The organism is Halococcus salifodinae DSM 8989 (assembly GCF_000336935.1).
GTDB classification, from domain to species: domain Archaea; phylum Halobacteriota; class Halobacteria; order Halobacteriales; family Halococcaceae; genus Halococcus; species Halococcus salifodinae.
In genome coordinates this window covers 1-56,845 of the sequence record NZ_AOME01000028.1, presented here as the reverse complement: position 1 = coordinate 56,845, position 56,845 = coordinate 1, and the positions used below count along the sequence as shown (strand labels likewise).

The window sequence follows — 56,845 nt, the reverse complement described above, 5'->3', positions numbered from 1 at the left end:
ACGAGCTAAGGCTGTGAGATACCCACCTGCGTCGGTGAGAAACTCGGTATCTGAGACGTTGTGTTTCTCGGTGAGTCGGTGAAGGAACGCCGACGCGGGATCGGTCCCGCGTCGGCTGAACACGTCGACCTCCAAGAGCAACTTCGAATCGGCGTCTATCGCGGCGTAGAGCCACTTCTTCTCGCCGTCAACAATGATCTGCTTCTCATCGACGGCGACCCGCGACGGCTCTGCCGTCGGCGGGTCAGCTTGGGTCTCTGAGAGCGTATGCGTCCAGTTCCAAATCGCTCCATGGGAACGATCGACGTTGAGCCACTCGAACACCGCGACGACCTCTCGCAGCGACAGCCCCATCGAATGGAGCCGCACCCCGAACACCCTGACGGGTGTCGGGGTGCGCTCGTTCTCCCAAACCTCATCACAATCCACGTTCAACGTCTCTCTGAGCAGGTCACCGAGTTTCATAGACAGTGCTCGCTACGACCTGCTCGCTTCTCAAGCTCGCTGAACTAGACACTGCCGACAGAAGAGAAGGACCGAAATCTCCTGTTATTCGTCGACCGCTCATCCCGATACATCGTAACACAGCAGTTTCTCGAACCAGTCGTTTGGTGAGTTGAGTTTCAGTCCGAGGAAGCCGAGGTATTTCTGGAGGTGGTGCTTCGAGACGCCTCTGAACTTCGCCAGCCACTGGCGAANAGGAAGCTGTGGCGGTTCTCACACGTGTTTGTGTGGGCGTCACCGATCACGTAGGTGTCGGAGTGGGTGACGGCCAGATGGCCGTCCACCCCCTCCTTGTCCTCGATGTCGTCGTAGATCGTGTAGCCGTCGGTGCACAGAATGACGCTTCCGTCGCCATACTCGGCGATGTCCTCATCGGCATCTTGCAGGTCCTCGCGGACGAGGAACCGAACTCGTCCGTCATCTCGACGGACGAGTGTCAAGACTGGCGGTTTGTCTGATGCGAAGGTTCCGCGCCCCTTTTTTTGAGTCCGCGCTTGCGTGGATTTCCATCCTCGTCTTCGAGTCCTTTCTCACCAGCCGTGACGTACACCTCGTCAGCTTCGCACACGTCGTAGAGGTCGAACTCGTCGATATCACCGCTGACGTCCTGGATTTTGTGGACGAAGTTGAGGACGGCTTCGTAGTCTCGGTCGAGATCCCGAGCGATCTGAGCGGTCGGCTCAGATCGCATCTCCTTGACGATATAGAACATCTCTTCGAGGCCAAAGCGATGCTGCCAGAAAATCGTCTTCGTGAGGTCGCTGAAGTAGGTTTCACAGTGCTTGCACCGGTACTGTTGGGCGTCCTTGTCGGTCGTTCCGCGTTTGACGACGGCGTCATCTCCGCAATGAACACACGTCACCGTCTCGCCGAAGCGGGCGAGACGGAGACGCTCGAAGCATCGCTCACGCGGTGGAAGGAAGACCTGAGCTGACTCCTCNAGAAACTGCTGTGTTACGATGTATCGGGATGAGCGGTCGACGACCGGATTCGTCAGGGACCCAATTCCTTCTATCTCCGCTGCCGTCGTCTGTCCGGGTTCGAGAACCTCGACCGGGTCACGAAAGATGCCGACACCTCCAGGTGTCCCCGTCGAGATGACGTCACCCGCGCGGAGCGTCATCGACTGGCTGATGTAGGCGACGAGCTCCCCGACGTCGAAGATGAACTGGTCGGTGCTCGAAGCCTGTCTGACCTCTCCATCGACGCGCAGCTCGACGTCGACGCTGTTCGGGTCGAAATCGGCACCGGCAACAAGTGTGGGTCCCATCGGCGCGAACGTGTCGTAGCTCTTCCCGCGGTAGAACTGCCCGTCGGCGTTCTGGGCCGTCCGTCCACTAACGTCGTTGACCACCGTGTAACCCGCAACGTGTTCGTAGGCTTCCGATTCAGTGAGGTCCTTCCCACGTTCACCGATCACGACCCCGAGTTCGACCTCGTAGTCGACCTCCTCCTTGTCGGGGTCAGGGTGGACGATCGGATCGCCGGGGTTCGTGACCGCCGTCGGTGCCTTGCCGAACAACATCGGCTGGTCGGGGATTTCCTCGTCCTGTTCGTCGGCGTGGTCTCTGTAGTTGAGCCCGCAGCAAACGATCTTCCCCGGGCGAGGAACCGGCGCGAGCAGCGACACTTCGTCGGCGCCGACCTGCGTCAGCGTATCGCTCTCGACGAGCGTGGTCACTCTCGAACGGTAGGTCCGATTCGAGATCTCTCCAAGAGTCGGTTCCCCCTCCGGAACACCGGAGAGCGCGTGAATCGTCGAACTGTCCTTCACTCCCCACGTCGGAGCGGTACCATCCGTATAGCGAACGAATTGCATCAGACCCTGCGAGAGCCACTACGGACTTAAGTCTTGATATGGCACGAGCAACGGTGCCAACGCCGAACGGCAACACGCTTATTGCGGAACGCGTGAGTCGCTGTGGTATGAAACGAGAAAACGCTACGGAAGCAGTCGACTACCTCTCAGTACCGGAAGACACCATCGTCGAGGCGTGCGGTGAACCGTCCCTCCCGGAACTCGGGGTCATCGAACAGGTCTGGAACACCGATCCGATCCCCCCGACACGGACCGCTACGGTAACAGCACGGGCCGTCGAGGACCTCTCGTTGACGGATGTTCCCGCCGGAGGTGAGGTCGCACTCGGCGTCGGTAGTCGCGGCATCGCGAATCTCGACGAAATAGTCACAGGCGTCGTGAGCGTGCTCGTCGACACTGGATACCAACCATTCGTCTTCCCGGCGATGGGAAGCCACGGCGGTGCCACGGGAACGGGCCAGCGCGAGATGCTGAACGAACTCGGGATCACGGAGTCAGCAATCAACTGCGAGATACGATCCCGGATGGACGTCGTCGAAGTGGGCCGTACACCCGACCGTGACGTTCCCGTCGTCGCCGACGCCAACGCCGCCGCAGCCGACGCCATCGTACCGATAAATCGTGTCAAGCCACACACGGACTTCGACGGCTCCGTCGAGAGCGGGCTCTCGAAGATGCTCGTCATCGGGATGGGAAAACAGCGCGGGGCGCAGATCGCTCACAAGTGGGCCGTCGACTGGTCGTTTCGACGGATGATACCCGAGATCACCGGTCGATTGCTCGACTCGCTTCCCGTCGTCGGCGGTATCGCTATCGTCGAAGACCAGCGCGACGACACGACGCTCATCGAGGGAGTTCCCCCGAGTGGTTTCCTCGATCGGGAGCAGGAACTGCTGGAGCTGGCGTACGATTCCATGCCCACGCTACCGTTCAGGGATCTCGACGTGGTAGTCTTCGATCGACAGGGCAAGGAGATCAGCGGACAGGGTATGGACACGAATGTTATCGGCCGACGACCGTTCTCGATCAACGAGCCAGCGCCCGACGAGCCGGAGATCAAGCGCATATTCACCCGTGGCTTGACCGAGACGACTCACGGCAACGCGATGGGAGTCGGTTCGGCCGACATGATCCACGAGAACATCGTCGCAGAGATAGACGCACCGACGACACTGATCAACGCACTCACCGCGAGCACGATTCGGGGGGTCAAACTCCCGCCGGTCGTCGAAACGGACCGTGCAGGCCTCGTTGCCTCGCTCTCGACCATCGGTGTCGTCGACCCCGACACCGTTCGCGTTCTCCGAGCGGCCGACACCATGCACCTCCACCGCCTCTACGCGTCGACGGCGCTGGTCGAGGAAGCGCGCGATCGAAACGACCTGCGTGTGGTGGAGGAGCCAGCACCAATCAGGTTCGATGATGGTCAGTTTGCGGCACCATCGTTGCACCAGTGACGAACAACACGATAGCAAATCGACAATGGACAGTGTGACAAGCATCGATAGGGACAGCACCCATTACAAGATTTATTAGGGTGGGGGGTGGTTAGTGATGTATCGAAGTCCGGTAACAGCGTATCCTACCATCGGTGTATCCGGTGCCACACGATACGAGGCTGCCGGGCACCACAAACCAGGTGAATGTACCTATGACATACAAAGCAGGCGTCGTTGGGACAGGCGGTATCGCAGGTATGGGTATTCTCGGTATGCACGACGAGGAAATCATTGGCAAAGAAAAGATCGACGCAAGCCACGCGGGCGGGTACGCTAATACGGACGAGATAGATCTCATTGCTGTGGCCGATATCGATGAACAGAACCTCAAGACGTTCGGTCAGGCATGGAATATCCCGCTGGATCGTCAGTACGTTGGGCACGACGCCATGCTTGCCGCAGAAGACCTCGACGTCATCTCGGTCTGCACACCGTCTTATCTCCATCACGAGCATGTAATCGACGCCGCACAGTCCGCCGCCGACCCTGACGTGATCTGGTGTGAGAAACCGATTGCCTCCCGAGTGAGCGCTGCCGAGAAAATGGTCGAGGTCTGTAACGAGACAGGAACCGAACTAGTCATCAACCATTCATTCAGGTTTACTGATAAGCTTCAGCGTCTCCACGATCTCATTCACAAGCAGGATTTGCTGGGTGAGGTCAAGTCAGTGAGTACTCAGTACCGCATGGAACTGATGCGTAACTCCACACACGTACTGGATACGCTGGTATATCTACTTGATGCTCGTGCAGAACAGGTTAGTGGATATATCAACGGCGAGAACGAGGCCATCGATTCGCTTGACGCGGCAACTGAGGTCACGGATTCGGGTGGTGGTGGACATCTCGTCATGGACGGGGGCGCATTCATTACTGTCGACTGTACGATCCCACGTGACATCTCGTCGATGATGCTGAATTTCATCGGCACCGAAGGGAAACTCTACATGAACAACGACGACGGTGAGTGGCGGTACTGGTCGTTCGAAGATGGAGAACATGTGGAGCGGGCGCTTCCCGGTATCGATGGCGCATGGACTTGGGAGGACGACTACAAACGGTCGTTCGCAAACGCCGCCAATCACGTTCAAGACCTGCTGAACGGAGAAACTGAGAATTACTCTCCAGGCACCGAGGCTACCAGATCGCTCGAGATCATCGTTGCCTTCTATCTGTCAGACTACACTGGATCAACGATCGAAATACCGCTGGAACACCCTCTCTGCGAAATCCCGATCACATCGTGGTAGCACGGCCTTTCAGACTCTCGGATCGGATAAACCGTTCCAATCGGTATCTCTCACTCTCGATCGATTTTGACTGTATCCCCATTCAGTAAGTCTGGAACAGATTTATTATGGTTGCAGGATTGTGTGTGGTATGGCCAAGCAACAGACCCGACCCACGGTGAAAACAGCTCGGACGACTCTCGAAATACTCGAAGCACTCAAGCAACGGAACGGAGCAACAGTGACCGATCTGACCGACGCGTTCGACTTGTCGAACAGCAGCATTCACAACTACCTCACTACGCTCGAACGGGACGGGTACGTCATGAAAAAAGATGATACGTACCACGTTGGGTTGCGCCTTCTCAGTTTGGGTGGGGCCGCACGCCACGGTGAGCAAATATACGATATCGCAAAGGACGAAGTGAGAGCAATCGCAGACGAGACTGGAGAACTAGCAAACCTTCTCGTCGAAGAGCACGGTAAAGGGATATATGTATATCGCGCACAGGGAGAGAACGCGGTCATGACCGACTCGTATATCGGCCAGCGCGTTTACTTACACAATACTGCACTGGGAAACGCGATCCTCGCGCACCTACCGGAAGACCGTGTGAACGAGATACTTGACCAGCACGGGATGCCAGCAGCGACGGAAAATACCATCACGAACAGAGACGACCTCTTTGCCGAACTCGAACGCATCCGCGAAGAGGGTGTTGCGTTCGACGACGAGGCGCGCCTGAAAGGGCTCCGGTGTGTCGCCGTCCCTATCGTAAACAACAACGACACGGTAGAGGGTGCTATCAGCGTCTCAGGCCCTGCAAGTCGGTTCGAAGGAGAATGGTTTCAGGAAGAACTCCCCGAGAAACTCAAACGTATAGCCAACGTTGTCGAGCTAAACACCACCTATACGTAACCATCAGTTCGTACAACTTGGATTTGGTGTAGTAAAACAGATCGAGATCCAGTATTATTGGCTAAGAGAATTAATCGCTGGCTAGTCATCGCTCAGTGCATCAATCATTGTTTTGTTCGAATTAGTTTCAATATTACTACTAAAAGTTTGCTATTGCTACTATACTATCCAGTATTGCTCAGCAGGAGCAAACAATGTGCCACGTGATCTGTAACAGTTGTAGCAGTGTTATTTTGAGAGCCTTGTTGGCTAGGAACACTTTGAAAGATGATCTTACCATCGCCAAATACTACGTGATATTAGCCACATTTAGTTCCCGTCCATTCAAATTTCTGCCAGTCTATGGTGTTGGTTGCCGAGCGCGGCGGCGTACTCGCTGAAATATTCGACGAGCGCCGCGATCCGGTCGGAGTCGAGCGCTTCGAGCGAGTCGATCACGATGAACGGCAGTGACTCGTGGAGGTCGTGGACCAGATAGCCAGCCAGCGCAAAGACGAGGCCGGTGACCTCGCGTTCGCTTTCCGAAAGGTGGCCGATCGAGTCTTCGTAGGTCGTCCCCTCGTCGGTGCTCCGGATCACGTGGAGGTCGAACACGCCGCGCTCGACCTTCCGCCGCCCTTCCCGCACTGTTTGCTCGGTGCGCTCGATCCAGATCCGTTCGATGTTGGCGTAGTCAAGCACACCGAGAATGGTCTCCATGTGGTCGTTGAATTCCTCGACCGCCTCGGATTCGAGCTGTTCGATCCGGGTCCGCAGGTCCGCTAGCTCGGTCTGGAGTTCCTCGCGACGCTCGGTCAGGCGGTCGCGTTCGGCAAGGTCCTCTTCTACGCTCGTGATCTCCTCGCGGACGTCCTCCAGATCGGTTTCGAGCCGGCCGAGTTCGAACTCGAGCTGGTTGGCCTCCTTGTGGCGATCAAGCAGTTCGCTTTGATCTTGCCCCTCCAACGCTTCGACCTCCGCTTCACGCTCGTTGATCTCGTCCTCCAGAGCACTGCGCTCGTCGGTGAGTTCCTCAAGCGTCGCCTCGCGCTGGGTGATCTCGCGGTCGACCTCGTCGAGCTTGTGGTCGACGCGCTCGCGCCGGTCGGTCCGCTCGTCGAGTTCGGCGTCGATCTCGTTACGCTTCGACGATCGGTCGCGGCGGAGTTCCCGGAGGTTGTCGAGGGTGTCGTCGATCGCATCGCGTCGGCGTCTTCGATCTCGGTCTCTTTTTCGTTGAGTTCGGCGCGTTTGTCCTCGAGTTGGTCTTCGAGGCGTGTCTTCTCGGTTTCGAGTTCGGGCAGTCGCGAATCGAGGGAATCCAACCGATCGAGTTCGTCGTCGAGATCGCGTTTCTCGGCTTCGAGTTGTTTGATCTCGGCCTGGATCGCAGCGGTATCGACGGGGCGCATGATGACCTCGCGGAGGTCGTCGTCGCGCGCGACCGCCTGGCGCGCTTCGTTGGATTCGAGCAGGAATCCGAACAACTCGGCGGCTTCAGTGTCCTCAAGGTAGGGGGCCGCCGTCGAAGACCACCGTGCCGTTGCGACGTTCGAGCGTCCGTGTGTAGGTCTCGCCGTCGAGAGTGAGTTCGACCTCACCGCGGTCGGCGTCACCCTTGAGCGAGACGTGCTCGGAGCCGAGCGTGGCCATCAACGCTTGGAGAAGCGACGTCCGGTTAGTGGCGTTTCGACCAGTGAGGGAAGTGACGCCTAGCGAGAGCGCGATCTCGGTGGTGTCGATCCCGCCAACGTTCTCGACACTGAGTTCGGCGTGTTCTTCGGGAGCTTGCGTTTGACTCATTGGCTTATCCCAGTACAACAGCCATTCCTACAAACTCTTTCTTGTTCGACCAGAGTTTTTCGCGAAGGCGTCAGTAACGACAATATGCGTGTTACTTAACGGTGGGTAGCGTAATTCAGTCCACATTCACACGTCGATCAACGACTAGGTGACGGCCCACCAGCACAACGCGATCGACGGGGAGCTCACCAAGCACTCACTCATCAGGCGAATTGAGAGCAAAAGACAATAGAATTAATTAGAATATCTCTCCCATCCACGACTCGACTAATGACCCTCCTGGTTGAGTGGAGTGGAAGACAGCCAGTAAACGAAATACTGAGAATTACGGGGTCAAAGTCGGGTGTGAGGCGGAAAGCACTATAATACGGTGATCGATACTACACCCGGCGATATCGCTTCGGGAAATTTTATTATAAATGTTTGCTGCGGTGATCTCCAATAGAGCAAAGACGATATATCCACATGGAAACAGACTCGTCCCAACAAGACCTCGCACAACGACTCCGTGGATCTGCTGATCAATCGCGTCAGGACTTCGTACCGTCCAACACGGTGTCGAATACGGGCTCAACGCACGAAACTCCGGGACTCCGAACCCTTAGCTTGGAGTTCCTTCTGACGTCCGTGCGCGTTCGAAGTCGACTCTTCAAACCTCCTGTTCGTGGTTACTCGTGCTTAGCTCTCTAAGCACGAGTAAAAATAGTACTCCTCAACCAGATCTATCGTAGGGTGGCAAATATAGGGTTGTGTATAGCGAGAATAGAATTCCGTTATCTATATTGGCTCTCGACGACGTAGTAGATAGCTATGAGGCCAGAAAGTTTTGTTGAGGACTCCCCGGGTGAAGTCGAGACAGTCGATGGCATCTTCGCCTTTAGCCCGGACCCACTCCCACCGGATCTCAACGCGACACACGAACTGGTTGATGAGAATGGAGACGCGATGTATGCTGTGGGGCAGCTCTCTGATCTGGATACGTGGCTGGATTCTCCCGAAGTCATTCTGAGTCCACTTATTCATCGCGAGGCTGTTGACTCCTCGAATATCGAGACGACGACGCGGCTCACGCTTTCGGACATTTATCGACGAGAAGCGGGCGAAGAGCCCGGACGAACCGCAACTGAGCGAGCTGACATCACGGAGGCTCAAAACTACGTTGAAGCGATAACGGTCGGAATTCAGGCCCTTCGTGATGGTGCCGAGTTGGATCGGGACTTGCTATGCCGGCTACACGAAATATTGCTGCGAGGTGCCCGCGGCGAACAAAAAAATCCTGGGGAGTTCCGTGAGGACCTCGTGGGGATTGACGAACGAGGAACTCCACTCAGTGATGCGCGATTCGTGCCGACGCCGCCGGCCAGTATCCCGTACGCACTACGCAGTCTCCTCCAGTATATCCGATCCGGGCCCACATATGCGCCATTGGTTGATCTGGCGCTCATTCACTATCAGTTCGAGACGATCCATCCGTTTCGAGATGGAAACGGACGTCTCGGTCGTCTTCTCGTGATGCTGGCACTCTACAAATGGGAGCTACTTCCCGGCCCCTATCTCTACCCATCATCGTATTTCAACGCGAATCGGGATGCCTACCTCGACAATCTTCTTGCTGTGAGCCGAGACGGTGCCTGGACTGAGTGGGTATCGTTTTTCGTCCAAGCGATCGCCGAACAGGGCCGAGAAGCTTACACAGTTGCCCGGGAACTCCTCGCTCTTCGGGATCGCTATCGAGGACAGTATCGTGGACAGGGTGCGGTGATTCGCGAACTCATTGATTTCATCATCGAACACCCGTACCTCACTGAACCACAGGCCGTTGACGCGCTCGATCGGTCACAACCAGCAGTCAATCAGGCAGTTCGGCGACTATGGAACGACGACACCTTGCGTGAGACGACCGGTCAGCAACGAAACAGGCGGTACGAGGTACCAGCCGTTCTTGAGATTGTCGAGCCACACAATCCTTGATCAACAGTCCTCGTGTTTTAGGATTTCCGCGGGTGGTCGTTCAGTTGCTGTCGAACTGCGTTCGCACCTGTTCGATGAGATCAGCGACTCCCTCACTAAGATAGACACCCCCGTCGACGCTCGGATGACAGTCTTTGCAGGGTACATGCCCCCGTCCTTGTGCCTCTCCCCCTCGTTATTCGTGTGATTCGTTCTATCTGGTTGATACGCAAGCATCCGACATTGTGGTATCGTAAGTCATGACTGGATGAGGCGTTGTTCGCAGACATCACCACGCTATCGCCCGGATCACCGTCGTCCTGTGCGACGAGATCGGGGGCGGTGTCGGTGTCGGTGGCGCTCCCCATACACGGCGACGATACGCGCAGTTACTATTAGTATTGTGCAGCGCTGGCTGTAGCGCCAGCAGACCCTGTTCGATGCAGAATGGTCGTCATAGACTCCTCCGCTGGTCCGGTTGCTGTCAGACCGGTAGACGCATACAACCGAGGCTACTTTGCTTCCTGACCGCCTCAGGCGGCGTATGGCAGTGGCTGGCGAGCTCAGTGATTCGCACGAGCTCTCGGAGCGCGCGCGACAGTACGCAAACGCCGTCATCGACGGAGATGAGTGGCCCTTGACGCCCTCCCTTGTCGACCTCGACTGTGTAACCTTCGAAACCAGCACCCGTATGAAACGACAGCACGGCGTGTGCCCCTCCGACGGAGACGGTCACTGCACGATTCGACTCTCCGAGCAGACCTACGAACGAGCGGGCTTTACGGCGATGCAGCAAACGATCCGACACGAACTCGTCCACTGCTATCAGCACCAGACCGACGGCGTTGATCCAGGACACGGTGGGTCATTCAACCAGTGGGTCGATCCGTTAGCCCTCTCGGGACGGTGTAGTACGCACTACGAGACCCAGCCCGAGGACTACAAGTATCAGTTCTACTGCACGCAGGGCTGCGGTTTCATTGGAGGACGCCATCGCTGGAGTGTGGCCGTCCGCCGCGCTATCCGTGGGACACAGGTCTGCGGGGAGTGCGACGGAGAACTCCGTGTTGAGGGGCCGCGCGGCTCCCTTGACGAGGTACCCGAGTGGCGAACTGATTCGGCCATCGATGAAGACGACCTTCGCTATCGCTTCTATTGCGCCAACTGTGGACTCATCGGGGGGCGCAGGCAAATGTGCAAAACCGTTCGACGGGTGATCCGAGGAGAAACCGTCTGTCGAGACTGTGGCTCGTGGGAGATTGAGACCCGGGATGAGAATGGAGACACCGTTACATCTACTCCCCGACGATAAGAGATATGCAAGAATATACGCACAGTACATCGAAGACCCATGACCAGTGACAAGGAGACGGTCTACACCGACTTGGTGGAGGCAAGCACCTCTGTCATCAACCAACTCTTCGAGGATACCCGCGTCGTGGAGATCGGGCAGGTGAAAGCTGATCAGTCGGTCGTATCGGCCGTCAGCGAGCCCCAGCGACTGAAAAGCAGAGCTCGGACAATGCGGTTCAATATGGAGTCAGAGGCCCGAGAGTACTCGTACTGTCTGATAGAGGACGTGGACGAATCTAGAGATGACGGACTATCATGACGAGCGCATCGGGACGATACATTTCGGTGGCAGGGTGTCGCCAACTCGGTCGAGGTGGTGTCTCCGGTCGCCACCCGGAGTACAGTGCCTGCCAGCACCGCCGACGCGCTCCAAGTGCGAGTTTCAGCGCAAGAGGATATCACTCCTCGGTAGCAGCCCATCCCGTTGCAAGACGACTGAGTAAATCACAATTTGAATACCAGTAGAGTAATACAGGAATCCGAGAGGACGTCAAGGCGAATTTCACGTTCCGGTGACCTCAGCGGAATTTCCCTAATCGCCCTCTCTGTCCGGACTGGAGTACTGCCCCCGGAACTAAGTCACCTCTCAGACAAGGGGAGGTAGAGTGGCCAGAACCCAGACCAGCATCCCTCCATGGAATGTACTGAGAGTCAATCAAAGCAGACAACACTCGAATGAAACGCCACAAATCGATGTGGTCGTTCGATAGACCGATCGCTTCGAGCAATCAACACTGGGATAACTCACCAAAGATGAAACCGCCGAGACGACACCACCGGGCGGCTCTGGGCATCATTTCACCACTCACATGAGGGCCATGGTCGAGATGACGGCTCGGCGTGATTTCGAGTACGACAACACCTACAATCGTTCCCTCCAGGCTCGCATCTACAACAGCCTCGACGGAACCGAGTATGCCGGACTCCATGAGAACGATAACATCAAACTCTTCTCGTATTCGCCGCCGATTCCACCCCGAAATGGTGAGGAGGGCGACACCCGTCGCCTCATTATCGCAGGCGACGATGATACGCTCGTGACCACGATCGCCACCGGTCTGTGTCAAAACCCAGAGCTCAACCTGCACGAAATGCCGTTCCACGTTGAGCGAGCGTTTTCGATCGACGTCACACTTGGTGACCGTGGCGCACTCACGACTGGATCGCCCATCATCACCCGATTCAACAGGGACACAGCAGACGAACACGGTATCGAAACCGAGTATGACAAAACCTACTGGCGACCCGAACACGGCACCGACCTGTTCTTCGAGCAACTGAACCGGAACATCCAGCAGAAGTACCGCATCGCCTACGACGAACAGCCACCAGACCCACCCTACTTCACAGGGTATTCGTTCGATCGTGAGGTCGTGAAGCCACTTAGATTCGACACAGAGCCAGTCACGTTTGTCGGCGGTGAGTGGACCTTCGAGTACGAAATCGAGAGTGGCGATCATCGCAAGGTGCTGAATCTCGCACTCGACGCCGGACTCGGTGAATTAAACGCCCTTGGCTTCGGCTTTATGAACCGGAGCGAGGACGTCAACGACGGAAGTGACGAGATACCATGATGCAGGCCGCACTCCGAACCATCGGCGAAGCCATCATCGACGACGAGTACACCACCGAGTACCAACCATACTACACTGCCAGCCCGATCTCTGGGACCAACAAGGCCATCGAGTCGGTTGTTGTGCTGCGCTTCGAGCGTATCGGCGACCGGATGGAGTACCGCGGGACAGAACTGATCGACCTAGAGAACAACCCGGAAGCAACCGCCACCAGGTTCGGCTACGTCTCCTCGTCGGGGAAGACTGATAACAGTGTCACCAAACGGCTCACCCAGAACAATCCCGTCGACGAGCGCTATTCCGCACTCCTCGAGTGGTTCGATGAGGACGTCCTCGGCGACGAGTTACTCTCCGATCCGGATATCGCCGGCGTGCGGAGTATTCTCTGTGAACCGATCGGGGCCACACACGAGCAAGTCAAGCAAGACATCGACAATATCGCCCAGCGCGTCGAGTATCGCGCGTTACTCACCCTCTCGATCACCGAGAACGGCCAAGAGCGCTACGTCGGCGAACTCACCGCGTACAACGAAGGCATGAAACGCTGGGCGGCCGAGGACGTCCGCACCAAATCCACCGCGAAGGACAGCTATGGGTTCGCACGCTGTAGTATCTGCGATACAGAGACCGAGTGCTTTGGATTGGGAGCCAAGATGGGCGAGCAGTACGCGGTGAAACAGCAGTGGCCCTTCCTTGACGTGAACAGTTCCGAAGCCTGGCGGAATCGCCCGCTCTGCATGGAGTGTATCACCGCTATTGAGGTCGCGTCCGATCGGTTTCTCGAAGCCCAAGACTATGGTGTCCCGGGCATCCGGTGTCGTGTCATTCCATACGCGCTTCCTATGCCGGCTGCGACCGACCAGCTGAAAGCATTGATTCGTGAGGCACGCTTCGAGCTCACTGGTGGCGACACGGACAACGATACCGCACGCCAGCGCCCCCTCTCGACAGCGTGGGAGAACTACCGACACGCGGTCGAAACGACCGACCAGCCCGACGTGCTCCGACTCGCGTTCAGCCATATCATCCGCGAAACCACCAAAACACATGGCGTCGCGTGGATCGACGGCGTGAGTATCGGTCAGGTCGTCGCCCTACGAACGGCTCTCGAAGAACTCTACGAGAACGACCCGGTGTTCGAGCAGGGGCTGCTCCCCAAGCCGGATCCACCGACCGAGCAGCAGTTGTTCTCCGGCAGCTGGGTGTTTCAGCTACTCGCCGGGACACGAGGAAGCGACCACCGTGACCAGTACATCGGCGACGAAACCCCGTGGGTCGAGTACACCGAGCGCTTGCTCACGAACGGACCCGTCAATTACAGTGAGGTGATCGCAGTGCTGATGCGTGAAATCTACGCGCGCTACCGCGACCGCCTCGACGAGGACACTGACTATCCGTATGACGGGTTCCACCTCGCGGCAACGTATGGCTTCTTACGTCTCGCGTCAGAACAGGGAATCCTACGGGACACGCAGACTGGGAACAATGATACTGACGAGGCAGCCATGACCATGACCTCACTCGACAGTTCGTACACTAGCTTCGGCGACGGCATCCGAACGTTTGTCGCCGCCCATCCAAGTATCGAGAACTCACCGGGACGAACTGCCGCGTTCGTCCTCGGCGCAGCAGCCGCTCAACTCTCGAACTGGCAAGCCTACCGCGGTCTCAGCCGGACGTTCGTTCAATCACGCAACGTCGATCAGCTGACCGCTGAAATCCTCACCCGGTGGCAGACCGACATCTGGGAGAAAGCGAAAATCTACAACCAGCAGGCCGGCCGCTACGGCGTCCCATGGGCCGACGCCGAAAGCCTGTTCCACGAAGCCGTCCTCGCCGGGGAGAACGATTCCAACGGCTGGCAAGCCACCGCCGAGGAAATTCGGTATCACTACGTCCTCGGCGTGAACGTCGGCCCGAACATCAGCCAGCGAGCCCAGGAAAATCGCGATGACCAAACCATTCCAGAAACCGAGGACGAGGAACCTGTCTCGGGTCCTGCCATAGAAGACGAGCGGTCTGAAATGAACGAAGATAGTGAACCAGGTCACCCAGCCACCGGAGCAGAACAATGAGCTACCAAGAATCCACTGCTGACGCAGAGAGGACTGACAGCATCGAGAATCGCAGCGAGATCGTGTTTCTCTACGACGCGGTCGATACCAACCCGAACGGGAATCCGTTGACCGAAGAAAACCGCCCGCGAGTCGACGACTTCACCGGTGAAGCACTCGTTACTGATGTCCGGCTCAAGCGCGTTATCCGTGATTATCTCGACCGGCACGGCGAGACGATTCTCATCAAAGCCTCCGGTGACGAAGGCCGCGACGACAAGGACGATCGCTATGCGGTGTTGATGGAGGAGATGGAGCCGCTCATGGCCGAAGACGGCCCGAACATGACCGAGGAAGAAGCGTTCCTCGCGGTCGCCACCGACGTTCGCCTATTCGGCGAGACCATGACGTTTGACTCCCCGATCGACCGCTCGTACACGGGACCCGTCCAGTTCAATTTCGGCCGGTCGATGCACCCAGTCAATGAATCGAGTCATGGCAAGACCTCCGTGGTGGCCGCCAGTAGCGACGAGGGTGATCGCTCCGAAGGGGGGAACATGTTCACCGACTACCGGATCGACTACGCGTTGATGCGATTTCATGGCGTCATCAACGAACACAACGCCGCCGAAACTGGCCTCGACACCCGAGACGTCGCACTCCTCGAAGACGGCCTCTGGCACGGCACCCGCAACGAAACAAACTCTGCGTCGAAACAAGGCCACGAGCCACGTCTCCTCGTTCGCATCGAGTACGATACCGACGACTACCATATCGGCGACCTTCATCGCTCGTTTGCATTCGAACCTGATGGAATGGACGAACGAGCGATGCGCGATATCACCGACGGGCTGGTCGATGCCACCGAGTTCATCAACCTTCTCGAGACCCACGCCGACGATATCGACACCGCACACGTACGCGCGAGCCGCCGGCTCCGCGTGCGCGTCGGCGACATCAAAGATGGTGATGCGTTCGATCTCGAACAAGCGACCCACGACGCGCTCGATACCGAACGTGTCGAGTTCACTGTCGAGTGACGAAACAATGGATCAGATCTTGCCTCCATGACCTCGGTAGTATCTGACGACACAGAGGACGAAATGGAGCAGGTTACTAGCGGTGTGGGCACGGTAGACGCCATCCCCGAAGAGTGTATTGTCCTCGAGATCAGCGGCGAGTTTGCCCATTTCCGCAAACCCTCGACGACCTCACCCGCACAGACGTTCGGGATCCCTCCACGGACGACGGTTGCCGGAATGCTCGCAGGGATGCTCGGGATGGAGCGCGATTCGTACTACGAGCTGTTCAGCCGTGAAACCAGCAGCGTGGCCGTGTCGCTAGAATCCTCACTCCGGCGGCTTTCGGTCGGGATCAATGTACTCACGACTGATGGACCGAACACCTCACCGACGAGCGGCCGACCAGGAAAACACATCACCGGACACCGCCAGCAAACCGTCTTCGAGGTCCTCTGTGATCCCATCTACCGGGTCTACGTCGGGCTCGACGATGAGACAGTGATGGACCGGATGGAGGAGATGTTCGCAGCCGGGAAATCAGTATATACACTGTCACTCGGACTCAGTGAATACCTGGCAACGTTCGAGTTCATTGGCCGGTTCGATGTGAGCACGCATACAGGCCGTGCTACCGTCCGGACAGCAGTCCCCGGAGAGGAGGTGGACTTGATTCCCGCAACGGACGCCAGGTACGTGACCGAACGCTCGCCAGCGTTCATGACCACACACGGTGAGGGTGGACGGAAAGCGGATGGGTCGCAGACGCTCACATACGACAGAAACGGTGGCCCGATCGAGCTCCGAGAGACGCCGTATGCGATCGTCGACGGGGATCCGATCGTGTTCTCGTAGCCCTCTTTCTCGACTCGATGAATTTGCGACGGATTTGGAATGCAGCAGGCACTGGAGGGAACCCCAAGCTATAGGCTGGTGGCAAGAGAACTGACTTCCATTCCAGACGTACTTGAAAGTCTTGAAACAACTCACCGTATGGAATCGGGTTCCACGCTATCCACGTTCCAGACGCACTACGAGGTCTTGAAATAGCACCTCACGACGGCTCTGTCCCGTATCGTCGCATGTTCCAGATGCACCGCGAGGTTTTGCAACGACCCGATCGTTCCGAATGACGTTCCCATCAAATCAGATTCCAGACGTGCTCGAAGGCTTGAAAATCAGATCGCTGGATCCGAGACACCCGCCCGCTTGGTGGTTTCAGACGAAACATCGAGGATTTTGAAATCACTGTTGGTGGAGCGTGTACTGGCCGTGTGGCTGGTTCCAGATGAACCCCTGAGGTCTTGGAATGTCGTACTTGGGACGACAGGGGCCGCACTCGCTAGTTACAGATGCACCACTGGGTCTTGAAACTTCACCGCGACAACTGGGACACTAGAGTTCGACGGTTACAGACGCACCAGTGAGGTTTTGCAATATATTGCTGATCAGCCGTATCGCGTTATGAGGGACTTGTTCAAGACGAACCCATTGTGGTCTTGGAACATGCTCGGGTATGCTCCCACGTATTTCCACTAAGTATTTCAGATGTACTTATGAGGTCTTGCAAGCTGGGTAGCTACGTCGAGAAGCACGGACCACGGAAAGTTTCAGACGGACCCTTGCGGTTTTGCAACGAGATGACGATTTGCGACGGGCTTGTGTGGTCAGCTGATTCAAGATGAACCCTAGAGGTCTTGCACTGATCGTGGGAGTGAATTACCCTTGGTTTGCCGGAGCAGTTACAGATACACCTCTAAGATCTTGCTACGATTACATCATGCTCGCGGCGGCGCAACGACTCGTGTTGCAGACGCATCCATGAGGTAGTGCGACCGCGGTCGCTGGCGACGGCGGGGCGAACGCCGAGTTGCAGACGCACCCATGAGGTAGTGCGATGTCTGAACGACTGTCGGCAAGGATACTGGAGAGCGTGTCATCGAATAGTCCACGCACTCTGCGGAGCGCACTTACTGCCGGTTTGTGATGTTCGTGCTTTCGCACTCCGGACATTGGGTGAGGACGCCAAGCGGAGGCGCTTCCACGGAGTTCCACTCACTGTTATCCGGCATCGCTTCGAAGCCACAACTCAGACACAGTGAGGACTGCGCTGGAGAATCACTCATCGCTGCAACGGGTGCCGGGTTTCGGGAGCGTCCCCAGTGTCATGATCTCCGACTCTGGATCCGAATCGATCTGACAACTGTCTTGCGGCATAGTAGCACCTACCACACCCGAGGAACGTAATTGTTTCTCCATTCAGAGTTCCTCCAACTGCGTGGTCAGAAACCCAGTCAGTGTCTCGATGTCCTCAGTTGGCAATCCTTCCTGCTGGAAGACACCTTTGAACGAGTCCTCGAACCCATCACTGTCGAGTCGGTCCAAGACGTTCTCGATCTGCGTAGCCAATGCGGCTTGATCCCCTCTCTGGAGGTGCGTCGCGATCCGGTCGAAATCTGCAGTCGCCCCGATCACGACAAGATCACGGGCATCTGCCAACCGACCGCTGTGGAGTTTGAGAGCGAAAAGAAGCGCCGGCTCGGGTATTTGTGCCGACAAATCCTCAGCAATGTCGAGTGATTCGACGGTACTGTGTTCTTCGAGGTAGCGGTACGACCACTCAGCATCCGTCTGCCGGCAGCGCAACGCGTCAACGAGTGCATCGAACTCGACAGTGTTCTCGCCGACAGGCTTTTCGTATCGGACGATACGTCCTTCGTATATGTTTGATACGTCTTCATCGAAGGCCTTTGTGTAGCTGCGTTCCGTGAGGAGTGCATCGTAGTTCTCAAGCGACGTTTGGGGAACCACCATGTCGACATCGGTCGTGAACCGTGCTTGGAACGCCGATACCGCCCACCCGCCGACGAGGACGTACGGGAGACCTACATCCTGAATCTCACGATGGGTGGCGACGAGTGCTGATCGGCGCTCACTGAGACCCATTCTCATCCCCGACAGGCCCTCCATCTGCAATCATCTGATCGTGATGGTGTGCATCGATATCCATGTCGTACTCGTCGTCGATGATCGCCAAAGCCGGTTCGTAGGCAGCACGGGTTTCCATCATCTGCTCAACTGCGTCCTCCAACGGGATGACCGGGCTGCCGTCAACCCACTCGCTGTCGATACTGCCCGTGATTGGGTACAAGATATAGTAGACGGTCCCCTCGATATCACTGGCAGCGGGGCGCTCATCAATCGCGGTATCGATACCAAATTGGGCGAAGAATGCCATCCAACGGACGACATCCTGATCATGTACGTTGATAAAGACGGGATAGTCATCGTGGTTACGTGCGACCTGATACCCACCGTGTGTCCAGACGTAGGCGGCGTCGATCTCCGTGTATGCGAACTCCATCCCAGCGAAGTGAGGGATTACGTACGCATCCTCCTGTGAGATACTGTCCCGGCCGTACAAGGCGGCCACCATCTCGGCGTACTGCTGGCGCATCTGGTGGTCAACGATTCGAATACCGTTATCAGTAATAGCGATGATTTTTGCTTCTTGTAATCGCTCGATCCAATCGTATACCCAGGAGTATGAGACGCCGATTTTCTCCGCAACCCGATTGATAGAGTCGCCACGCTTCGCTGCTAAGACGATCTTCGCAGCAGTCGGATCCATCAATTCAGTCATCGACATGATGCAGTCTTGGTTATCTCTAACGCGATAGCAGTACAAATGCTTTCCGCTGCAGTAGATTCATATGGATTGTTGTGAGTCATTTCGGTATGCCACCGATACGGGGTCGGCGGCTACCGGTACACAGTCACAACAATCCCGATCAGGGTGTCGTCAATAGGACACATTGATAGCGCGAAAGCGATTTGAACCAGCCTGCATCAGAGCCCGTACGCATGACTAACATCCGGAAGGCCGACGCTGAACGGGTGTTCGAGTGCCACGCGGAGTTGCTCGCGTACACCAACCAGCGACTCGACGTGGTCGATGGAGTCACCGACGGAGCCGATGTCCGCAACAGTTCCCCCCAACAAGTACTCACTCTTCGTGACGCGCTGTGCGACTCCCCGGAACTCATCCACGGGTTTGTCTGGGAGAACCCAGCCGACCTCAACCGAGCAGACCGGAAGCTGGTTGCGAGTTGGCGCGCGCTTGAACAGGGCCGATTTCTCGTTCGTCGGTTCACGCCCGACTACGCTGAGTTCTTGCAGATGACATCGCCTCATCGGCTCTTTGCTGTTAACGCACTCAACGAGTCGTTCAAGCGAATGGGCGTCGATCCACCACAACTCGTCTCGGGCGTCTTGCTCCCCTATGGCGATCGCATCGTCTCGGACGGCCAGCTCGAAGCTACTCCATCCGGTGGCACCGCGATGAACCGCGAGTTCGACGACGAGATCGAGATGGCATCCGACCGATTCGGCCTCATCGAACGGCTCCCCGCCCCCCGAGAAGCCACACAGCCCGACTTCCGATACGAGAACGGTGACACACCAGTCGAGGCTCGCCAGCAGCTAGATGAACTGTACCGCGAGGCAATGCGCGGCGATCCCGGAGCCGCATACCGGCTGATCGCACGCTACGAGCAGGCCGCCCGGGACGACGACGTCGATCCTGACCCAGCCACCCGCTTCGAAGAGTACTACTACGATCGCGCCGCCACCGGTCTCGATACAGTCGCGCTCACGGAAGGCTGGTCATTCCTTGCCGACCTGATCGACGCGTACGACCCACAAGAAGACGGTGACGTGTCGCTGGCCGCCGCAGCCGTGGGGAATGCTGTCGCCCACTACGTGATTCGAAGCCGACTCACACGCACTGTCGCCGACATCCCGACTCCAGCGATTGAATACCTGCTCGCGTGTGCCGACGCCACGCCAAACACGAAAGCCTGGTACGAATCGACTACCGTCGGCTGGGCGATCGGTCACTCCGACGTATCGGTCGTCGATGCCCTCCACAGCGCCGTCACGGATGATCGCACGGCGTGGGCAAGCGCGATTCTTCGGCAGACGTTCCATGCCGACCAGCACGCGGCAGCGGAAACCGTAGCTGAACTCGCTGCTGACGGACATCTCAGTGAACTTTCGACCGACTTCTTTGACGACCTCTCACGGCCGACCGCGTGGCCAGCGGGACCAACAGGGTCCTGGTGGGAAGAGTTCGCCTATAGCTTCGAATGGGACGAAGCAATCGAGGCCCGTGTCCGGAAAATCGTCTCTGAGTAGCCGACGAAAGCAGCATCGGGACCCACCGACACTTCCGTTAGCACAATCGATTGCCGCGCCCATTCCAGTAGTGCCAGTCTGCGACAGCCTCCTGCGTGTCACTGTCCATATCGGCCAACTCCAACTGTGACAGTGGCACACCAAATTCCCGGTCCATCCACTCGATACGCACGAACATCTCGCTCATGCAATCCCCTTCGTCCGCCATCCCTTCTACGCGTACCTCTTCGCCCACCTCCAGTGGGGAAACTGTTCGCTCCTGGATACATTGTGCTTGGAACGGAAACCCCACCTTGTCTTCGAGGTAGTAGTACCAGCCAAGTGCCTGTTCCTCCGAGGTGTAGGCATCGACGATCACTTCCATCCTGATGCGTTCGTCCCGTTCTTCGTCTCTGTCTACGGTCATACCTGATCACCATCCTTCATCTGGCAGGCCATACTGCTCGACAGGATCGCCGTTCTCGTTCACAACTTCGGGCGCTTTGTCGCTAGATTCGGTCTCATCGATCTCCTTGAGAATGGCGTAAAAGCGCCACTCGTCGCCGTAGTCGAACAGGTAACAGATCCGGTCGCATTCGTCCAGATCCAGTTGTCGAGCCATCTGTCCGATCGTCGTCTCGGAAGCGTTGTACTCCTCACCGCCTCGCATCAGCCCACCGGCTGACTGTTCGATCTCCTCTGGGCCCTTGTACTGAACATCACTATCCCAGTAGTCCTGGTCGGTCCCGAAAAACCAGAGGTGGTCCTGGTTGAGCCCCACCGCGTGGTTCAGCACCGTCTGGAGCTCGTCGAGCGTCCGGTCTCCCCCGACAGCGATGTCACGCCACAGTGAGGTCGGATCGTATTCGGACTTCACGCGGAACCGATAGATGGTCATCTTCCTCCATTTGCTTCGGGACGGACGGTTGTGAGTTCGTCGGTACCGTCTTGTCCATTCATACAAAGTACCGACATGGCAGAGTTCGATCCCGATCACGACGAGTCGGATCTGCCGGACCTCGCCGATCGTGACGCCGTCATCCGGTTCCTCGAACGGAACGATATCGCGCTTCCCGAGAGGTTGACGATCGAGAAGGTCAAGTCCCGGGGTAGTTGGTGGGCCATCGACGACGAGTCGTTCAGCTTCCGTGTCGAGCGCCATCCATCGGGACCGTTCCCTTCGACATCGGCGACCGGCAGGGGGATGCCGACGCCCGCGCGGTGGCATATCCGCAAGCGGTACACCTACGATCTCACCACCGACGAGTGGGACGTTGCCGAACACATGCGAGAGTTCGATTTCGATGCTGGGTTACTCGTCGACGCGGAATTCGAGCAGCTGCCGAACAAAGACATATGGGATCAGGCACTTGGTCGCGCCAGAGACGCCGAAGATCCCGAGGAAGTGCTTGACGACCAACTTTCCCTCACCGAACAGAAGTATCGAGCCACGTTTGATGACGTGCCCGAGGACCATCTGGAGGAAATGCTCGCCGTCCTCGAACAAGCATTCCGGCGGCGAGCAGGCATGGACTGACGCGAGTCAGCCTTGGAAGGAACGCCTACAATCCCAGACGTGGAAGCACGATCCATGACAATCGACACATGCAGGATGTGGCTGCCACTGAACCCGCCACGGGAGGGCGAGTCCGACACCAATGTCTGGCGTGACATCGAAATCGATCGTATACGCTGGCGAACGTTTATCGGACCATCTTCGACGAGGAGATGCTGATCGACAATGCCACGCGACATCGCACCGCTAACAACCGCGCTCGAAGAGACGACGCCCGGCACGCAACACGACGTGTACCCCCTGCTCCCTGCGTGGGATAGGTCAATCGAAGCGACACTCGAACGCAGTGGAGGAAGTCGCTTCCGGGAAATCATGAAGCAGTATCTCCCACAGGTGATCGATCTCGTGGATACTGCTGCAACGAACGAGGAGATCGACTGGGCCTTCCTCAAAGAGTGTATCGACGCGTATCCACCAGGTGTCGGTGATCACCATTGTTCGTCGGTGCTTGCCAACGTCGTCGCCCGGTGTATGATTCGAATCCGGATCAACCAGGGGGTCGAGGAGATTCCGGCGTGGGCACTCGAGTACCTTGCAGCGATCACGATCGACGAGGACGGTGACTGGGCGGTGGGATCAGCTGGTGTTTACGGCTGGGGAGTCGGCCATCCTGACGTTGCTGTTCTCGACCGGACTGTCGAACGCGCCGAAATCGAAGACGACTGGTCCACACTCGATATCCTCGAACACGTGACCTTCGCCGATCCGGACGCTGGAATTACACTCCTCGAACGCCTGCTTCGATCGCCAGACGTCGTCGAGGACATCGAGTACCTGTATATTCTGGAATCACCACTCGAACAGGACTTCCCGGATTTCCCGGAGTACTGGGAGCCATACACTGAACTGAAGTACGGGGTCACCTTCACGGACGACCAGATCGACCGATTGCTGACACTCCTTGGAGATACAATCCCTCCAGACCGTCTTCGGCACTTCGACGACAACTTCGCGTTCGATCTCCAACGAGCGGCCGGCGAATACGGTGCTAACTCCGCCGACTGAGAGACGATCGAACAACCGTGACGTTGATACTTGCTTCCGGCCGATAGTGGGGCAGATGGTCGAGTACAGTCGTCTCGTGGCCGAGGAAATTACGACCACGCTCGATAGAGCCGGTTTCGAGAGTCTGTCTCCCGACTCGTTTCATATCGACGTGACTGACTCGTTCCAGCGCAAACTCGGCGAGTGTCGGCCTGTTCGGCAGCCCGACGGCGAATCCGGAACAGACCAGTACCAGATCCGCATCGCTCGCCGGTTGTTCGACGATACTTGTGACTCCCAGTGGCGAGATACGGTTCGCCACGAAGTTGCACACGCGCACGTCCTCTCGACGCTCGGGCAGGACGTACAACCACACGGTAGTGAGTGGAAGGAAGCAGCTCGACGGGCAGGAGCGAACCCGACCGCACGCTACGAAGCCAGCGACGACCTCCTGGACGCGGACTACGTTCTTGCGTGTCCGGACGGCTGCTTCGAGCGCGGATATCTCCAGCGAACCAAGCGGATCAAGTACCCCTGGAAGTACGCCTGCAACGAGTGTGAAACGCGTCTCGTGAGCTACGACGCTGGTGATTGTCCGTTTGATCTCGAACCTGGTACCTGCTACGTGGCAACCCTCCCGTGGGAAACAAGCGACGACCGAGAGACTCCAGACACGTCACAGACAGCGCCCTATCTATTGGCGTGTCCGAACGGATGCACCGAGTGGCCCTATCAGCGGCGGACAAAACGCATCAAGAACCCCTGGCAGTACACCTGCCCAGAGTGTGACACAACACTCGTCAGTTGCGACGGGAGAGACACACCGACCAGATTCGACCCAGGATCCTGTAACGTCGAAAGTATTCCCTGGTCCGAGCCACGAATCATCCACGCCTGTCCCGACGGGTGTTTCAGCCTCGGTTACGCCCAACACTGCGAAGAGACCCGCCATCCCAACCGGTACAGGTGTGGAGACTGCAATACCCGAACTGTTTCGTATCCTGCCGGCCAGCAACCAAGTGACCTCGCGCCGGGTACCAACTACACCGACTGATCACAGGTGAATTTCATCATTGGCTTGTCTCCGAGAGCATTGGGTTCGTGTCCGAAAGTAGGGTGAGAATGAGTTCAGAGATTCTGTATTCGGTGCCGACACAGCAACTGAGGCCGATCGAATTTGCTGCCATGGAACGACACAGAGTATAATATCGGGCCTGTCGTAGCAGCCCCCCAAGAGCATGAGTAGCGAGCAGTGGCCCACCGTGACAGAAGCGACTGTTCGGGAACTGGCCAGATCCACATCGTACGATCGCGGACAGTCATACTACGAGCGAGGAGCAGTCAGCGACGTGGTTCAGCGCGGTGAGACAGTCCGGGCCGATGTCGAGGGAAGCCAGTACCAGCCCTACACGGTAACCATCGAGTTCGACGATGCTGGCGTCGCGCGGACCGACTGTTCCTGTCCGTACGACCATGGCGGGATCTGCAAGCATCGCGTTGCTGTGTTGTTGACGTACATCCGTGATTCTGAGCGGGTAAGTAACCGACAGCCGATCTCGGAGCTGATTGCCGACGCGAACCGGGAGACACTGCAGAGTCTGCTCGTCGAGCTCGCTGACAATCGTCCAGAGGTGGCTGACTGGGTCGAAACCCGTCTCACCACCGCTGACGACGAGTCAGATACCACCGCATCTGTGTCGGTGAGTCTTGACTCGATTCGTCGCCAAACAAACCACGCGCTACCAAAACCGGGACAGAGAGGCCACAACGATGCCTACGCTGAGGCAGAGCGCATGGCCGAGGAACTCGACGCGTTGATCGAGCAGGCACGGATGGCTCTCGAGGCCGGGGACGGCGAAACCGCGCTCGACGTTCTCGCAGCGATCACCGATGAACTCGCGGACAACAGGTGGGCCGGCCTCCTTCCCCACGATATTCCTCGCGTGTACGAGGTTCTCGGTGATCTCAGTGAGGCCTTCATCGAAGCGATTCTCACGGCCGAGTTGACCGAGCGTGAGCGGGATGATTGGGAGGAGCGCCTCACCGAGTGGGATGGTCAGTTCCAGCACTTCATGGGTGAATCCACGTTTCGGGCTGCGGCAGACGCGGCGGCACAAGGGTGGGACGATGCACGAGTCCAGCAGGCAATGGAGGGTGACCTTGACGGGGGAGAGTTCTGGGAAGATGAGGAATCCAGATATGCTGAAGACATTGTCACGGCCCGCCTCACTATCCTCGAACGAGAGAATCGCATCGGGGAGTATCTCAACCTCGCTGAGGCGGCAGCGCAGTCCCAAGCGTACGCAAAGATGCTGGTACAGGAAGGACGCACCGAAGAGGCCGTCGACTACACCATCGAGCGGTTATCGACACCAGGTGCAGTGCTCGAAGTGGCCACAACGCTTCGTGCGCACGACCAGACACAGGCAGCCTTGCGGGTGGCCCAACACGGCCTGACACTTGAGGGGTTCCGGAAAGACACGCTTGCAGAGTGGCTACGCGATCGAGCAGCCAGTGCTGGCGACTGCGAACTCGCGCTGAAGGCAGCCGTCACTGCGTTCGAGGCGAGTCCGTCGTTGAGCGCCTACCAAGCGGTCGAAGAGATCGCTGCCGACGACTGGGAGGGCATTCAGTCCAACCTTCTCGAATTCCTCCGTACGCAGAACCCACGTGGCAATACTGCTGCCCGGTCTGTGGAGGTGTTCCTTCATGAAGAACAGTACGACGAAGCCATCGAACTCGCGGATAGCACCAGCCAGACCAGCGTGATCGAACCAGTCGTTGAGGCAGTCATAGAGGAACGCCCTCAGTGGGCGATCAGCACCTGCAAGTCTCAGGGTGAACCGATCATCGAAAACGGTCAACACGACAGCTACGCGACGGCTGTTCGCTGGCTCAGACGAGCAGGACAGGCGGCCCAGGCGGCTGACGAACTCGATGAATGGCGTGAGTACGTCGAAACAATGCGGGACGACCACTATCCCAAGTACAAGTTGCGTCCGATGCTGGATGACCTGTTAGAGGAGTTCTGAAGTACGACTCGCTCGGTAGCCATATCAACCCGAACAGGGACAGGTCTGGCGAACGTCTGCCGAAGTTTTTCTGTCCTCGACACATACGAATGAGTATGGAACGGCGTCGTCTCCCCTCCTATGCCGTTGAAGCCTACGATATTCTCCGTGATGCAGCGCCGGAGGCCGATGACGGACGCCGAGAAATCCCGCCTGAAGCCGCTCGCACGGCGCTGGAGGACACCGACGAGGAGTTCACCACTGGCGACATCGACCACGTCCTCGACCTCCTCTACAATCGCGGCGAAATCTACCACGTTAACGATCAGATTCGGTTCACCGATCTCAAAGAGTTCGATAAAAAGTATCACGACAATGAAGAGGAAGACGACGAGTGACTCGCATACAAACAGCGCCGCTCTTCGTTGTACTTCTGCGGTTAAAGATGAATGAGTAGCACGATCGGAGTTGACGACACCGGTGTCTGTCGGTTTTGAGCGTGAGGACGTTCAGACACTTGATCGCTACTGGGACGAAGGCCATCCGAGCGCCGTTGCGCCGAACACGCTGAAACTGTCCATTCTCTACAACCGTGGTGACCTCCGCGGGAGGCGTGAACTGTTGCAAAACAGTACCTCCGCTTAACCGCAGAAGTACAGTTCGGTAGTGTAGTGGAATTGTGAAAAGAGACGTCATTCAGCCTCTGTATAGCCCATTTTCTTGAAGTAGCGACTGTCTCTAATCCCTAGTTGTTAATTGCTTGCACGCTATTGCTCCAGTTTACACAAGAGCAACCAAGAGCGGCGCTTGATGATGCCAAAGTCGTTGTTGAAAACGATCCGACGCCGCTTAAACAGGAGTTACGGACCGTCGACGAACTGTTGATTATTGACCTGGAGCGGGGGCCTATTTCAAGAGAACTCGTCCCGAGTGGTGGTTCCGGCCCAACGTTCAGTCCGAACAGGTTCGGCGGCAACCGACATGACCATCGATAGTGCCATTCAAAAATAATATACTTGTTATACTACTAGAAATCTGAGTCAGTTTCCCGAGAGGGTTCACTAACTACCGATTCGTGTATTAACACCACTATATGTATTATATGTGGAGGGTAGTGTTATGTGATGAAACTAATCTGTGATTGGGTTTGAGAGTATCTTACCCCCACACCCCGTGTGCGAGATGATTTTTGTTCTGGGTACAACCGGCTTTGAGGGTGGTTAGATGCTAAAAGTGGCTAGAGAGGCGTTAAGAGGAACACAACCCCACAAACATGGAACAAGCAGGGAAATAGCAGAGCTACAGTCTACTGTTGATAATTTACCACTACAGTCCATCTCAAGCTCCAGTACGGGTCCGGTTCATAGGACACCTATATAAAACCATCTGATCTAAAGCTAATATCTCAATTCTCTTCTCTGAGCAATCTTCAGTGTACAAGCCGTTGTTTCAAGCTATTTCGTCCCATTCTGTAGGAGATGGTCTTCTACCCTCTCTCACTGATTTCACTTCGCACACGGGGTGTGGGTGTCATACAAATTTGGATTCATTCATGAGGTCTAATTTGGTTCCATCTTGTACACGGTGGGTGTCTGAGTTCGCTACTCCCAATCAAACATCTACATGTCATGTCATGTCATCCAATTCATCTCGCACACGGGGGGTCTGCATTTAGTTTTGATTTCGCCCACGGTTAGCCTAAATCTGTTTTCACCCTCCATACGAGCCTTCTATTTGAGGAATACGGCAAATTTAACCTCGCACGTGGTACCCATATTTATTTATAGAACGCGCTGTACTCGCATGATATGGCTGACGGCAACGAACAACAGTCTCTCTCACAATCGATCAAGGGCCGTCTTCAACAGGGAGTCCAAAATTCTGTTTTTCGGGACAAAGGACTACTTGATCCCGACGCCGTCATTGATGAAGATCGTATCGTCGGCCGCGATAAACAGTTGGATGATATTATCACCTACCTTCGGCCAGCGCTTCAGGGCAATCGCCCCCCTAATATGCTCCTGTATGGACCGTCAGGCACTGGGAAATCACTCATCATCAATGCTGTCTGTCAACAGGTGCTAGAACTTGCGAATTCTCAAGGCGATCGCTTCGGCGTAATAAAAATCAATTGTCAAACTATAAAATCGCACGACCGCGCTGTCTATCGACTCGTTAAAAACGCTGCAATCGAAGCTGGCGTCGATATAGGCGTTCCTCAGAGTGGTATCTCGACTGATCAGAAACTTAACCGATTTTACCAGATTCTAAGCAATAATTTTAATTCTGTTATTATCATTCTTGATGAAGTTGATCTTCTTGTTGGCCGTCAACGTGATCCGAATGATGAACCCGCATACTCGAAACTACTCTATCAGCTTTCGCGTGCTTCTCAGCTGGGACGAATTGAGGGACACGTCTCGGTCGCTGCTCTCACAAATGATCCACGGTTCATGGAAGACCTTGATGGCCGTGCAGAAAGTTCATTCAACCCACAAGATGTAGTCTATTCGGACTATGATGCGACCCAGCTTCAAGCAATCCTAGAGCGTCGTCGCGATGCTTATTATGATGATGTCCTTGAAGATGGCATTATTTCTCTTAGTTCTGCGTTCGCTGCGCAGGACCATGGTGACGCACGCAAGGCAATTGACCTCTTCCGAAAGGCAGGTGAGATTACGGATCGGCAGGGTGGGGAGATTGTTCGTGAAGAACACCTCCGAGACGCTCAGAAAGAGGCTGAACGCGACCGTACTTTGACGCAGATGCAGGGGCTGTCGACACAGAAGAAACTATCACTCTATGCGGCAGCTATTGTTCCTATCCATTCCCAGCGGAATCTAAGTGCCGTTCCCAGTACTATCGCGTACCGGGTCTATCAATACATTACGGATCTTTTGGATGTTGACGAGAAATCACGTGACTCTTTCCTTCGATACATGAATGAAGCGGAGACCTACAATTTCGTCGACTCAGAGAAACGAGGCCGAGGCTACGGCAGTGGGGTTCACAAAGAATACACATTTGTGGACGATCCTGAAGTGGTCGCTGAGACGCTGCAAGCTAATATTCGGCGTGAAGGTATTACACATGATGAGGAACTGATTGAATCTGTCGTGAACGCTCAAATACAAGATTTCTTCGATGGAAAATGACCATGCGTTCTGTCCACTGAGTACGATTCCTTGTAACAGTAGCCAACACCACATTCCATATTCTTAACATGATTTTCATATCGCACACGGGGTGTCCCTACGACTAATCATCCAATTCATATCGCACACGGGGTGTCCCTACGACTAATCATCCAATTCATATCGCACACGGGGTGTCTGCTTGAGGGGCACTGGAACAGGTGCGTAGACTGCGCACGCTTAGCCGAATGTGAGCAAATGGACGGAGAACCGAGAGATACGTCGTCTCAGTGCCAAGGAGCGAAGAAAACCACAGCTCTGGCGACAGCCGTCGCTGGCTCCGTGTGTTGGGATTAGCTGAACGAATCCAGCGTCTTGTTCTACTGCGTCCGGATTTTCTGGATTACACGCGCCACGCCNGCTCTGGCGACAGCCGTCGCTGGCTCCGTGTGTTGGGATTAGCTGAACGAATCCAGCGTCTTGTTCTACTGCGTCCGGATTTTCTGGATTACACGCGCCACGCCACCCTTGACCGGGTGGCGCTGGCGGAACCACTCAACAAGCATGTATCTAATCAAATCACAGAACAACTCAAACAACACACAGTTCAACGATTTTGAATGAAATTCTCGATGTTTAGAATTGTTTGAATTCATGAAACAGAATCTCCATCACTGTCCGAAGCGTGTAGATGTTGATCACGTCTACCTTGATCAGGAAGATGCGGAACATCCCCATCTGGTGTTTCAGGAAGGAGAACGCAAGAACGGTCCGGGCACGGTCTCGCTGCTTGTTGGCGTCGACGACCTCACCGCACGGATTGATGCACTTGCTGATGAAGGCGACTGGTCAGGGTATCTTTTCCCGTCTTCTGCATCTGAGCGTGGATGTATTGTTACTGACACCATTCGAAACCACTTCGTCATGCTCGCTGAGAACGCAGATGTGACTGTTGCTGGGAAGACACCAACTCCGAAGATGGGCCGGCGGTTCTGGTACTCGCTCTATGGTGAGGCTGTCCAGCAAATCGCCGAGCGCTACACACCGATCGCTGAAGATCAAGGTAGTTCTGATCCTGGAGTCGTCCTCGATAACTACCTTTCAGAAGCTGAACAGCGGAAGCATCGACGTGAGGCCATGCATGACGAGCTCGTTACCTTGCTCGACGATGGATCGATACCGGCCCCACGTACCCCTTAGAGTGGCTGCGGGTCTGCTTGTCCGTCATCATTTACGGAATCAAACGCCTCGGTGAGAATCCCGTTCACGTCCTGCGGTTGGGATACGTTCGTAAGAAGTATCTCGAGATCGTCAGACCCTGCTGTGTAGATTGTGATATCGCCGAGCGAGAAGAGACGTTCGAGCGCCGACTGACTGCAGGTGGTATTCTGAATCCGATCGTGACGAATCTTGAGAACGTCTTGGCTGATCAGCCCCTCTTTTCGGTACACCTCTTCGGTAGTGATCACGTAGTGAGTCCGTCTGAGCATTCCATACTGGATCGCGAAGAATACGATGCCAGCTACGACGAAGACGAGCGGAAGCAACGCCCACTGTTCAGTGAGTGTTTCCGGCACCCAGTCCAGTGGGATCAGGAACGCGGTGGTGAGTCCGAGACCAACGACGATGAGAGCAAGGCTGAACAGGATATCCGAACCGATTGTATAGAGCGAGGGATGTCCATCCCAAATCACCTCTTCATCATCGGTCAGGTGAAGCCAGTCAGCTGTTTCGACGGAAGCCATGGGATGGTATCGGTAGCTTTCTCATGGATAATAAACGTTCTGCGTGGCGACATCTACTTGCCGGACTCACTGACATCCAGCTCTGGTACGAGGTCTTCAAGGACCGAAAGCGTCGTCTCCAGGTCTTTCAGTTCGCCTCGTCGCTGCTCGATCTCGAATTCGATTTCGCTGATACGCTCGGAGATGCGATGACAGAGATCGCGTGGGGCATCGAGTACGACCTCCCTTGGCTTTTCATCGGTGACTGTTGGCTCTTCAACCGCTATTTCCGGACCGGCACCGATCGAAGTGCTGGACGTGGACGGGGTTGCCCCGACCGCCTCTCCGCCGTCAGTCGCAAGCGCCGGGGCTACCGGCGACGACGTGTCGTTTGGACGTGCCGGCTCCCGTTCGGCGAGCTCTGCATCGGAGGGCCATTCATTCGGATGGGCGAGGTCACCGCACGCGATATCGAGTTTCACCCGTCGAAGATGCTTGCAGTCCGTCTTCGAGGGTTGGGTCGTGTGATCTGGACAGCTGCATGTTGGTGAGTCATCCTCGGTTGATCTGCTTTCAGGCGGAAGATGGACGATGTAGGTCGCTTCGGAAGCGGATTCGACGTGGTACGTTCCGAGTTCGTGAGTGGTGATGGTCATCGATTCATCGATCGCGCGTTGCGTTCGCGTGTCGAGCGTGGAGTGCAGGCTGGAGCCGGAGGTCGCGGATGTGTCTGTGCTCATCGGTACTGAGAACACCTCGCACCACCGGGAGCGGAAAAACTGAGGGGGCCTGTTGGCTACTGGCCAATCTGGGTGGCAGAGAGTATTTCAGGAAAGGCGAAGAACAATCGCTGAACCGACACAAATGACTCCAACGATCACACGCCGCCGACTACTCGCAGCTGGAGGGGTGGGACTGACTGGTGTAGGGGGCGGATATGTTCTCTTGGAGCAGGCCAGTGGGCCTTCGACACCAACGTGCGACTCGTCTCCACCAGCGAAGCTCGATCCCCCTGCACTTGGCAACTCGAACGCCCCGGTAACTGTGACAGAGTATGTCGACTACTCGTGTCCTCACTGCCGAGACTATGCGCTCAACACCTTTCCCCAAATCCGCCGCGAGTTTGTTGCGTCAGGGGCGGTCCGCTACGTCCATCACGATTTCCCGATCCCGGTTAACGACTGGAGCCGTCCGGCTGCGAACGCTGCTCGCGAAGTCCAGCGACTCGGTGGGGACCAAGCGATGTTCGCGTATACGGTGGCACTGTTCCGTCGGCAGGATGATTTCTCGCATGGTCTGTTCAAGGATCTTGCTGCTGAGTTGAACGCGAATATCGATGGCGAGAAGGTACGGCAGGCAGCAAAGACGGGCGCATACTGCAAGCTGCTCAACGCTGAAGCCAAGCAGGCGTCTGATCGTGGCGTGTCGGCGACGCCAACCGTGTACGTCAACGAGGAGAAGCTCGAAGCCCCGTCCGCAAACTCACTGATCGACGCAATCGAAAAAGCCCAGTAGTGAATACCTACGCCCGTATGTCGAGAGAATTGGGGTTTTTCAGTAGAGTGACTCGGGTTCTTCCCAGTCATCATCGCTCTCGCCCCGGCAGTGGACGGATTCACCGCTCCCCGGTTGAGGACGATCTGGTTCCGATACCCATTCGTACTTTTCAGAGGGATCGTCCATGTTCCGCTCGTCGGGACCAAAGCTCTTGTCGACGTGATCGTACTCCGTCTCGATGCTTTTCCGTCGGTTAGATCGCCGCCGATCACTGGCCATACTGCAGACTGTTCTGCCTTCCTATATCAATGCTCGGGCAAATTCCTTCTCCCGCATCTTCTCTTCCTGGGTTCGATCTCAGTTACCCCGGGAAAGCTTAGTTGTGCTCAAAGAAACCGACAAGTAAATTGGACAGGCCAGAGAGAAGAAAAACTGTACGACGATGAACCGCAGAGAGATCCTCCTTGGAGGTGGGACCAGTCTGACAGCCCTTCTCGCCGGCTGCAATAGCTTAAATTCCAGCAGTGAAACGAACGGGTCAGGAACGAATGGAACGACCCAATCAGAGTCTGGGATCGACGTCATCGAAACGACTCAATCGGAGTCTGGAATCGATGCTCCAGAAACGACCCGGAGCGGTCCGGCAGCGTTTTCGCGTGCCGAACTCGGTGGACCAGCGAATGCGACTGTCGGCGACAACATCACGGTTCCCGTCTCCGTGGCGAACACCGGCGGCCGCAATGGCACGTTCACCGGCCAGATCCAGGTCACCAAAGGACGGAGCAACACCACTGCGAACGTCTCGATCGACGACGTACAGCCGGGCAAAGTTGGGAAAGCGAATGATACCGCGATCAGCTTTCCGGCAGCTGATACCTACACGCTCTCGCTGACTGGCACCAACGCGACTCACACGGTGACTGTCGATCCGATCGTGAAACAACCCGGCCAGTCGCTTGCCTTCAGCGACAGCCTCACTGCAACAGTGAAAAGCGCCCGATTCACGCCAGCGCTGTTCTTCACCATCCAGAGTGGCTTCAATACCAGCAAGCAACCGGGACTGGTGGCCGCCAGTTCGGACAAAATCCTCGCGTTCGTGCGGATGCGCTTCGAGAACACTGGTACGGAGTCTATCGAGTTCAATCCGACGGCGATCGCGCCGACAAAGGGAAGCTACTACAGCAGTCTTCCGGATTCACGGGCAGGTGGTCTCTCGGCGATCTCGAACATTAACGGCAGTCCCCTCTCACGACCGGTTCGACTGTCGGCTGGTGGACAGACTGAAGGCTGGCTGCTCGCACAAGTGCCACGTTCGGCGGCCAAACAGGTGTTCTCGTTGGGTTATCAGGTTGATGGTGCGAAGACACCACCGGAGGTCGAATGGCGCTTCCCGCCGAAGTCTGGATCCCGTCGGAAGCTGCCCTCGTTCTCACTGCAGAATTTCTCGATGCCAAAGCAGGTCGAGGTTGGTACTGAGAGACAGTACTCGTTCACGGTCAAAAACACCGGCACTGGCGGTGGGATGTTCCGGGCAGTAAGTCAGTTCCGACCGCCGGACGGACAGAACTGGGTTGGCTTCCATCGCCACTCTGCACGTCTCCAGCCGGGTGCAACGAAAACGTTCAAACCGACGATGGGCTACGGATCGCTCGGTGGTGGCAACTACCGAATCCGTCCGTTTGACGGCCAACAGCGGTCGGTAACGTTTGTCCCCGCGACGCGCTCATTCGGCAAGGGCTACACCACGCCGGGTGGTGTGAAGATCACTCTCAATGGTCTCCAAGCATCCGGGTTCTACGTGATTAACGAGTCGTGGGCGGACCGGACGACGCCAGACTCCGGCCAGCACTATCTTCTGGTCCGGGTCAATACCAAAGTCATCGAACAGCAGGCAGATGGGATATCCAATGAGGATTTCACTATCAACCACAACGGGACGAGCTATGACATCGAATACCCCGTGTCTGATCTGAAACAGCCTGTGCGAGGGGGACTGTTCACCGAGTCGGGAGAGACACAGAGCGCAACGAGTACTGGATGGCTGGTGTTTGCGGTTCCACAAACGATCACACCGCAAAACGTCACTATCCAGTGGTCTCAAGACAACGCGACAGTCCGGTGGCAGGCGGGTCAAAATTCCTCGACGACATCCTCACCAGCCACGCCTTCGTCGACGACGACCGGACGATAGAGAGACAATATGCGGATTCGTTGGTGGCCGTTCTTTGCTCATCAGAAAAACGTGGCTTGGCGGGTTTCTCCGGCGTGATCCCCTTCGTTAGGGCCACTCCAGACAGGACGGCCAGGAGCGTCGGCAGCCGGGCAAATCGAGTAGTCACAGACCTCTTCGAGCGCCCGTTGGTCGCGTTTTGCGTGGATCCGACACCGGTGATCTGATGGCCGCCGACACGATTCGCCGACGCCGGCTTTGCAGGTTGGACACGCGACCTCAAGTGCGGGGTCACGCTCCCATTCTTGCCCGCAGTTGTTGCAGGAGGCCGTCATCGCAACCCGTCGATGGTCACGTAGTATGGATCGTTCTCGGACCAGTTCTGCGCTCGCTCTGGCGCGTTTTCATGGTTCGCGAGTCCGTCTGACTCACGGCTATCGTCTTCGAGAAGCTCTCCATTGTCGTCCAGCGCTGCCTCGATGGGAACTGTGTACGTCTCGGTATCATCGCTGGTGAGAGCGCGGTTGTCGAGCCAGATCTGCGGATGGAACGTCACGATTGCTTCATCTGCATCGGCATGTTCTGCTGGAATCGATGCGTCTGACTGGTGATTTTCGTTGGGCATGGTAATGGGGTGGTGAATGCCGTCGGATCGATGGGTTCGAGTAATCCTACTTGTCGTCAGCTGGCGATGCCGATGAACAGTCTGGCTCGTGGTCGACGCCGGCCCAGTAGTCGGCTTGTGCGCCACACTCCGGACAGGTGAATGCACCAGGTCGGCCCTCCTCTTGCAGTCGGTCGTAGGCGTCGTCGTGGCTTTCGAGGCCCGCGGCTGTGAGGTGGTCGAACACCTGCTGTTGGATCCGCTGTTGTTTCGCTTCGGGTGCGATGATCGTCCCGTTTTCGTCGAACACTTCGCGGAGATCGACGTCACCGAGCCGGATCATATCGACGACATCCTCGTGGCCGACGGTCCATTCGCGGAGGGCTGCTCCAGCAGCGATGTCCTCGAAGATTGCCCCGAAGACGAACTCGAACGCACGCTGGCCGTCCCACGGCTCGCCGTGATCGTCTGGCGACGATTCGTGCAGCGCCCAGTCGGTGTGGGTTCCGTCCCCCTGAACTGTGGCTGCCAGCAACAGCTCGCTCGTTCCCTCGTGAGGATAGACGATGTGCTGGCGGTCACACTCTTCGCAGTAGGTCCGGTGGGCGTACAGTTTCGTTCCGGGATATGGCCGTGCGAAGCCGCCGAGGTCAGCCTCGCTCACGTAGGTCGCTACGCGATCTCCGGGCTGTATCAGTCCCGAGCAGAAGTCGCAGATGAACTCAGCCGGCTCGCCGTCGCCGATCTTGTGAAGTCGGTTGAACTGGGTGGTGAAGTGACTCAGCGCGCTATCGGTCATTGATCGTCCTCCAATGGCCACTCGGTGGTGCCATCGGGCTGGATGCGTGCGACAACCGTACCGTTGTCGTACGCTGCCGGGTCGTACTCGCGCTCGGCACGTTCGAACGCTTCGTCGACGCTCGGATTGTTGAGTGCGGACACGCCTGCGGCGACCGACGCTTCGAGCCCGCCGGGACCGTCCTCTGCACCGATCACGAGGATGTGGTCCGCCTCAATGCGGGTATCCGACACCTGCTTGGTCGTGATGACTGTCGTTTGGTCGTCGGTCATGACCCATCACCTACCCTCACTTCGACGATTTCACCGATGCTTTCGAACTCGTCGTCGACAATGGCCGAATTGCTCTCGTCGGCATAGATAGGACGCCACACCGATGCTTTCGCATCGTACCACTGCCCCGGACTTCGTTCCTCGACGTGTGCGCTCACATGTCGACTCGGAAGGTTGGACCAACTCTCGGAATTGAGATTGACGCGTACCAAAAGCCCACCGGGGATTTGCACTTGCTTCTTAGCAACCGTCGTTGGTGGGACATACTCAGGGTTGTCCACGACTGTGCCGACGAGTTCGGCCCCGCCGCGTAGGACGAGAGTTACACCGTCATCGCCGTTGAGATCTCTGAGTCCTTCTGCTACCTCGGTTGGCGAGGTCACGACTGCTCACCACGGTTACTGGCGTCACAGCTCTCACTGCTGTTTCCGAACAGACACCGATTCGCGGCACTCTTCCCACCGAGAGTCTGCTGATCGGTCTCGACATCGGCGAACAGTGACCGCTGATCGCTCTCCTCGGTCTTGGTCTTCCCACGCTGGGGAACTTGGGTTCGGTCGTCGACGCCGAACTGGGTTGCACTCGGTTTGGCGACTCGTCCGGATCCCTCACTGTGATCGACCTCCGCCCCGAAGGCTTCGAGCGATGTTTCGACGGTATCGCCGTCGGGTTCGATCTCGCCGTCGTCGCCGAACACCATCTGCTGTTCGCGTGGGATCGAGTTCGTGTCTCCTGCGGCTTCTGGCTCTGTTCGATTCTCTGTCTCTGCCTCTGATGCCGTGGCTGACTGTGTTTCGCTCATGATTGGACTGGGAAATCGCGGTTGTGGACTCGACAAGGCGAATTAACTACGAATCAGGCTATTCAGCGTCTTCTTCGTCTTCGTCTGTGTCGTCGTCCTGGTTGTTGCGAAGCCGTCTGAGTTCCTGCTCGATACTATCGGTGTACTCCTCGACCAGTGAGTAGTCTTCACCGTCAAGCAGGAACGCCCGCGTGAAGACTACCCGATATTCCGAGTCGCAGATCTCGCAAACGAGAATATCATCGTAGGTGGGATCCACCCATTCGAACTCGACGTATTCGAGGTGATCCTTACAGTCGTGATCATCGTTCTGATCGTGGGAGTCCACACCGTTTGCTGTCGCAGTGTTGGTTGTCGATGCCTCTGCGGGTTCATCTGATCGGGCCGGATCGCTCATATTTGGTTGCCTCGTACCTGTGGGGAGTGAAAAACAGAGCTACGCATCTCCCGGTTTCTCGTCGATGAGTGAGATTTCGATGTCGAACTCACCGTTTCGAGCAGCTTCTGCCGCGTAGTCGAGTGCCTCGCGGCGCATGATGTCCTCGTTCACTTCACCGTCCGCGCCGAGATACTGCTCCTCGCCGAATTCGAGAACGAGCGACAGTTCGATGCGGCGGCGACCATGCTCTTTTCGAGAAGCTTCTGTCATCGTGCTTCGACCTCGTTACCCGGCAGTTCGATGATGTCCGTTGGAACCTCGCTGCCGTCGGTGGTGATGATCGCTCGGGGTGGCGTTCGTCCGTGATCGATGACGACTGCTCCGTTCGAGACGCCAGTGATAGCGAGCTTGTCGAACTCACCGCTGCTCGTCACGCTCGTTCGGGGGCCATCATCTTCGAGTGCGTGCCAGAGGTCGTCCATGGCGGCTCTCACGCCACCAGTTTCCATCCCGGCGTCAGCGTAGTCGAGGAGGTTGTTCAGTTCGGTGAGCGCGGTTTCGGCCGTTTCGCGGCTGATCCACACGGCATCTTTCGGTTTGGTGCTCATGGTTGTCGATTGTTCTGTTGGGAGTCGATCGTCTGTTGTCGGACTGTACGTCTCGACGCTGCACCCCTCTCGAAGGAGAAAAACAGTGAGTCGTCCTGCTGGTGTACCCAGTGCTGCGGTGGCGTTCGGCGGCGTTTCGTGCCTTATGTAACGTTTGGTGGTCTTATACAGCATCGTCTGTTACATAAGGCGAAACAGGAAGTCGGAACGCTACCGGCTCACCCACAACCCCTGATCGTCGTACTTCGCCTCCATCTCCTCGCTGCTGAGGCTGATCAGGTCCTCGAAGTAGTCGCGAGCATCGGCCTCGGCGTCGAACACGCTCGCGTCGTACCCGACCGACCCACCGACCAGGTGCCACTGCTCCTCGTGGCCGCCGGACTGGAGCATCGGCGAGATCTCGACTGCGTAGCGGCCGTCCTCTCGTCGAGTCAGACGGGCGTAGAGGCCGTGCTGCTCTGCTTCCGTCTCGTCTTCCAGAATTTCATCCACGCGGCTGTCTGCGAGGTCGCTCATCGTCCGTCTCCTCGGTAGCTGCCTTCGACCATTTCGCCCGATCGGTGTGCCGCTGCACATTCTTCTTCGGGGCTTTCCGGCGTGGAGACCGCTCCGAACATCCCGACAAGTTCGCTTGGATCTAGCGTCCGGGTGTCTGGATGCTGCTGATGGTCTGTGCTTTCGATATGCTGCTTCGTTGGGGGTTGTGACGGGCTTTCCATGCTGGAAATCCTCCACCACCCTCGGGTGAGAAAAACGAGGATATAGCCCGAGTTGCTCCGGAAGCAGTGGTGTGGTCTCTTGCCACCTTGTGTAACATCTCAGCTTGTCTGTCTGGCGAATTTTTACATAAGGCACAAGAGCCGATACAGATCGCCCGATGAGCAATCACCTGTTATCGATGTACTCGGACGTGAGCGTCCCGTCGGCTTTCCGATAATAGAGGTACTTGTATGGCCCGTGCTTTTCGCCTTTCTTCATGCACTTGCAGGTTTCGTCACCGCACGTGACCTTTTCCATCACGACGGTCCCGCCCTTCGGACTGCTCCCATCCTCGTCGACGGGATCGGCGGCGTCCGGTAGTTCACCGTTGTCGATCGGCTGCTGAGTCCATTCAAGCAGTTCGTCGATATACTCGCGGGTTACCAAGAGCGATTCGCGGTCTTGTTTCGGGAGCCCCTTGCGGAGATACTTCGGCAGCGAACCCGGAGCAGCCGGCGGCTCTTCTGAAGCCATGATTGACCTTATGTAACATCCAGACCTACATAAGGATGCTTGTTGTTACATAAGGCAGTGATGCCGAGTCATCCTGTCTCCGATCAGATGGTCTGGTTGTCGTCCTTGAGACNTCCAACAGGAGTGTCTCGATTTTGTAGTAAGCGCGCACCGTCCAATCCGAAGGCCGTTCGTGCTTGATCGTTCGGCGGGCTTCGAAGATGTTCGTGATCTCAGCAAGCGCGGTAGCCGCTTCATCGCCGGTGTCGTACATCTCCTTCCACCGTACATCCCGATTGCCCGGTGCGAGGACCTCCCAACCGGTTTTCTTCGGATGATCGAGCGCGAGTGCTCCCGCACTGCTGCCGTTAGGATGAAACTGCTTGCGCTCGGCTTCGATCACCANCCAACCGGTTTTCTTCGGATGATCGAGCGCGAGTGCTCCCGCACTGCTGCCGTTAGGATGAAACTGCTTGCGCTCGGCTTCGATCACCATCCGCCCGGAAACTTCTTCGACCTCGACGTACCACTCATTGTGAGTGTCTGCGAGCGCTTCTCTGATGTGAGATGGGATTTCGGTTGTCTCGTCCGGCGGTCGTCCACGCACACCCATCAGCGACCCTCCTGTTCTGCGTGATGGTTGGCTTCAGGAGCGTGCTCGCGTTCGTCGTGAGTGAGGAAGACACTGTAGTCCTCGGTTTCGAATTCACACCCCTCCGCTTTGCAATTGTGGGGTGGGTCGGGCACGACGCTTGCGAGTGCTTCTGAGCTGAATGGATCGATGCCGAGTTGTTCTGCAAGCCAGCGTGAACTCGCCGCGGCCCACAGCGTCCGGTTTCCGGGAAGTGGAACGAACAGATCCACGCTGCTGGAACCGCTGTATGCTGCCGGCCAGTAGCTTTCGCGGAACTGGCAGATGGTGAGATCGATGGTGAACCACCGGCTCTGAATACCGATATCTGAATGCTTGCTCATCTGTGTCTGCCTCGCTGCTCCGGCGTGGAAAAACACGGTTGAGGCGGACGATCTCTCTAATCCACTTTCACGCCACCTGCAAAGGGGATAGGAAGGTAGGGGATAGTCCGCTGCTTGGCATCACTAGGGCAATTGCCCTATCGGACAAACATATTCTAGCAATAATAAAGCTATTGGCTGATCAGCTGCTTCCAACAGCGTCTTCGAGACCGCTCGCATACGCGGTCGGAGACACCGTTTCGCTGAACTGGTCGGTGTCGTCGCTGCCCGTCTCAGTATCGGTGAGTATCTGCTTGAACCGGGATTGGTACTCGTGACTGGCTCGTTCGGCTTCGGTTTCAGCGGCGAGTACGCGCGCGTAGGCGCGAACGGTACTCTTACTCGCCGAGAGGGTGTCGGCGATCTCTCCGGTCGATGTATCTTGATCGAAGAGTTCGCGTAGCCGCGACAGCTCGAACGGCGCGTCGAAATCAGTCTCCTGGAAGAGATGGAGACTGATCCGAGCGCGAGCGACTGTCTTGTCACGGCTCGATGACCCGAGCGCACGAGCGATCTCCGTATCGCTTTTCCCAGCGTGGTACTGCTCGACGAGGGTGACGAGTTCGTCCTCGTCGAGCGAGGTCTGAATCCCGTACTCGTCGATCATCTCCTGGATGATGCTCAGGATGGTTTCCTCGGCGTCTACGTCTGAGTTGTCCGCGGAGACAGATGCCCAGCGATCTTCGTGTTGGCGTTCGGTGGTGGAAGATTCACCAGTGAGATCGGTGAAAATGTCTGTGAGCTGTTCGACTTTCTCGTTATCCGCATTCGTCCCGTCCATGAATCGTCTGGTCTTCAATTGGAGTTGTTTGCTCAGGCACTTGAATGTTTGTTCACTGCAGTGGGCCTGTGTTCTCGATTCGGAAACAGACTGAACACACCACATTTCCGTTGTTCATGGGCGAGACCGTGTCTCAACCACATGATTTCGGGCAATACGGTGACTCCAGTCTGTCACCGACCCGTTTTCAGTACGGAAGATACGAGGGTGTCATGTCGCCGTTGGCGACGGCACTCTCGACATCCGCGACGGGGCCGCTTTCGAGATCGATTATCCGATAGATGGCGCGGCCTCTCCACTCACACTTGGGAGCGTGGGCGCAGTTGGCCTCTGCGACGGCCCCGTTGTCACAGTAGGTGTACTGACGGAGTTCGAGCAGGCCACCACACCGCGGACAGTCGTCGCCGATCTGGACGTAGTGATGCCCGACTCTCGCCGTGATGTCGGCCGATGTGATGTTGACGCCAAGGAGCTGGCTGATGGCGTCTTCGAGCGCCTCCAGTCCGATTTCGCGGTCGTCGTCGGCGACCGGAATCGGGTAGTCGGTGAGCGTGATCGTGACTCGTTCTTCGGTTGTCGTCTTCTCGGTGCTGTCGCTGACTGTGTTGTCGCCCATCATCAGTATCCTCCACCCCCTCTGGGGAGGACAAACCATCGAGATCACCATTGCTGCCTTCGCTGGTCGGAGAAAAGTGCCGCTTGAGGCTGTTCAGGGGGTGACGAACAGCTTTCCTTCGACTTCATAGAGGTAGCCCCGCATCAGCAGTTGGTGGATCGCCCGTTCAGCCCGCTCCTGCGAGAACGCTTCATGATTGGCCAACAGCTGGTGGACTTCGTCTTGTGGACAGCCCCTCCCCCCGTGGTCCTGGATTGGATCCGTGATGATTTCGAGTGCTTCCTTCGCTGTGGCCGACAGCGGCGTGCGAGGATTTCGTGACATTGATTCTTCTTCTTCTTGTGGTCGGTTGTTGGAACAACTCGTAGATATACTGTCGGTTCTCAACAGGCAGATTCGAACCTGTGTCCGCCGATTCGGATCATCTCGACCACGCTCCGAGGCCGCTCTGTCCAGCTGCGGGCGCGTCCCGCGTCTGGCCGGTTTCCTCGCAGACCCACTCGCGTCCCAGTTTCAGGGCGATGTCGAGACCGCATTCTTTCGGTAGTTCCACGACCTCGTGTTTCTCGTGGTCGTGCGCTCGCAGCCACGGTGCGAGGGCGATCGTCCCGTTCCCACTCCCGCGCCACGCTTCGACGTAGAGATACGCTCGCGTCGCCAGACTCGGTTCTGTATCCGCGGTTCGTCCGCCCGCCATGTTGACGGCCTTCTCGGTGCCCTCCTGCCGGTAGCAGACGATGTGCTCGCGCTCTTCGAGGTAGTAGCGATCGAGAACGAAGCCAACCGGAGGGTCGAACACTGCCTCTTCGACGTGGGGGTGGTTCCAGCGCTCCGGTGCGTGGCGTTCCATCCACGCGACCGCACGCTCGACACCCCACGCTGTCGCCTCGGCTTGTGTCTCGCCATCTTCCAACGAGCGTTCCACGGGCTGAATCTTGCTGCAGAAGCCGTCTACGCGGTCGTCGAAGATGGCGACACGAACACGATCGGTGATGCCGGAGAAGACGCCCACTGACCGCTGTGCTGACTCGCCGGTCCAGACGTGGCCGTTCTTGTTCGACCCCGGCATATGGACCCACCCGTTCACCTCAGCAGGAAGAACGAACCTGTCGGGGAGTGGTGGTCTGTTAACCATGCCCCTCACTCGGTTTCGATAGGAGTGTCGAGACGGACAGCGGCCACACGGAACGCCGCGACGACTTCGTCGACGGTAGTCGCTGCATCTTCGCGCTCGATGGTGAGGTCGATCTGCTGGCGGATCGTATCTGGGTCGTGCTCGTATCGCCAGATTGCCTGCTCGATACGTGGGTGCGTCAGCAGGTCCGTCTCGATGTCGAGGTCATCAGTAGCTCGGAGGACGGCCGCGCCTGCATGGATGCGGTCGCCGTACCCATCGATGCCCTCGCGGAGTGCAGCGAGCGCGCTCTGGAAATCGAGGTCTGCCGCTTCACGACTGGCCATCACGGCCGGTGCGATACCCTCGTCTGTACCGGCCGAAAGCCGGCGCTGGGACTCTGCCGAGTCGCTCATTGTGCGACTCCTTCCGACCCGACGACATCCTCCGACTGGTTATCCTGCTCACTGGAGCCGGGCTTTTTCGGGCTGTGATCGAATGAATCGTACTGAACAGTGCCATCGGGCCAGACGCTCCATTGACCGGCGAGCAGTGGGAAGCGAGCTTTCTCGTGGCCGATCGTCTCGATTACGAATCGCTCTTCGAGGTGGGGTGCGATTCGTTCGAGGAACTCCTCGGCGTGGCCGTATTCTCGATCGACCCGCTCACCGTCTTCGTAGATGGGTTTCGACGGATCGAACGATGCGTAGCCGTGGATACTGATGATGGTGTCGCCGTCTGAATTCTCCTTCACGTCGATGTTGAGTTCATCGAATGCACCCCAGAAATCGTATTCCTCGGCGATTGCTTCGATTTGGTCCTCCGCGTTCGGATCGACTCTACTCCATGTCGAACTGGTGGTAGCTTGCAGTGTTGCCATGATGTTCACGGGAACAGAATTGGTGTTGCTGTTCCTCGCCACTCTCGGGAGAGAAAAACGGCCCCTGGGTCACACTTTCTGGCCGTGGCTGGATGCTGCTATCGCCCTTGTGGTGAGGGGTGACCGGGATAATCGCGCTCGAACCGGGCTTCGATATCCGTGTCGGGAAGCTCGATGATGACCGGCCGGCCATGGGGACACGCATACGGATTCTCGCACTGGTCAAGCGTATCGAGAAGATCGACAACCGACCCCTCCGTGAGTGACGTGTTCCCTGTGATCGAGGGGTAGCACGCGAGGTCCGCTACCAACTCATCGATTGCGTCGTCAATAGTGTCCGCGGCACGGTCGCCGGCAGCGAACGCTGCAAGCGCGTCGCGAAGGAGGTCCGGGGCAGCTGTCTCCGTGACGATGCCCGGCACGCTCGTGACTTCGACACTCGTATCGTCCACTCGCTCAGCGTCGAATCCGAGGTGGTCGAGTGCTGCTGCGCATTCTTCGACCTCGAAGAGCGCGGCTTCGCCCGCCGTGAGATCGAGTTCAACAGGACTGGCGAGCGCTTGGGCTGGTGTCTCGCCGTCGAACTGCTCGCGCAACCGCTCGTAGTTGACCCGTTCGTCGGCGGCGTGCTGGTCGATCAGCACCAATCCATCGGGGGATTCGGCGACGAGATACGTCTCGCGGAACTGGCCAAGAACCCGCAACGACGGAAGATTGTCGAGGTCAGGATCAAGTACATCGGCGGCTGTCTCACCGTCGAGTGTCGCCTGCTCAGCCGGAGCGGTGAATCGTGCCGTACCCGTCGGGCTGCTTTCGTCAGCATCGGGAGTGTTGTGCTCGGCTGCTTCGGTGTCGCTTGGACTCGTTGACTGGTCCGAGGTTGTATTCGGCGTTGGTTGCTGGTGTTGACCACCGCTCTCATTCTCGGCCCCGGTTTCGGATGCTGGTCGTGTGTTCACGTCGGCTTCGTGGCCGGATTCGCCTGCTGGTGTTTCAGTCGTCTCGGGTGTAGCGGTTTCAGTGGTGATTTCCGTTGTGGGTGAACCTTCCTGGCTCTCGGGAGTGGCGTCCGTGTCTGTATCTGCACCCGCTGAAGGGTCTGCTGGCGATGGGCTCGGTGATGCGGTGTCCGTAGACTCCGATGGGAGTCCGCTTTGGCCTGGATCGATGGTGGCCTGTTCGGGGGCTGATTCGCCACGCGGGGCAGACGACCGGAGAAGACCGTGATCGAGGAGTGCTGCCTGTATCGCTTGCTCAACTTGGCCGCGGACGGCTTGCTCCTCGGCGAAGCGAATTTCACGCTTGCGCGGGTGAACGTTGACATCGATCTCCGCACCTGACAATTCACAGTACAGCACGGCGAAGGGATATCGGCCGGGACCAAGCTGCTTGTCGTAGGCGTCGACGACTGCATCGCGCACGGTCTTTGCACTCACGAACCGTCCGTTGACGTACGTTCGGAGGTAGTCCGGACTGCTCCGAGTCGTCTCGGGATGACTGATGATACCGTGGAGATCATTGAGCGGGCCGTCGGGCACGGCGTCGTCGGGAATGGGAAGCATCGCCTCGGCGACCTCACGGCCGTAGACCGCGAGCGTGGTCGCTTCGAGATCGTCCTGGCCAGTGGTGGCGAACGTTTCTCGGTCGTTGTGTTCGAGCGCCACCGCAACATCCGGATTCGCGAGGGCGTAGCCAGTAGCGACATCGTTGATGTGGGAGAACTCGGTTGATTCCGCGCTGAGGTACTTCCGGCGAGCGGGGACGTTGTAGAAGAGGTCGTTGATTTCCACAGCGGTGCCTTCGGGACAGCCCGCGGGTTCGACCGATTCGACTGTCCCCCCTTCGAGGTGGAGTTCGGTGCCTCTGGACCCGCCGCGTGGTTTCGTCCGAATGGTGAGCCGCGAGACCTCGCCGATGGCCGCAAGTGCCTCGCCACGAAAGCCGAGTGTGGCAAGCCCTGTTTCGAGATCCTCGATATCGGAAATCTTGCTGGTGGTATGCTTTTCGACGGCGGCTTCGACATCGGTTTGGGACATCCCGATACCGTCGTCAACGATACGAATGTATTCGGTACCGCCCTCTTCGGCGACGACACGAATCCGGGAAGCGTCGGCATCGATGCTGTTCTCGACGAGTTCTTTCACGACCGAGGCGGGCCGTTCGACGACCTCACCGGCCGCGATCCGTTCAACAGTCGTTGGATCGAGTTGCTGAATGTTGGTGTCTGAATCGGCCATGACTGGATAGTGGTTGTTGCGGGGCTACCACTACAAAGGGTTCGCTCGGCGTGGTGTGGTCTCGTCTTCGCTGCTGTTCAGATGAATTGGCTCAGAAAACGGGGGCGTATCTCGTCTCAGTGCCTCTCGGTCCACCGCCTGCACTCGGGGCACCGGAACAGCCCCGCTGACGGGATGTCCACGGTCACCGTCTCATCCTCAGAGAACCATTCGCCACAGTATTCACAGCTCACTTTCTGTATCGACATGGGTGTGCTTCTGCGCTTTGACGACTGCTTCGGCGGGGTCTGGCAGTTCTCGTATCTCGCGCTGTTCATATATGTCGAACTCCGGATTGTAGATCGTGAGTGCGGTTCCTTGTCCGGGTCGCCGAGCACTCGACTGCTTGAAGAAGAACGCTATGCCGTCACGACGACACTGTTCGAGGAGTGCTCGCGCCCATGCGTGGTTCATCTCTCGACGGTCAGCGTCAGGACCACTCTCGCCACCGACGATGGCCCAGTCGATACCTGAGAGATCGACCTCGCCGACCGGCCCGATCAGCGGCTCGAACGAGATGAACAACGTCTCGGCGTTACAGTCGCGTAGCAGATCGATACGTTCGGTCACGCGGTCGTCCTCGACACTCGTCCCGATCCAGACGTTCGGCGGCCAATCGAGCGCCATGTGGGCGGCACGTCCCGGCCGTTTCGTCAGGATTTGGAACACTTGGTGTGGACAGTTCCGCATCGAGCCGAAGACTTTCTGGACGAACTCGTCCGGAACCTCCGAATGGAACAGATCGCTCATCGAGTTCACGAACACTCGCAATGGATGATTTCCTGCCGGAAGATCGGCAGCTGACCAGTCTTCAACTGAGCTTGCCGTGACCGACAATGGCTCATCGAGTTTTCCAGGCTTCGTCTGGACGTTTTCTTCGGCGTATTCGTTGGTCCACTCGTGCTCTGTGTGGTCGTACCGTCGCGAGAGTCGTTCGGCGTAGCAGTTCGTACAGCCGCTCTCTCCATCAGGTGGCTCGACTTTCGAGCACCCGTGNTCTGTGTGGTCGTACCGTCGCGAGAGTCGTTCGGCGTAGCAGTTCGTACAGCCGCTCTCTCCATCAGGTGGCTCGACTTTCGAGCACCCGTGCGTCGGATTCCACGTGTAGTCTGTCCACGCGATATCTGATGGCTGCATTGCTGGACCTCCACCGATTCACCGTTGCTCCCGTCTCTCGGCCGTTTCAGGACGGGGTTTGACTTCGCGATATACTCGGACTTCTTCGCCGCTTTCGTCGCTATCGATGTCCTCCAGATGGNGTCTCTCGGCCGTTTCAGGACGGGGTTTGACTTCGCGATATACTCGGACTTCTTCGCCGCTTTCGTCGCTATCGATGTCCTCCAGATGGCCGATCCCCTCGTCTTTGTCCTCGAATGTGGCACCGCAAGTACATTCGAACAGCGTGTACAGGTCGGTTCCAACCGTGATGTCGATTTCGACGATCTCTCCATCTGAGCCGAAAGCGATCGTCCAGTGGAGGCCGTTGTGCGCCGCTCTAATTTGATGCGAACTCATGGTTGTCGTTGGTTGCTTCAAGTATCCGTCCGCTTGCACCCCTCTCGGGTGAGAAAAACAGGCTCACAGATGGATGCCAATCGGACACGTATCTGCGAACTCCAGAACTGTGAAGATCAGTCCTGTCTCCATTTCATGGGAAAGACTCGGTCTTGATCGACAGCTGGGTCGACGTATACGGCCCAGTTTCCGTCACACTGACAGACCAGTGCCTCTGACCCGTTGTCCAACGTGGCTGCCACGACGACTGCCTCGCACCTGTCGCACTTCAAGAGGCCGCCGCTCTCCATTCCTTTTTCGTACTGTTCGATCTCTGCTGATGGTGACTCTGTTGACATTGGTTGAGGGTGTTGAGTGCGGTTGCACTCGCTTGAGTCGTATTTTCTTGCGCGCCTCCACTGGGAAAGAAAAACGAGAGTTACGCGCCGAGCTGCGGATAGTCAGGATCGCTTGAGTCGTAGCCGTACACATCCCCTACGTCGGCTTCGCTCCGTTTGCATACGTACCACATCAGATCGTCCTCATCGCGTTCAAAGAGGGCAGCATCGCTGTTTTCCTCAACTACGTNTCCCCTACGTCGGCTTCGCTCCGTTTGCATACGTACCACATCAGATCGTCCTCATCGCGTTCAAAGAGGGCAGCATCGCTGTTTTCCTCAACTACGTACCAGGTGTCGTCCTCGCCGTTGAACGCAAGCAGGAGATGTCCGTCCGTGGTTTTTGCGTAGCCAGCGATCACCTTCCCAGAGGTGTTGAAGCCACCGAGACTGAGAAGTGGGAAGAACCGCTGTACTCCGCTCTCGTCCAGCGCAGCGGCTTCGTCCATCGTGAGAAACCGATCTGGCAACCCATCCGCGAGACCGTCGGGTAGATCACGCACCTCTGCGGGACTTCCTGCACAGTCGTGGAGCCGCTTTTTCGTGAGAGTGGTGAACTCCTGNGTCCATCGTGAGAAACCGATCTGGCAACCCATCCGCGAGACCGTCGGGTAGATCACGCACCTCTGCGGGACTTCCTGCACAGTCGTGGAGCCGCTTTTTCGTGAGAGTGGTGAACTCCTGTCCGCATGTGTCGCAGTGGTGTCCCATGTTTCACAGTCCTCCCTTTGAGCTCCGCACAGCGGGGCTGGTGCGGCCTGTTTGTTTGTCCGATGGCGTCATTGGTCTGGCCCCTCGTCCTTGTCTCTGCTTCCACGTTCATGTTCGTGTTCATGGCCGTGTTCTCTCTCGATGCGCTCGCGGAGTTCTGTGGGAAGCTTTGCCAGCAGGTGACTCGTGGGATCGCGGACCATCTGCACCGTTGGATACTCGCGAGTCGGTAGGAGGAACTGGTAGGCTGGCTTGTCGTCTTCAAGCCCGTCGTAGAGCGTGAGCGCTGGTAGGTTTTCGCCGTACCGATAGTCGATGAAGAACGCACCGCGCTCGGGCACATTTTCGAGACCAATTCGTGTGAACGAACCCTCTGTGTCGGTGCTGGACGGTTTCAGGCCGATGTGCGAGTCGCCGGTTGCGTTGGTAACGCCCCGGATCATCCCATGACCCGTGAGCGGCGGACCGTGGCCGACGCGCCCTTCGCAGTAGGCCGCCCAGACCGTCGGGACTGGAAAGCAGTCCTCGACGACATCACCGTACTCGGTCTGCGGGGCGACCACTAGATCGTCGCCTCGACGCCCCCGGTACCGATAATACTCCGTGTCGACGTTGAACAATTGGTCGTACTTGAGGCCGATCTGTTCGACTGCGGCCTCGTAGTCCGGTTCTCCTGCGTCGTCGGTAGGCAGTTCCCATTCCGGGGCACGTTCGTCAACGGCCGCGTTCTCGGTTGGTGCATCTGTACTTCGGTGTTCGTCGTGCTTGTCGCTGTCGTGAGTGTTCATCTGTCTTCCTCCGTGGAAATGCTGGTATCGTGTCCGACGCAGCCGTGTTCGTACAGCGCACCGTCGATTGCATCCTCGACACCACGCGCCATCTGTTCGTACTCGTCTGTCCCGACTGCTGGAGCGTCGGATATGGCTGTGCTGACAGTGAGATGAGTCCGACCGTCTTCGCTGATTGGATCCTCACTATCCTTTTCGGCTGAAGTCTCTGTTTTCGAATCGAACGAGTCACGAATGTAGGTAGCTCCGTCCTCGAAGTAGGTGTACGCCTCTGATTCGGCGTAACGCTCGACGAGTCTGGCGACATCCTGAGCGACGATATCGAGCGCTTGCCGGCACAACCCGTTCTTGGGGGTAGTATCGTTGATCCACGTCCACACACCCGGACTCGGGCCGTGTCGACAATGCTCGATCGCACTGAGCGGGTACTCTTTGTGGAACGTTTCAGTCTCGCCGAGGAGAGGTCGGATTTCGTTCTCTTCGTACGCCAGCTCTCCAGTCTCGCCGTCGGCGAGCTGGTGAAGCATCCGCCCGGCAAGCGTTTCGACCTTGGCCTCGTATTCGCTCTTCGACAGTTGCGGTGTTGTTTCGTCTGGCATTCGGGTTTCGCTCCGCGTCTCCGCGCGTGGAGAAACGGGTCACGAAACAGCCGGACGTGTCTCGGCGTCACTGGACTGCAACCACCAGATCACAACGGAACAGATAGCAGTGGCTAACATCCCGATCCCCGCTAACACGAACGCGCCTTCGGTCACTAAGACCCATATGCCACCTAAAGCCCATGCCGGAGCGAGGACAACTATCATAAACGTCAAATATACAAGAAGTAAAAGTCGCAGATAGAACCAAATGAAGGCTGCGATGACTGCGATCGGCCCCATTCCAGGGATTCCTCTCCCCATAGAGAAGTGCCAGCCGCGAAGCAGATTCCAGTTCCACCCACTGCTGCCTCGTTGAGCACGGGCTTGTTCTCGTCCTTCTTTGCTGGACGCTTTAGCGACCTCTCCGACACGAGACGCTTGTCCCCATGTCCACCTTGGCACACCTCTCAGGAAGCCTTGCTGGCTCACGTCGTATCGTAGGTCTCGAACCAGGTCCACGATCGAAAACGGCCACCCTCGTTCGTAGCTCATGCTGTCAATGGTGATTGACTGATGTGTTAATTCTATCGCCGCGTAGAGATTTTGCCACTGTCTGATGCATTTTCACACGGAACCACGGACCTCAGAGCCGGTCCTCTTCCTGTGAATCGCGCTCTGCACTACGCTTGGCGTCCCGTGCGTCGGCTTTCAGGTGGTCATACTTGACTTCGTGTTCGGTCGAGCAGAATCGCCCGGCGAAACTGCCTCCGCCGCGAGGGATTCGATCACAGCCGGGCATCCGGCAGGTGGAACGATCCTGGTTCATCGGCTTGCGAACACCTCGGTGTCCGGCGGGTCGATCTCGAAGGGTATGTATGCGGGTGGGCGCTCTCGCGAGTTGATGTAGTCCCCTCGGTGACCGGGACCTCGGAAGCAATATCCAGCGTGCGCCAGCATCCTTTAACGAACGACTCAACTGTGCGGTAGCGCGGAGTCCCCTTCCTCAAGGAGCAAGCGAAGGGAGCGAGTAGGGAGGGGAGGAGCGCGTTCGTTTAGCTGACATTTCCGTCATCTATAAATAGCCATAGTACCACATTGAATATGTGGCAGACGACTACGTGCGTCGGACGGCAATCACTCGCCTCTCGGTGGATGGTGCGCAACGCGACCTACTCGAAGATACCATCACCGAGTGGAAGCGAGGTTGCCAAATCGCCACAGACCTCGCGTGGGGACGGTGCAACGCCAAGAGCGACGTACAACCCCTCGCCTACGACCCTGTGCGCGAGGACACCGACCTCGGTAGTCAGCACGCGATTCTCGCCACGCACCAAGCCGCCCAAGCCATCACCGGCTGTATCGAACGTCGGTCGAAAGGCAAGAAGGTCAGCAAGCCGTCGTTCACTGCGCCGACCGTGAAGTACGATACGCGGACGATGACGCTGTTCGATGACGACACCGTTTCCCTCTCCACGACGGAGAGTCGGGTTCGGTGTCCGCTCGACCTTCCCGACGCCGACGATGGCTACCAGCGTCAGTACCTCGATTCGGACGAATGGAGTGCTACGGAAAGTACGCTCACCGCCCGCGACGGCGAGTTCTTCTTGCATATCGGCTTTCGCCGGTACAAGAACGATACCGAACGGAACACTGCCGAGGACGGAACGGTCCTCGGGGTTGACCTCGGTATCGAAAACCTCGCCGTCACCAGCACTGCCTACTTCTTCAGCGGGCGGGAGCTAACTCACGACCTCCGCGAGTTCGAGAAGGTACGCGCCGGGTTGCAACAGACCGGGACACGAAGCGCCCACCGAACGCTCGCACAGTCGAGTGGTCGGGAGCTTCGCTACGTCCGCGACGTGCTACATCGGGCGTCGAAGGCGCTGATAGACGAGGCCCTCCGCTACGACTGTGACGTAATCGCGTTCGAGAACCTAACCCACATCCGCGACCGAACCGACGCGTCGTGGGGTCACAAGTGGGCGTTCCGAACGCTTTACGAGCAGGTCGAATACAAGGCCGAGGCCGTCGGCATCTCGGTGAAACAAGTCGGCTCGGCGTACACATCGAAGCGGTGTTCCGAGTGTGGATTCACGACAGACGAGAATCGTCCGTCGCGCAACGACTTCCGGTGCGCGAAGTGTGGCTCGGAAGCGAACGCGGACTACAACGCGGCGAAGAACATCGGTATGCGGTACGTCCGTCGGGGCCAACAGTCGTCTCGGCGGACGGGCGAAAGTCAGCTCGCCCTGAAGTCTGGAACGGCGACGCCGAAACGTGGATTTACCACCTACCCTGATGGGTTCGAGGCCGAGTTCACGGACAAGCCCCACCCTCAACGAGCGAAGCCGTCAGGCCGAGCGAAGTAGGATGGGGTAGTTGACCCCACCAATGCACGGCTCCCATTTCCTCTGCCTCTTTCATCGATGTCGGCCGCCCGTCCTCGCTGGGCCGGTCAAGACCGCCACAGATGATATGAGACTCGACGCCGCGCTTCTGGAGTTCGTCGTGCAGTCGTCGGGCGTTATAGGGGCACTCACCGAGTAGTTCGCTGGGTTTCTTCCCGTCCCTCGCGGCTGTCGTGGCATCAACGATCACCGAATTTCCTGCCATTGGTTTAACTGATCCAGAACAGTTCAGTGGCAGGGTGGCGCGACAACAGCATATCACACTCTTTACACCAGTGGTTCATCATGGGACCGCTACAGTCGCCGTATGAGGTTTCGACGACATCCCCCTGCTCGTCGTAGGTGTAGAGGTACTCGCGCGGTTCGATCACGCTGAGACGATTGGTGCCGCACTCCGGACACGGATCACCCGGTTCCCAGCCGTCGTATTGCCAACCGTCGTCAGGTTCGAGCGATGAGAGGATGCCCGCCAATTCGGCGACCGTGTGAGAATCGTCATCTTCGAGGTCCAGCAGGGGCGAGAGATCGATTTCCTCGCCGAGGGCGTGTCCGTCCTGCTGATCGCGTTCGTGGATGACGATGTTCTGTGCCGTCTGAAGGACGGCTTCTAGGATGGTCGTGAGCTGTTCTCGGTCGTTAATTTCGCTTGTGGTCGGGACTGCGATTCCGTTTTGTGACATGATGTTTCGTGGTTCGGCTGATGATCTCGATTGGTTCGATGGCGATGCGATCTACGCTCAGCAATATCGGTCGTCAGACGCCTCTGCTACGGCTGCTCTGACGCCAGACTGGATGAGGAACTACAATTTAGCCTCCTGGTACTGTTCGAGCTGACCGATGAGCGCGGTGAGTTCTGCGCTCCGAAAGGGCCGACCGTCGAACGCATCGCCATAATCGCGGGACTCGAGCGCATCCAGCCGGAGACGATCCCGTAGCTGGTCAGCTGTCTGGCCCCACGTACTCGCGTCGTCGTAGTCGGTTAGCACCTCGTAGAGACGCTCGATCGTAAGCATCCCGAGCCGGGTTGACTTCGCGCTGTGCGAGACGGCACGGAACGTGGCTGCCGAGTCGTCCTTGGCTTCGCGATCGATTCCTCGCAACAGCGAGACAACTTTCTCGCGTTTCTGATCGACGGACATAGTTCTCAGAGATTGATGTATAGAGAATCTTGACGGCCTGTTCACTCGTCGCTCTCCTCGCCATCATCGGCGACGACGGGCGCAATGCTATACTCGACGTGTCCCGCGCCATCGGCAATGTCGAACGCGACCAGGAGGGGACTGTCCGTCCCGAGCGCGAGCGTGACTTCGGTCCGCTTGTGGATCGGCCGTCTGATCTGGCGTAGATAGCCGAGATCGAACGTCGACGCGACTGGCACGGCNGGTGCAACGAGTCGGTCGCTATCGCCCTCGGCTTCCGCGACGAAGCGCTCGCAAGTGTGCTCGATACGAAAGCCGACTTCTGTGGCGACGTGGCCGGCGGCTTTCATGATCCGCTTCAGCTCGCCACCTTCGAGCACACAGACCGACGGATGGTCCGCTTCACCGAGCTCGGAGACTGAAGGCATCTGGCCACTGTCGCTCATCTGGAGCGAACACTCCACTCCGTCCGCTTCGATATCGAGCGTCTGGCTGTCCCCATCGAGCGTGAGGCGCATCACGTCGCGGTTCGAGGTCATGCGCGTCACCTCTCGCAGGCGACTCGTTTGGATAGTGATCTTGCCGGCCGTCGCTTGGTAGCTCTCGCACCCACTCGCGTCGAGACGCACGCTCCCCATCGTCGTTCGACTGTCGTTGACGACGTTACCGATCATTCCGTCTGGCGTGACTTCGAGCTGGAACTCGTCGTTGACCGTCCGAATCGCATCGAGGAAGCGCTGCACGCGCCCAACTGAAACCGCTGCCGTGAGCGTTGGACACTCCGTTTCGGCCGTATCTGTATCCACATCGTCTGGCTGAACCGACGCGGGAGCGCTGCTGTCGTCGTAGGTCTGACTTCCTGTCGACATTGGTTGTTCCCTCCACCCCTATGGGGGAGAAAAATCGACGAGCGGTGCGCTCACTCGATTGTCGATTCGTCTTCGGGCTCGACGATTTCCACCACACGGAGTGGACACTCGTCGTCATCAGCGCTCAGTCCAGTCTGCTCTTCGATGTACTCCTCGGCGGCGCTCACCGTCCGAAACAGGTCGTGGCAGGTGTCGATCTCGGTGTTGACGAGTGTCGGACAGGAGAATTTCGAGTCGCGTGTGCCGATTGCGGCGTACATGGATTATGTTCAGTCGCTCTGGATTCGTGGAGCGAGCATGAACTCGACATCCACCGCACCATCGGCCAACTCGAAGGTGAGTTTGGCCGGGAACTCTTCGCCGAGCCGCATCCGAACGACGGTATCCGTTGGAATCGGCTTGCGGAGATCCTTCAGGTAGTCCAGGCTGAACAGTGAATACGCACTCCCCCAGTCAGCATCTTCGAGATCGTCGCCAGTGAGCTCGAGATCGACATCGTCGGTGTCACCCTCGGCGTTCGCGATGAAACACTCCTCACGCTCGTCGACCTGGAGGGTGATGTGATCGGCGACCATATCTGCGGCTCGAATCGCCCGCTTGAACTCGGCTTCGTCGACGGAGACTGCAGCGGGCAAGTCGAGATCCGGGATATCGGGCTCTGCTCGGATCGCCGCGGGATCGATGAGTGCGAGCGTGTATTCGACAGCGTTGACCTGCACGTCCAGTTTCCGGGTCTTAGGATCGAGATCGAACTGCACGAGGTCGTCGTCGTTGTCGGCGATGCCGACCACCTCGTCCAACCGTTCGAGATTGATACCGATCTCGCCACAGTCCGTGTCGTAGGCTTCGAACGCATCAGCCGATACCTGCTCGTTGACCATCGCCACGTTGGCCGGATCGACCGCGCGAATGACCAGCCCATCCGTATCGAGGTGGACGCGACACTCGTCGACGACTGCGTGAGCCGTGTCGATGACCTCCTGCATGTAGCCGGCCTCGATCGATGCCTCGAATAGGCCAACATTGCCCGTGGGGAGTGACTCTGCTTCTTCATCTTTCACCTCCTCTTTTGCTGCTTCGTTCTGCTCGGTCGCGGTGTCGTCTTCGACCGGAGCAGTTGCGTCATCGGTTTCGGCAGGGGTGGTCGGCGTGTCGCTTTCCGAAGCAGTGGTCCCGTCTTCGCTTTCGTCCTCGTCCTCGCTCTCGTCGTTGACGCCCCCACTGCTCTTGCTCTCCTGGCTGCTGTCACTCTCGTCGGTACTGGGAGTGCTGTCGTCAGAATCATCTCCCGTATCTGGGTCTGTGTCTGTCTCTTATACACATCTCTGATGGCGCGAGGGAGNCTTCCGAGGTCCCGGTCACCGAGGGGACTACATCAACTCGCGAGAGCGCCCACCCGCATACATACCCTTCGAGATCGGCGACGATGTTTTCGATGCCGTCTTTGAGAACGCCGTTGCCCTCGACAGTGCCATCGGGCTGGATGCGGTAGGACTGATCGAGCTTCTCGGCGGAGACGGTTTCACCGTCGTCTTCGACCTCGGCGGTCATGCCCTTCTGTTCGAGCTCGTGTTTGAGCGCACGGGCCATCGCCGACGTGTCGGTGTCGCTATCAGCACTGGAGCGCGCGCTACTGGCTCCGTGGTTACTGGTATCCCCAGCGGACTCGGTTGCCGTGTCGTTAGTGTTAGTTGGTGCGTCTGGGTTCGAGCTGCTGGTGTCTCCTTCAGTCATGATTATCCTCGTGCGGGCGTGTTCATCCGTCCGCGCACCCCTCTTGGGGAAGAAAAACGCTGGTGAAGCTCTCTACTCTCGTTTCATACCATGTGTCGATTGCGCTCACTCAATGGAATCCGTTGAGCGCTTGTCCCTCGCCGCAGTCGTTGCAGAGTCAGCCACACTGCCCCCAGTTCTCGACAGTCCGGCAGTCACCGCTCATCGAATCGCTAGTCATCGGCTGATCCGACCCCTCCATCAGCAGGTGCTTGCTCAGAACCGGATGTGTAGCTGAACAGCGTTGGATCTCGCTTGGAGAGGAGCTGTTCACACAGCGCTGTGGCAAGGTTCACGGGGACTGCGTTCCCGATTTGCTTGGTGGTCTCGGTCTTGTTGCCGGCGATCTCGTAGT

The 56,845-nt window shown here is 57.5% G+C and carries 58 protein-coding genes and 3 pseudogenes (1 of these 61 cut by a window edge); 21 read left to right on the top strand and 40 right to left on the bottom strand.

Annotated elements, in window-relative coordinates; translation table 11 throughout:
- The 3 genes and pseudogenes from C450_RS06095 to C450_RS06080 all read right to left on the bottom strand — a co-directional run.
- Positions 1-465, bottom strand: the 5' portion of a protein-coding gene (locus C450_RS06095) for an IS6 family transposase (RefSeq protein ID WP_005041385.1). The gene continues 216 nt to the left of window position 1, outside the view; the window shows 465 of its 681 coding nt (coding positions 1-465); it begins with the start codon at positions 463-465; its stop codon lies off the left edge, out of view.
- A gap of 99 nt (positions 466-564) precedes the next feature.
- Positions 565-1,465: pseudogene (locus tag C450_RS20680) on the bottom strand (IS1595 family transposase).
- Between the two features lie 18 nt (positions 1,466-1,483).
- Positions 1,484-2,323 (bottom strand): annotated as a pseudogene (locus C450_RS06080) (fumarylacetoacetate hydrolase family protein); the annotation flags it as partial.
- 107 nt (positions 2,324-2,430) lie between these two features.
- Between C450_RS06080 and C450_RS06075 the strand changes: the two are divergent.
- The 3 genes from C450_RS06075 (at position 2,431) to C450_RS06065 (ending at position 5,970) form a co-directional block, all read left to right on the top strand.
- Positions 2,431-3,780 (top strand): hypothetical protein, encoded by a 1,350-nt coding sequence (locus C450_RS06075; RefSeq protein WP_049909898.1) that lies wholly within the window; start codon positions 2,431-2,433, stop codon positions 3,778-3,780.
- A gap of 194 nt (positions 3,781-3,974) precedes the next feature.
- Complete coding sequence (locus tag C450_RS06070; RefSeq protein WP_049909897.1) at positions 3,975-5,072, top strand: Gfo/Idh/MocA family protein; 1,098 nt, start codon at positions 3,975-3,977, stop codon at positions 5,070-5,072.
- A gap of 130 nt (positions 5,073-5,202) precedes the next feature.
- The gene (locus tag C450_RS06065; RefSeq protein WP_049909896.1) at positions 5,203-5,970 is read left to right on the top strand and encodes an IclR family transcriptional regulator; all 768 of its coding nucleotides are present in this window, start codon (positions 5,203-5,205) and stop codon (positions 5,968-5,970) included.
- 324 nt (positions 5,971-6,294) lie between these two features.
- On the opposite strand, the gene C450_RS23440 is transcribed toward C450_RS06065, so the two are convergent.
- On the bottom strand, positions 6,295-6,915 hold the full coding sequence (locus C450_RS23440; protein WP_394324905.1) for a hypothetical protein: 621 nt from the start codon (positions 6,913-6,915) through the stop codon (positions 6,295-6,297).
- Between the two features lie 540 nt (positions 6,916-7,455).
- A complete protein-coding gene (locus C450_RS23435; RefSeq protein WP_394324904.1) occupies positions 7,456-7,752 on the bottom strand; it encodes an ATP-binding protein in 297 nt (98 codons plus the stop codon).
- An 810-nt stretch (positions 7,753-8,562) separates the two neighbouring features.
- Between C450_RS23435 and C450_RS06055 the strand changes: the two genes are divergently transcribed.
- The 7 genes from C450_RS06055 (at position 8,563) to cas5b (ending at position 16,557) form a co-directional block, all read left to right on the top strand.
- Positions 8,563-9,723, top strand: a complete 1,161-nt coding sequence (locus tag C450_RS06055) for a Fic family protein (RefSeq protein WP_005041372.1) — start codon at positions 8,563-8,565, stop codon at positions 9,721-9,723.
- Positions 9,724-10,246: 523 nt separating this feature from the next.
- Positions 10,247-11,014 (top strand): SprT-like domain-containing protein, encoded by a 768-nt coding sequence (locus C450_RS06050; RefSeq protein WP_005041369.1) that lies wholly within the window; start codon positions 10,247-10,249, stop codon positions 11,012-11,014.
- Positions 11,015-11,053: 39 nt separating this feature from the next.
- Positions 11,054-11,314, top strand: a complete 261-nt coding sequence (locus tag C450_RS06045; protein ID WP_005041367.1) for a hypothetical protein — start codon at positions 11,054-11,056, stop codon at positions 11,312-11,314.
- 568 nt (positions 11,315-11,882) lie between these two features.
- Positions 11,883-12,629: a CRISPR-associated endoribonuclease Cas6 gene (cas6, locus tag C450_RS06040; RefSeq protein ID WP_206536835.1), complete on the top strand. Its 747-nt coding sequence runs from the start codon at positions 11,883-11,885 to the stop codon at positions 12,627-12,629.
- Positions 12,629-14,704, top strand: coding sequence for a CRISPR-associated protein (locus C450_RS06035; RefSeq protein WP_005041362.1), 2,076 nt, complete (start codon positions 12,629-12,631; stop codon positions 14,702-14,704). The genes cas6 and C450_RS06035 overlap by 1 nt, the downstream gene beginning before the upstream one ends.
- Complete coding sequence (gene cas7b, locus C450_RS06030) at positions 14,701-15,723, top strand: type I-B CRISPR-associated protein Cas7/Csh2 (protein ID WP_005041360.1); 1,023 nt, start codon at positions 14,701-14,703, stop codon at positions 15,721-15,723. The genes C450_RS06035 and cas7b overlap by 4 nt, the downstream gene beginning before the upstream one ends.
- A 63-nt stretch (positions 15,724-15,786) precedes the next feature.
- Complete coding sequence (gene cas5b / locus C450_RS06025) at positions 15,787-16,557, top strand: type I-B CRISPR-associated protein Cas5b (protein WP_206536834.1); 771 nt, start codon at positions 15,787-15,789, stop codon at positions 16,555-16,557.
- A 1,404-nt stretch (positions 16,558-17,961) separates the two neighbouring features.
- Here the strand turns inward: cas5b and C450_RS06020 are convergent.
- A complete protein-coding gene (locus tag C450_RS06020) occupies positions 17,962-18,648 on the bottom strand; it encodes a hypothetical protein (protein WP_005041356.1) in 687 nt (228 codons plus the stop codon).
- Positions 18,635-19,333 (bottom strand): helix-turn-helix domain-containing protein, encoded by a 699-nt coding sequence (locus tag C450_RS06015; RefSeq protein WP_005041354.1) that lies wholly within the window; start codon positions 19,331-19,333, stop codon positions 18,635-18,637. The genes C450_RS06020 and C450_RS06015 overlap by 14 nt, the downstream gene beginning before the upstream one ends.
- A gap of 233 nt (positions 19,334-19,566) precedes the next feature.
- Here C450_RS06015 and C450_RS06010 point away from each other — a divergent pair, with 233 nt between their 5' ends.
- The gene (locus C450_RS06010) at positions 19,567-20,898 is read left to right on the top strand and encodes a hypothetical protein (protein WP_005041353.1); all 1,332 of its coding nucleotides are present in this window, start codon (positions 19,567-19,569) and stop codon (positions 20,896-20,898) included.
- Between the two features lie 37 nt (positions 20,899-20,935).
- Here the strand turns inward: C450_RS06010 and C450_RS06005 are convergent, their stop codons facing one another.
- Together C450_RS06005 and C450_RS06000 are read right to left on the bottom strand one after the other, a co-directional pair.
- Positions 20,936-21,304 carry a calcium-binding protein gene (locus tag C450_RS06005; protein ID WP_005041351.1) on the bottom strand — a complete coding sequence of 123 codons (369 nt, stop codon included), beginning with the start codon at positions 21,302-21,304 and terminating at the stop codon, positions 20,936-20,938.
- 6 nt (positions 21,305-21,310) lie between these two features.
- Positions 21,311-21,775, bottom strand: coding sequence for an IS1096 element passenger TnpR family protein (locus tag C450_RS06000; protein ID WP_005041349.1), 465 nt, complete (start codon positions 21,773-21,775; stop codon positions 21,311-21,313).
- 75 nt (positions 21,776-21,850) lie between these two features.
- On the opposite strand from C450_RS06000, the gene C450_RS05995 reads away from it, so the two are divergent.
- The 6 genes from C450_RS05995 to C450_RS05970 all read left to right on the top strand — a co-directional run bounded on the left by C450_RS05995 (position 21,851) and on the right by C450_RS05970 (position 29,603).
- Positions 21,851-22,414: a hypothetical protein gene (locus C450_RS05995; RefSeq protein WP_005041346.1), complete on the top strand. Its 564-nt coding sequence runs from the start codon at positions 21,851-21,853 to the stop codon at positions 22,412-22,414.
- A 204-nt stretch (positions 22,415-22,618) separates the two neighbouring features.
- Positions 22,619-23,458 carry a hypothetical protein gene (locus C450_RS05990; protein WP_005041344.1) on the top strand — a complete coding sequence of 280 codons (840 nt, stop codon included), beginning with the start codon at positions 22,619-22,621 and terminating at the stop codon, positions 23,456-23,458.
- Positions 23,459-23,513: 55 nt separating this feature from the next.
- Positions 23,514-24,491, top strand: coding sequence for a SprT-like domain-containing protein (locus C450_RS05985; RefSeq protein WP_005041342.1), 978 nt, complete (start codon positions 23,514-23,516; stop codon positions 24,489-24,491).
- 184 nt (positions 24,492-24,675) lie between these two features.
- On the top strand, positions 24,676-26,469 hold the full coding sequence (locus C450_RS05980; RefSeq protein ID WP_005041340.1) for an SWIM zinc finger family protein: 1,794 nt from the start codon (positions 24,676-24,678) through the stop codon (positions 26,467-26,469).
- Between the two features lie 95 nt (positions 26,470-26,564).
- The gene (locus C450_RS05975) at positions 26,565-26,846 is read left to right on the top strand and encodes a hypothetical protein (protein ID WP_005041337.1); all 282 of its coding nucleotides are present in this window, start codon (positions 26,565-26,567) and stop codon (positions 26,844-26,846) included.
- A 1,410-nt stretch (positions 26,847-28,256) separates the two neighbouring features.
- Positions 28,257-29,603, top strand: coding sequence for an orc1/cdc6 family replication initiation protein (locus C450_RS05970; protein ID WP_049909895.1), 1,347 nt, complete (start codon positions 28,257-28,259; stop codon positions 29,601-29,603).
- A gap of 464 nt (positions 29,604-30,067) precedes the next feature.
- Here the strand turns inward: C450_RS05970 and C450_RS20675 are convergent.
- Positions 30,068-30,290: pseudogene (locus C450_RS20675) on the bottom strand (IS4 family transposase); the annotation flags it as partial.
- Between C450_RS20675 and C450_RS21515 the strand changes: the two are divergent.
- Positions 30,237-30,782, top strand: coding sequence for a hypothetical protein (locus C450_RS21515; RefSeq protein ID WP_162531013.1), 546 nt, complete (start codon positions 30,237-30,239; stop codon positions 30,780-30,782). The pseudogene C450_RS20675 and the gene C450_RS21515 overlap by 54 nt on opposite strands.
- Here C450_RS21515 and C450_RS05960 read toward each other — a convergent pair.
- Both C450_RS05960 and C450_RS21510 read right to left on the bottom strand, forming a co-directional pair.
- A complete protein-coding gene (locus C450_RS05960) occupies positions 30,779-31,327 on the bottom strand; it encodes a PH domain-containing protein (RefSeq protein ID WP_005041325.1) in 549 nt (182 codons plus the stop codon). The genes C450_RS21515 and C450_RS05960 overlap by 4 nt on opposite strands.
- 53 nt (positions 31,328-31,380) lie before the next feature.
- Positions 31,381-31,962, bottom strand: a complete 582-nt coding sequence (locus tag C450_RS21510) for a hypothetical protein (protein ID WP_161606943.1) — start codon at positions 31,960-31,962, stop codon at positions 31,381-31,383.
- 208 nt (positions 31,963-32,170) lie between these two features.
- Here C450_RS21510 and C450_RS05950 point away from each other — a divergent pair, with 208 nt between their 5' ends.
- Entirely contained in the window at positions 32,171-32,821 is a 651-nt protein-coding gene (locus C450_RS05950) for a DsbA family protein (protein WP_080510273.1), read from the top strand.
- 39 nt (positions 32,822-32,860) lie between these two features.
- Here C450_RS05950 and C450_RS05945 read toward each other — a convergent pair whose 3' ends face one another.
- Complete coding sequence (locus C450_RS05945; RefSeq protein ID WP_005041319.1) at positions 32,861-33,082, bottom strand: hypothetical protein; 222 nt, start codon at positions 33,080-33,082, stop codon at positions 32,861-32,863.
- A gap of 439 nt (positions 33,083-33,521) precedes the next feature.
- Here C450_RS05945 and C450_RS05940 point away from each other — a divergent pair, with 439 nt between their 5' ends.
- Positions 33,522-34,994, top strand: coding sequence for a hypothetical protein (locus C450_RS05940; RefSeq protein WP_152424436.1), 1,473 nt, complete (start codon positions 33,522-33,524; stop codon positions 34,992-34,994).
- Positions 34,995-35,304: 310 nt separating this feature from the next.
- Here C450_RS05940 and C450_RS05935 read toward each other — a convergent pair whose 3' ends face one another.
- The 22 genes from C450_RS05935 to C450_RS22230 all read right to left on the bottom strand — a co-directional run bounded on the left by C450_RS05935 (position 35,305) and on the right by C450_RS22230 (position 51,127).
- A complete protein-coding gene (locus tag C450_RS05935; RefSeq protein WP_005041315.1) occupies positions 35,305-35,598 on the bottom strand; it encodes a hypothetical protein in 294 nt (97 codons plus the stop codon).
- Positions 35,599-35,644: 46 nt separating this feature from the next.
- The gene (locus tag C450_RS05930; protein ID WP_005041313.1) at positions 35,645-36,376 is read right to left on the bottom strand and encodes a hypothetical protein; all 732 of its coding nucleotides are present in this window, start codon (positions 36,374-36,376) and stop codon (positions 35,645-35,647) included.
- Positions 36,373-36,648 carry a hypothetical protein gene (locus tag C450_RS05925; protein ID WP_005041311.1) on the bottom strand — a complete coding sequence of 92 codons (276 nt, stop codon included), beginning with the start codon at positions 36,646-36,648 and terminating at the stop codon, positions 36,373-36,375. The genes C450_RS05930 and C450_RS05925 overlap by 4 nt, the downstream gene beginning before the upstream one ends.
- Complete coding sequence (locus tag C450_RS21505) at positions 36,645-37,031, bottom strand: hypothetical protein (protein WP_152424435.1); 387 nt, start codon at positions 37,029-37,031, stop codon at positions 36,645-36,647. Before C450_RS21505 ends, C450_RS05925 begins: the two co-directional genes overlap by 4 nt.
- On the bottom strand, positions 37,028-37,450 hold the full coding sequence (locus C450_RS05920) for a hypothetical protein (RefSeq protein WP_005041308.1): 423 nt from the start codon (positions 37,448-37,450) through the stop codon (positions 37,028-37,030). Before C450_RS05920 ends, C450_RS21505 begins: the two co-directional genes overlap by 4 nt.
- A gap of 58 nt (positions 37,451-37,508) precedes the next feature.
- The gene (locus C450_RS05915; protein WP_005041306.1) at positions 37,509-37,847 is read right to left on the bottom strand and encodes a hypothetical protein; all 339 of its coding nucleotides are present in this window, start codon (positions 37,845-37,847) and stop codon (positions 37,509-37,511) included.
- 39 nt (positions 37,848-37,886) lie between these two features.
- A complete protein-coding gene (locus C450_RS05910; RefSeq protein WP_005041304.1) occupies positions 37,887-38,099 on the bottom strand; it encodes a hypothetical protein in 213 nt (70 codons plus the stop codon).
- On the bottom strand, positions 38,096-38,437 hold the full coding sequence (locus tag C450_RS05905) for a hypothetical protein (protein WP_005041302.1): 342 nt from the start codon (positions 38,435-38,437) through the stop codon (positions 38,096-38,098). The genes C450_RS05910 and C450_RS05905 overlap by 4 nt, the downstream gene beginning before the upstream one ends.
- 210 nt (positions 38,438-38,647) lie before the next feature.
- Positions 38,648-38,953: a hypothetical protein gene (locus tag C450_RS05900; protein ID WP_005041300.1), complete on the bottom strand. Its 306-nt coding sequence runs from the start codon at positions 38,951-38,953 to the stop codon at positions 38,648-38,650.
- A gap of 369 nt (positions 38,954-39,322) precedes the next feature.
- Positions 39,323-39,670, bottom strand: coding sequence for a DUF6788 family protein (locus tag C450_RS05895; protein ID WP_005041298.1), 348 nt, complete (start codon positions 39,668-39,670; stop codon positions 39,323-39,325).
- A 591-nt stretch (positions 39,671-40,261) separates the two neighbouring features.
- Complete coding sequence (locus C450_RS05885; RefSeq protein ID WP_005041293.1) at positions 40,262-40,624, bottom strand: hypothetical protein; 363 nt, start codon at positions 40,622-40,624, stop codon at positions 40,262-40,264.
- Positions 40,625-40,805: 181 nt separating this feature from the next.
- Entirely contained in the window at positions 40,806-41,444 is a 639-nt protein-coding gene (locus C450_RS05880) for a hypothetical protein (RefSeq protein WP_005041291.1), read from the bottom strand.
- A gap of 187 nt (positions 41,445-41,631) precedes the next feature.
- A complete protein-coding gene (locus C450_RS05875) occupies positions 41,632-42,060 on the bottom strand; it encodes a hypothetical protein (RefSeq protein WP_152424434.1) in 429 nt (142 codons plus the stop codon).
- Positions 42,061-42,153: 93 nt separating this feature from the next.
- Positions 42,154-42,384: a hypothetical protein gene (locus C450_RS05870; RefSeq protein WP_005041284.1), complete on the bottom strand. Its 231-nt coding sequence runs from the start codon at positions 42,382-42,384 to the stop codon at positions 42,154-42,156.
- A 97-nt stretch (positions 42,385-42,481) separates the two neighbouring features.
- Complete coding sequence (locus C450_RS05865) at positions 42,482-43,195, bottom strand: hypothetical protein (RefSeq protein ID WP_049909893.1); 714 nt, start codon at positions 43,193-43,195, stop codon at positions 42,482-42,484.
- A 5-nt stretch (positions 43,196-43,200) separates the two neighbouring features.
- On the bottom strand, positions 43,201-43,590 hold the full coding sequence (locus tag C450_RS05860) for a hypothetical protein (protein WP_005041280.1): 390 nt from the start codon (positions 43,588-43,590) through the stop codon (positions 43,201-43,203).
- Positions 43,587-44,054 (bottom strand): hypothetical protein, encoded by a 468-nt coding sequence (locus C450_RS05855; protein WP_005041277.1) that lies wholly within the window; start codon positions 44,052-44,054, stop codon positions 43,587-43,589. The genes C450_RS05860 and C450_RS05855 overlap by 4 nt, the downstream gene beginning before the upstream one ends.
- A 98-nt stretch (positions 44,055-44,152) precedes the next feature.
- Positions 44,153-46,291 carry a DNA mismatch repair endonuclease MutL gene (gene mutL, locus C450_RS05850; RefSeq protein WP_005041276.1) on the bottom strand — a complete coding sequence of 713 codons (2,139 nt, stop codon included), beginning with the start codon at positions 46,289-46,291 and terminating at the stop codon, positions 44,153-44,155.
- Positions 46,292-46,513: 222 nt separating this feature from the next.
- Positions 46,514-47,467, bottom strand: a complete 954-nt coding sequence (locus tag C450_RS05845) for a DUF5131 family protein (RefSeq protein WP_005041274.1) — start codon at positions 47,465-47,467, stop codon at positions 46,514-46,516.
- A gap of 1,533 nt (positions 47,468-49,000) precedes the next feature.
- Positions 49,001-49,720: a hypothetical protein gene (locus tag C450_RS05830; RefSeq protein ID WP_005041268.1), complete on the bottom strand. Its 720-nt coding sequence runs from the start codon at positions 49,718-49,720 to the stop codon at positions 49,001-49,003.
- On the bottom strand, positions 49,717-50,319 hold the full coding sequence (locus C450_RS05825) for a hypothetical protein (RefSeq protein ID WP_005041266.1): 603 nt from the start codon (positions 50,317-50,319) through the stop codon (positions 49,717-49,719). Before C450_RS05825 ends, C450_RS05830 begins: the two co-directional genes overlap by 4 nt.
- A gap of 625 nt (positions 50,320-50,944) precedes the next feature.
- The gene (locus C450_RS22230; RefSeq protein WP_049909892.1) at positions 50,945-51,127 is read right to left on the bottom strand and encodes a hypothetical protein; all 183 of its coding nucleotides are present in this window, start codon (positions 51,125-51,127) and stop codon (positions 50,945-50,947) included.
- A 277-nt stretch (positions 51,128-51,404) separates the two neighbouring features.
- On the opposite strand from C450_RS22230, the gene C450_RS05810 reads away from it, so the two are divergent.
- On the top strand, positions 51,405-52,670 hold the full coding sequence (locus tag C450_RS05810; protein ID WP_005041263.1) for an RNA-guided endonuclease InsQ/TnpB family protein: 1,266 nt from the start codon (positions 51,405-51,407) through the stop codon (positions 52,668-52,670).
- A 248-nt stretch (positions 52,671-52,918) separates the two neighbouring features.
- On the opposite strand, the gene C450_RS05805 is transcribed toward C450_RS05810, so the two are convergent.
- The 5 genes from C450_RS05805 to C450_RS05775 form a co-directional block, all read right to left on the bottom strand.
- A complete protein-coding gene (locus C450_RS05805) occupies positions 52,919-53,389 on the bottom strand; it encodes a hypothetical protein (RefSeq protein ID WP_005041261.1) in 471 nt (156 codons plus the stop codon).
- Positions 53,390-53,509: 120 nt separating this feature from the next.
- Positions 53,510-53,848 (bottom strand): hypothetical protein, encoded by a 339-nt coding sequence (locus tag C450_RS05800; RefSeq protein ID WP_005041258.1) that lies wholly within the window; start codon positions 53,846-53,848, stop codon positions 53,510-53,512.
- Positions 53,849-54,767: 919 nt separating this feature from the next.
- On the bottom strand, positions 54,768-54,977 hold the full coding sequence (locus C450_RS05790) for a hypothetical protein (RefSeq protein WP_005041254.1): 210 nt from the start codon (positions 54,975-54,977) through the stop codon (positions 54,768-54,770).
- Positions 54,978-54,986: 9 nt separating this feature from the next.
- Positions 54,987-55,703 (bottom strand): DNA polymerase sliding clamp, encoded by a 717-nt coding sequence (locus C450_RS05785; protein WP_005041252.1) that lies wholly within the window; start codon positions 55,701-55,703, stop codon positions 54,987-54,989.
- Between the two features lie 960 nt (positions 55,704-56,663).
- Positions 56,664-56,845: DNA cytosine methyltransferase (locus C450_RS05775; protein WP_005041248.1), on the bottom strand; the 182-nt coding region annotated here is incomplete at its 5' end.

What these genes read in the sequence shown, in the direction of transcription:
- C450_RS05990 (WP_005041344.1), top strand. Translation starts at nt 22,619, where the DNA reads ATGCCACGCGACATCGCACCGCTAACAACCGCGCTCGAAGAGACGACG.
- C450_RS05925 (WP_005041311.1), bottom strand. Translation starts at nt 36,648, where the DNA reads ATGACCGACGACCAAACGACAGTCATCACGACCAAGCAGGTGTCGGAT.
- C450_RS05910 (WP_005041304.1), bottom strand. Translation starts at nt 38,099, where the DNA reads ATGACAGAAGCTTCTCGAAAAGAGCATGGTCGCCGCCGCATCGAACTG.
- C450_RS05830 (WP_005041268.1), bottom strand. Translation starts at nt 49,720, where the DNA reads ATGAACACTCACGACAGCGACAAGCACGACGAACACCGAAGTACAGAT.
- C450_RS05985 (WP_005041342.1), top strand. Translation starts at nt 23,514, where the DNA reads ATGGTCGAGTACAGTCGTCTCGTGGCCGAGGAAATTACGACCACGCTC.
- C450_RS06015 (WP_005041354.1), bottom strand. Translation starts at nt 19,333, where the DNA reads ATGGATCCGACTGCTGCGAAGATCGTCTTAGCAGCGAAGCGTGGCGAC.
- C450_RS05870 (WP_005041284.1), bottom strand. Translation starts at nt 42,384, where the DNA reads ATGTCACGAAATCCTCGCACGCCGCTGTCGGCCACAGCGAAGGAAGCA.
- C450_RS05785 (WP_005041252.1), bottom strand. Translation starts at nt 55,703, where the DNA reads ATGCAGGAGGTCATCGACACGGCTCACGCAGTCGTCGACGAGTGTCGC.
- cas7b (WP_005041360.1), top strand. Translation starts at nt 14,701, where the DNA reads ATGAGCTACCAAGAATCCACTGCTGACGCAGAGAGGACTGACAGCATC.
- C450_RS05880 (WP_005041291.1), bottom strand. Translation starts at nt 41,444, where the DNA reads ATGGACGGGACGAATGCGGATAACGAGAAAGTCGAACAGCTCACAGAC.
- C450_RS05905 (WP_005041302.1), bottom strand. Translation starts at nt 38,437, where the DNA reads ATGAGCACCAAACCGAAAGATGCCGTGTGGATCAGCCGCGAAACGGCC.
- C450_RS23435 (WP_394324904.1), bottom strand. Translation starts at nt 7,752, where the DNA reads ATGAGTCAAACGCAAGCTCCCGAAGAACACGCCGAACTCAGTGTCGAG.
- C450_RS05860 (WP_005041280.1), bottom strand. Translation starts at nt 43,590, where the DNA reads ATGAGCGACTCGGCAGAGTCCCAGCGCCGGCTTTCGGCCGGTACAGAC.
- C450_RS06010 (WP_005041353.1), top strand. Translation starts at nt 19,567, where the DNA reads ATGACTAACATCCGGAAGGCCGACGCTGAACGGGTGTTCGAGTGCCAC.
- C450_RS06035 (WP_005041362.1), top strand. Translation starts at nt 12,629, where the DNA reads ATGCAGGCCGCACTCCGAACCATCGGCGAAGCCATCATCGACGACGAG.
- C450_RS05865 (WP_049909893.1), bottom strand. Translation starts at nt 43,195, where the DNA reads ATGGTTAACAGACCACCACTCCCCGACAGGTTCGTTCTTCCTGCTGAG.
- C450_RS06075 (WP_049909898.1), top strand. Translation starts at nt 2,431, where the DNA reads ATGAAACGAGAAAACGCTACGGAAGCAGTCGACTACCTCTCAGTACCG.
- C450_RS05945 (WP_005041319.1), bottom strand. Translation starts at nt 33,082, where the DNA reads ATGGCCAGTGATCGGCGGCGATCTAACCGACGGAAAAGCATCGAGACG.
- C450_RS06020 (WP_005041356.1), bottom strand. Translation starts at nt 18,648, where the DNA reads ATGGGTCTCAGTGAGCGCCGATCAGCACTCGTCGCCACCCATCGTGAG.
- C450_RS05920 (WP_005041308.1), bottom strand. Translation starts at nt 37,450, where the DNA reads ATGAGCGAAACACAGTCAGCCACGGCATCAGAGGCAGAGACAGAGAAT.
- C450_RS22230 (WP_049909892.1), bottom strand. Translation starts at nt 51,127, where the DNA reads ATGAACCAGGATCGTTCCACCTGCCGGATGCCCGGCTGTGATCGAATC.
- C450_RS05950 (WP_080510273.1), top strand. Translation starts at nt 32,171, where the DNA reads ATGACTCCAACGATCACACGCCGCCGACTACTCGCAGCTGGAGGGGTG.
- C450_RS05895 (WP_005041298.1), bottom strand. Translation starts at nt 39,670, where the DNA reads ATGGCTTCAGAAGAGCCGCCGGCTGCTCCGGGTTCGCTGCCGAAGTAT.
- mutL (WP_005041276.1), bottom strand. Translation starts at nt 46,291, where the DNA reads ATGGCCGATTCAGACACCAACATTCAGCAACTCGATCCAACGACTGTT.
- C450_RS06050 (WP_005041369.1), top strand. Translation starts at nt 10,247, where the DNA reads ATGGCAGTGGCTGGCGAGCTCAGTGATTCGCACGAGCTCTCGGAGCGC.
- C450_RS05805 (WP_005041261.1), bottom strand. Translation starts at nt 53,389, where the DNA reads ATGTCACAAAACGGAATCGCAGTCCCGACCACAAGCGAAATTAACGAC.
- C450_RS05995 (WP_005041346.1), top strand. Translation starts at nt 21,851, where the DNA reads ATGGCAGAGTTCGATCCCGATCACGACGAGTCGGATCTGCCGGACCTC.
- C450_RS05875 (WP_152424434.1), bottom strand. Translation starts at nt 42,060, where the DNA reads ATGGGCGACAACACAGTCAGCGACAGCACCGAGAAGACGACAACCGAA.
- C450_RS05900 (WP_005041300.1), bottom strand. Translation starts at nt 38,953, where the DNA reads ATGAGCGACCTCGCAGACAGCCGCGTGGATGAAATTCTGGAAGACGAG.
- C450_RS05825 (WP_005041266.1), bottom strand. Translation starts at nt 50,319, where the DNA reads ATGCCAGACGAAACAACACCGCAACTGTCGAAGAGCGAATACGAGGCC.
- C450_RS05915 (WP_005041306.1), bottom strand. Translation starts at nt 37,847, where the DNA reads ATGAGCGATCCGGCCCGATCAGATGAACCCGCAGAGGCATCGACAACC.
- C450_RS05980 (WP_005041340.1), top strand. Translation starts at nt 24,676, where the DNA reads ATGAGTAGCGAGCAGTGGCCCACCGTGACAGAAGCGACTGTTCGGGAA.
- C450_RS05975 (WP_005041337.1), top strand. Translation starts at nt 26,565, where the DNA reads ATGGAACGGCGTCGTCTCCCCTCCTATGCCGTTGAAGCCTACGATATT.
- C450_RS05855 (WP_005041277.1), bottom strand. Translation starts at nt 44,054, where the DNA reads ATGGCAACACTGCAAGCTACCACCAGTTCGACATGGAGTAGAGTCGAT.
- C450_RS21515 (WP_162531013.1), top strand. Translation starts at nt 30,237, where the DNA reads ATGAAACAGAATCTCCATCACTGTCCGAAGCGTGTAGATGTTGATCAC.
- C450_RS05885 (WP_005041293.1), bottom strand. Translation starts at nt 40,624, where the DNA reads ATGAGCAAGCATTCAGATATCGGTATTCAGAGCCGGTGGTTCACCATC.
- cas6 (WP_206536835.1), top strand. Translation starts at nt 11,883, where the DNA reads ATGACGGCTCGGCGTGATTTCGAGTACGACAACACCTACAATCGTTCC.
- C450_RS06000 (WP_005041349.1), bottom strand. Translation starts at nt 21,775, where the DNA reads ATGACCATCTATCGGTTCCGCGTGAAGTCCGAATACGATCCGACCTCA.
- C450_RS06045 (WP_005041367.1), top strand. Translation starts at nt 11,054, where the DNA reads ATGACCAGTGACAAGGAGACGGTCTACACCGACTTGGTGGAGGCAAGC.
- C450_RS05935 (WP_005041315.1), bottom strand. Translation starts at nt 35,598, where the DNA reads ATGCCCAACGAAAATCACCAGTCAGACGCATCGATTCCAGCAGAACAT.
- C450_RS06070 (WP_049909897.1), top strand. Translation starts at nt 3,975, where the DNA reads ATGACATACAAAGCAGGCGTCGTTGGGACAGGCGGTATCGCAGGTATG.
- C450_RS21510 (WP_161606943.1), bottom strand. Translation starts at nt 31,962, where the DNA reads ATGACCATCACCACTCACGAACTCGGAACGTACCACGTCGAATCCGCT.
- cas5b (WP_206536834.1), top strand. Translation starts at nt 15,787, where the DNA reads ATGGAGCAGGTTACTAGCGGTGTGGGCACGGTAGACGCCATCCCCGAA.
- C450_RS05930 (WP_005041313.1), bottom strand. Translation starts at nt 36,376, where the DNA reads ATGACCGATAGCGCGCTGAGTCACTTCACCACCCAGTTCAACCGACTT.
- C450_RS05960 (WP_005041325.1), bottom strand. Translation starts at nt 31,327, where the DNA reads ATGGCTTCCGTCGAAACAGCTGACTGGCTTCACCTGACCGATGATGAA.
- C450_RS05790 (WP_005041254.1), bottom strand. Translation starts at nt 54,977, where the DNA reads ATGTACGCCGCAATCGGCACACGCGACTCGAAATTCTCCTGTCCGACA.
- C450_RS06005 (WP_005041351.1), bottom strand. Translation starts at nt 21,304, where the DNA reads ATGACCGTAGACAGAGACGAAGAACGGGACGAACGCATCAGGATGGAA.
- C450_RS05970 (WP_049909895.1), top strand. Translation starts at nt 28,257, where the DNA reads ATGGCTGACGGCAACGAACAACAGTCTCTCTCACAATCGATCAAGGGC.
- C450_RS06055 (WP_005041372.1), top strand. Translation starts at nt 8,563, where the DNA reads ATGAGGCCAGAAAGTTTTGTTGAGGACTCCCCGGGTGAAGTCGAGACA.
- C450_RS05800 (WP_005041258.1), bottom strand. Translation starts at nt 53,848, where the DNA reads ATGTCCGTCGATCAGAAACGCGAGAAAGTTGTCTCGCTGTTGCGAGGA.
- C450_RS06065 (WP_049909896.1), top strand. Translation starts at nt 5,203, where the DNA reads ATGGCCAAGCAACAGACCCGACCCACGGTGAAAACAGCTCGGACGACT.